This is a genomic window from Lentimicrobiaceae bacterium (assembly GCA_023227965.1).
Taxonomy (GTDB): Bacteria; Bacteroidota; Bacteroidia; order Bacteroidales; family JALOCA01; genus JALOCA01.
Map to the genome: position 1 here is coordinate 1 of JALOCA010000025.1, position 48,739 is coordinate 48,739.

Sequence of the window (48,739 nt, forward strand, 5' to 3'; positions counted from 1 at the left end):
ACGTGTTGAATACATCCTTCCCGACAACGATGAACCCTTGGTTGCCGTGGAAACAGACAAAGAAGCCACCGATAATACGGTGATGATGTTTTACAAAAACCCGCAGAAAAAAGAAAAAACACTGGCTGATTACCGTGAAGTGATAATGCAGGACATATATAACAGTATGTTGAATGCCCGGCTTAACGAAATCCTTCAGCAACCCGATGCTCCTTTCGTATATGCCAGCACATCCTATGGAAGCTTTATCGCCCGTACACAAGATGCCTACACCTCGTATGCCATGATGAAAGAAAACCAAATTGAAAAAGGCATTGAAACACTGCTTATTGAAAATGAAAGAGTAAAGAAATTCGGATTCACCGAAACGGAATTTGAACGGCAGAAACAGGAATTGCTTGCCCGTTACGAAAAACAAGCCAAAGAATTTAACAAAACCGAGTCGGCAAATTATACTAACGATTATGTTAATAATTTTCTTTCCCAAACAGCAATTCCCGGTGCTGTTAACCAGTTTGACCTGCTGAAAAAATTACTCCCCGGCATTCAGTTGTCCGAAATCAACAGCCTTCCACGGCAATGGATTACCGATAAAAATTTAGCTATCGTTGTTACGGCTCCCGAAAAAGAAGGTGTAAAGGTTCCGACCCATGAAACGATACTTTCTATCATAAAAAACACAAAGAACAATAAGGAAATCACTCCTTATATTGACAAATTTAAGGAAGCACCACTGGTAAACGACAACCTGCAAACCTCACCGGTAAGTAAGAAAACAGAAAATTCCGAAAATGGAATCACAGAAATTAGCCTCAGCAATGGTATCAAAATTATACTGAAACCCACCGATTTTAAAAATGACGAAATCCTTATGAAGGCTTTCAGCCCCGGTGGCAATTCGCTGTATCCCGACAAGGACATCATGTCGGCAAATTCAGCAACTACAATTATAGAACAAAGTGGTGCCGGAAAATTTGATAATGTGGAACTTAAAAAGAAACTCAAAGGAAAAGTTGTTGAAATTACACCTTATATAGATGATATTAAAGAAGGATTTAACGGAAGCGCTTCTCCCAAGGACTTTGAAACACTTCTTCAACTTACTTATTTGTATTTCAATGCTCCGAGGGAGGACACCTCAGCTATGAAAACATACATCTCAAAAACAAAAAACCAGTTGAAGTTTATCAAATCGAATCCAATGTATGCTTTCTATGATACTCTTATCCGAACTACAACCCAAAATAATCCGCGTGTAATTGTTATTCCTACAGAAGAACAGCTTTCGCAAATTACCATGAATAAGGTTTCTCACATTTACCACGACAGGTTTGCAGACGCCAGCGATTTTACCTTCATTTTTGTAGGAAGTTTTAAAAGCGATACGCTGATACCCCTGCTAGAAAAATACCTGGGAAGCCTGCCTGTAATCAACCGTACCGAAACCTGGAAAAACGTAAGTCCAATATTCCCAGCCGGAGTAACCGATGTAAGCATTCGTAAAGGCACCGAACCCAAAAGTATGGTAGGAATTGTTTTTTCGGAAAAATTCGACTGGAATCAAAAAAACAGGATGAATCTCGTTATTATCAATGAAATATTGCAAATAAAACTCATTGAAGTCATACGAGAAGAGCTCAGTGGGGTGTATTCGCCGCAAACCATGCTTACATTTGATAAATACCCCGAATCTCAATTTTCACAGATGACAATGTTTGGTTGCTCGCCAAAAAATACCAAAAAACTTAGCAAGGCTGTATTAAAAATTTTTGCCAGAATGCAGAAAAAAGGACCCTCGGAAACTGACCTCAACAAATCGAAGGAAAAGCTTATACGGGCAAGGGAAACCGACGTTAAAACCAATTCTTTCTGGTTGAACAGAATCGAAACGAGTTATTTTAACGGTGACGAACTGCAACCTATTGAAAAATATAACGAAATGGTTAATTCCATCACCGTAGGCGATATTCAAAAAGCTACTCAACAGTTCTTCAAAAAGAACCATTACGTTAGAGCCGTTTTACTGCCTTTGGAAAAATAATTTATGCGCCGGATCTTTGCTTTAGGCGAAACGGTACTCGACATTCTTTTCCGCGACGATAAGCCTGTATCGGCTACTCCCGGCGGATCAATGCTCAATGTTGCCGTTTCGCTTGGCAGGCTCGGTTTACCCGTTTACCTCATAAGCGAACAGGCTGAGGACTCAACAGCTGCATTCATCAGTAGGTTTCTCCAAAATTCTTCTGTATCACAACAATTTATTCATAAAATAAAAGGGAAAACGCCTATTGCTCTTGCTTTTCTCGACTCACAAAATAATGCGGTTTATTCTTTCTATCACGACAATCTACCTTTAAAAGAGTCAACCCCGGCGTCTCTGCCTGATATTCAGCAAACCGATTTGTTACTTTTTGGCTCTTTTTATGCATTAAAACCCCAAAACAGGCATATTATCAACCATTGCACCGGAAATTCAAAAACCGGGAAACCGTTTGTAATTTACGATCCTAATTTCAGAACTGCACATTCCAATTCCTTGCAGGAAGTTTTTTCGGTTATTTGTCAAAATATTGCTTCCGCTGATATTGTAAGGGCATCAGACGAGGACCTATTTAATATTTTCCATGAAACCGATACCCTGAAATTGGCAGAAATTATTGCAGAATTAGGTTGTAAACAACTGATTATTACGAGAAACAAACAGGGTGTAGATATAATAAACCCTACCTTACAAAAGCATTACCCCGTTCCGGAAATAAAAACAATGAGTACCATCGGAGCAGGAGACGCCTTCAATGCGGGACTGGCTTATGCTTTATTTACATTAAACCCTCAATTTCATAAAATAATACCAGACGAAAAATTCTGGGATAAAGCTATAAATATTGCTATTAACTTATCTTCAGCAGTTTGCTGTTCGTACGAAAATTACATTCCATTCGGACACAAACTTTAATCCTATTTTCTTACTATTCTTGTATTTTTGTTGGACAAAACAGAAATTCCTGTACATTTGAATTTTCTGTTTCTGTTATGAAATTAAAATGGAAACGATACTTCGATTTTAATAAAACCGAGCGGAACGGCATCCTAATTCTCATGTTAATTATCCTGATATTATTATTCTCAGGATATTGGCTACCATTGTTCGCACCATCAGGTTCAGAACTTCTACCGCTAAGTAACGAAATTGCTCCTTTAGAAAAGCAAGCCGCTGATTCAACTTGGCAGATGCCTAGTTTCAAAAAATACAAAACCACATGGGTAAACCGGCGTGAATCACTAACCCGTGCACGTTTTGTCCCGTTTCCATTCGATCCGAATAATTTACCTATAGAACAATGGCGAAAAATGGGAATGCCAGAATGGAAAATTAAAATCATAAAAAATTACGAGGCTGCCGGAGGAAAGTTTTACACAAAAAAAGATTTTAGTAAAATATATTGCATTACCGATGATGAATTTCAGCTTCTTGCACCATATATTGCTATTTCCAAGAAACTTGCATCCAATTTTTTACCTGCTGTACACGAAACTTCCGTGCCGGTAATTGTTGATATCAATTCTGCCGATACTACCCAGCTTCAAGTCTTGAAAGGCATTGGAACAACATTCGCACGTAGAATCGTCAAATACAGAAACCTGTTGGGAGGTTTTGTAAAAGAAAATCAACTGTTGGAAGTGTATGGTATGGATACTATCCGGTATAATCTTTTCAAATCTCAGCTTACTATTGACCCTTCGCATATTCAGCGGATTAATATCAATACAGCCACTATCAAAGAATTAAATAAACATCCTTATATTGATTATTTTATCGCCCGTTCAATTGTTCAATACCGCGAAAAAAACGGAAAATATACCGATGTAAAAGAAATAATACAAGCAAAATTAATTTTCGGAAGCTTATACGACAAAATAGCGCCTTATTTAACTGTAAATTAATAAATAAATGAAATATTGCATTTTACTTTGTGGATTATTGTTTTGGGGGATTTTTCTGTCGGCAGGCACATCTGAACGGGAATATTCAGAAAAAGACCTAAAAAAAGCCTCTAACATAAACAAAGCATTAATTTACAACAAACTATCTGAAAAATATCGAGGTATTGACCGTGAAAAATCGCTTGATTTCGCTCAAAAAGCCCTACAATACGCTTCCCGTTTCGGACAATATTCACAGAAAGGAACTGCTTATAAAAACATAGGGGTGGTGTATTATTTTACAGGAAATATTCCCCTTGCCGAGAAATATTACGAAATTGCCGTAGAAGCATTTCAAAAAGAAGATGATTTGCAGGGTATTGCCAATTGCTATAATAATATAGGACTTCTTTACCAGGACAGAGCAAGTTATGATACTTCTCTCTTCTATTTTGAAAAAGCCCTGGTATTGTTTCAGAAAAATAATGATAAACAAAGCATTTCTAAAATATATCTCAATAAGGGGTTAGTATTCAACAGCAAGGGAGATTATAGCCGTGCATTACAATTTTTCAGACAGGCATATGCTCTGAGTGTTACGCTTAACGATTTAAGTAGCATGATGAATTCACTAATCAACATAGGTACCGTTTATGAAACCCAGGAAAAACTGGATGAAGCCCTTACCTATTACCATAAAGCATTGCATATATCCAATGCAACAGGTGACAAACATACCAAATCAACAATATTTAGCAATATAGGTTTCATTTATTATTCCAAAGACGATTATCCACATGCAATTGAAAATCTGTATGCAGCACTTGTAATAAAACAGGAACTTGTTGATAAATCGGGGATGATAACCTGCCTTAATATTTTGGGAAACATTTATACGGGAAATAAAAAATATGATAAGGCTAACGAGTTATTTTTCCAGTCGCTAAAACTGAGTGAGGATATTGGAGAAAAGCGTAGCATTGCCATTGCATTAACATGCATTGGCAGTAATCTTATTAAAATGGAATACTATGCAAAAGCCAACGAATATTTCCACCAAAGCCTTGAAATTGCCATTTCTATTGGTGCAAAACCTGAAATCAGGAACAATTACGAGTTAATGGTTATCAGTTATGCTGCCATGAAAGATTTTAATTCCTCCGAAAAATATATCCAGTTGTATAAAGCCTATACCGATTCGCTCACAGTAAATGAAAATGTATTAGTAAGCCAGAAAAGCGGAACCGAAGAAGCATATTCTGAAAACAGTAAATATCGGAATAATAAAGGCTACTGGTTTTTTAATCCTAAAATATACATAGGAGCTACCATTATTTTGCTTATCTTTACCATTGTTTTTCTGCTTTTGCGAAAAAGGATAAAAGAAAACAAAAAACAGGTTAATCAGAATTAAAACATAAATAAATTTCGATACCCCATGCATAGCTCTTCAATAGAGAATACCACAACAATGGAAACATTAAATTACTATGGAAAAAACATTTCAGAAACCATAGAAGGAAGGGAAGCTAAGCCCAACCCTACTCCCAGAGCAGAACGACTCAGGAGCCTTTATCTCGACACTAAATCGTCAGCATCGGTTGAATTTCCGTATTGGTACACTCGGCGCTGGGAAGAACTGGATGGCGAAATACCTGTAATCAGAAGGGCTGAAGCCCTTAAAAGTGCTTTCAGCCACCTTACTCCCGTTATCTATCCCGAAGAATTATTGGTGATGGGAAAAGCATCCTATCTGCGGGGCTCTTATCCTATGCCCTGGCTATCAGAAGCCTATTTTATGGCTACTGAAGACAGAATGTACAACGATGCCATGCAGGCAGGTAAAATCAGCGCGGATACGGTTACTACTATGGGCCAGGGTGGAGGAAATGTTACACAAAGTATGGGCAACGTTCTCTCCATTGCAGGCAAATTCGGACTAAGAAAAGAAGAAATGCCTGTACTGATGAATATTGCCCGCCGTTGGTATAATAAATCCGTGGACGACATCGGACATAAATATGAACAAATGGTACCTGCTTACAAGGAAAAAGAAGCCATCATGCGTTCGGTAATTTGCATGTTCGATTCGGGTTATACCTTGCCACAGGGTCGCGAAGTTATCAATTACTATTACCCGCTCCAGTATGGCATTGACGGTATTATCGCTTATTGCCACCAACGTGCCGCCGAAATTGCCGGAAAGTACGAAATGGACAGACTCTACTTTTATAAAGCTGCAGCCATTACCCTTGAAGGAATACAAAAATGGATACTTAATTACGCCGACGAAGCTCGCTTTCTTGCAGGTTTGGAAAAAGATAAAAAACAACAACTTGAATATGCCGAGATCGCTAATCGTCTGCAATGGATTGCTTCAAAACCACCCAGGAATTTTACCGACGCACTACAACTTATCTGGACATTTCATATTGCGGTACTTAATGAAGATGCCATTTCCGGACTTTCGCCCGGAAGATTAGGAAAGGTATTGTACCCGTTTTGGAAAACTGATTTCGATAAAGGGCTAATTTCTCGTGAAGAAACTCTCGAATGGCTCGAATGTATGCGTGTCAAATTCACCGAAATTGACTGTTTTGCATCCATGGGCGTAGTAGGAGGTGTGCTTTCGGGTAATACTTTCAACAACCTGTGCGTGGGAGGGCTCGATAAAGATGGAAAAGAGGCATCTAATGAGCTGGAAATGCTTATTTTGGAATCAGGAATGCGCTGTGATACCCCGCAGCCAACTCTTTCGATGTTATACGACGAAAAACTCCCCGAAGAATTCCTGTTGAAAGGAATTGAATGCACCAAGATCGGTACCGGCTACCCTGCCTGGGTAAATAATTCCACCGCAATTGATTTTTTACTGAACAACTACGGCGAGGAGGGAATGAAACCAGAAGAAGCCCGCGCATGGTCAATAGGCGGATGCCTCGAAACTTCTCCCGGAAGCTGGATGCCTCTTGACTTCGCAGGGAAAAAATGGTTAATCCCGGGAGGTTCTGCCCCAGCAACCAGCGTAGGCGTGCATTTTATTTCTCTGCCCAAAATTCTGGAAATAGTAATTTTTAATGGCACTGACCCCCGTACCGGACAACGTATTTACCCGGAGCACAACCGAAAATTAGATTCTTACGAAGAAATTTGGACTATTTTTCAGGATTATTTCCGTCGTACTGTTGAAGTTCTTACCTTGACCAACAATATTCAACATGATGCCTGGCGCAAAATTACTCCATCGTTAGTTAACTCGTTGCTAAAACCCGACTGCCTTTCTTCCGGAAGAGACATTGGAAATCAAGGTGCAAGATACAATCGTACCTTTAATGTGGAAATTACAGGAGGAGTGAACCTGGTAAATTCGTTGGCATCCATTAAAAAAAATGTTTTTGACGAAGGACATTTTAGCATCAGCACTTTGCGTGATGCCATAAAAGCAAATTTTGGATACAAATCGGCACTCGAAACCGGATATTATTCTCTCCTTGAACAGGTAAAAAATGAAAATTTTCAATCCTGGTTAAAAATCCACAAGCTATGCATTGATGCTCCAAAATACGGAAACGATAATCCTTATGTTGACGACATCTTTAAAAAATGGACGGAATGGTTCTGCACCATGTGTTCTGATTACAAGTCGCTTTACAACAAGCCATTGTATGCCTGTATGATTTCCGTTTCCACCCATGCTCCCATGGGAGCGGTAACCCTTGCCTCACCCGACGGCAGGCTTTGCGGAACAACTTTTGCTGATGGTTCGCTTTCGGCATATCCAGGCAGCGATAAAAAAGGACCGTACGCACTTTTTAGCTCTGCCACCTGCTACGATCACTCGTTAGCCCAAAACTCTCAGTTAAATATGAAGATTCACCCCTCTGCCGTGAAAGGGAGAGAGGGCAGCCGGAAATTCCTCGAACTCATCAGGTCGTACCTTCGCAAAGGAGCTTTCCATGTGCAGTTTAACATTGTGGATTCCCGTATGCTGAAAGCCGCCCAGTTGCATCCCGAACAATACAGAGGGTTAATGGTCAGAGTGGCAGGTTTTACCCAATATTGGGTTGAATTAGGCAAGCAAATCCAAGATGAGGTTATTGCCCGTACGGAGTACGAAGAACTTTCCTGACACATTTATTATCCAATTTTTTAAACCGTTATTTTACCATGGAAAATGCCCATAAAAATTGCAGATTTTACCTTCCCGTTGACGCTTTTAAGGGTTTCTGCAAACGCGATAAAAATCGTATCAATGCTGATGATTCCTGCTGTGAAAATTTTGAACGGGCAAAACAATGCCAGAGTTGCGCCTATTTTGACCATTTAGAAGAATTTTCAGGAAAATGTATGCAACGTTTCTTTGCCTATCCCGACATGAACGCCCTAACCTGCAGCGATTTTAAATGGCTGACACAAAAAAATTAGAAGGTACCATCTTCGACATACAGGGATTCTCGGTTCATGACGGTCCGGGATGCCGGACACTTATTTTTTTAAAAGGTTGCCCGCTTTCCTGCTCGTGGTGCTGCAACCCTGAGGGCATGAATCCTTTTCCCGAAGTTATGTTCAATGCATCCAATTGCATTTCTGATTTCAACTGTGTGAAAGCATGCAAATTGCAGGCAATAACATGGGAAAATACACATCCGCTTATCCAACGAAACATTTGCCATGATTGTATAATTTTCGATTGCACCACAGCCTGTTATACCGGAGCCTTGCAAAAAGCCGGGTACAAAATTTCACTCGATCAGATTTTACAACAAATCCGTCGCGACCGGAATTTCTGGGGCGACAAAGGAGGCATAACCCTGTCGGGAGGGGAACCCTTAGCCCGACCGGAATGGGCAGTAGCAATCTTACAATACTGTTACAATGCGATGATTCACACTGCGATAGAAACATGTGGCTGTATTCCGTTTACCCATTACGAAAAAGTCCTCCCCTACCTCGACTGGATTTTTTTCGACCTGAAGCATATGGATGATGCCCTTCACAGAGAAAAAACAGGGAAAAGCAACCGGCTAATTCTAAAAAATGCCCTTAGGCTTGCAACACAGTTTACCGGAAGATTGATTTTTAGAATGCCTGTAATAAAGGGATTTAACGACAATAAAGTCCATATTTTGCAATTAGCAACTTTTATCAGAAAAACCGGAAAAAACGAAATCAATATTTTACCCTTACACCATTTAGGAAGGGAAAAATACGCTATGCTCGGAAAAGAGTATCGGGCAAGCCAAATGGAAATACCCACACAGGAGGAAATGGAAAATATCCAGGCTTGGTTCACGGCTGAAGGAATCCGTTGTTATATAGGCAGTAACACACCTTTTTGATTACACGGTTTTAGCAATCCGGTTTTTAATTTTATCCCAGCTTGGTGTAATCAGGAACGACTCTTCCATGTAGTCTATCATTGCCTGAAACTTCGAAAAAGGAAGGGCAAAAGTCAGTATGTTAGCCTGTACATACGGACGAGCCGAGGCATCAAACATCCCGATAACTGCCCGGGGACGTTCTTTACCAATTTCAAGATAGGGATAAAGAACAATGGTTGCACAACCGGCACCAAAAGGGCTGAAAGTGCTGTTAGGTTCGCTCTGATCGAAATTAGCAAGGGTAAATAGTCCCGAAAGCACATCGGGTGTTGCAAAAAATATTACAACTTCCGGATTGTCAAGCTCGCACAGCTTATCCCAGCGCTTAAACAGAATTTTTTGCCCTTGTTTTTTCAATACAGGCATGTTTTCCATTAATTTCTGCACAAGTTCGGGGGTGCGGATATAACGTTCTCCCGCTAACTCGCCGGGGATGCCGCAGGAAAGAAAATAATTAAAATTTTCGCTGATATAAGTTGAAAAACCCAGGTAGCGTTTTCCCCCAAAGCAGCCAATACTCTCAGTATTAAAACATAAAGATTCTCCTTTTCTCACTTTTGCCAAATCACCAATCAGGCAACGATGACCTTTGGTTTTTGATACCTCTATAGCCGAACCATCATTTTCCCCATAATAAAAAACTATCGGAAGTTCGGTTCCCCCGAAGTATTTTTTCCAAAGCTGCAAAAATTTTTCTTTGCGTTGTAAATCCATAATATCGGGTTAAAAAAAACAAGGCAACCCTCAGGGGCAACCTTGTCAAAAAATTATTGTATTAGTTTACTATTGATTAAGCATTACCGGCATCACCAGCATCAGAATATTTTCATCCGAATTTTCTTTTTCAACAGGGAGCAGTATGCCTGCACGATTGGGTTGCGACATCTCTATGCGAATTTCTTCCGATTCCACATTGTTTATCATTTCAATCATAAAACGGGAGTTAAATCCTATTTCCATGTCTTCGCCTTCATAATTACAGGTAAGCCGTTCTTTGGCTTCGTTGGAGTAATCAACGTCTTCGGCGGAAATCATCAGTTCTTTACCACTCATTTTCAGGCGAATTTGGTGCGTTGACTGGTTAGCAAAAATGGCTACTCTTTTAATAGAACTCAGGAAAGGTAAACGTTCGATAGTGAGGATATTGGGATTTAAAGTGGGGATAACAGCCTCATAATTAGGGAAACGTCCATCAATAAGGCGACAGATGAGGTTAAAATTGTTCCAGGTAAAAGAAGCGTTGGTAGTATTGTAATTTACTTTCACATCCGTTTCTTCGTGCATGAGTTGGTTTTTCAACTGGTTCAGCGGCTTTTTGGGAAGAATAAAGCTGGAGGAGATTTCAGATTTCACATCCGTACGTTTGTACCTTACCAGTTTATGGGCATCGGTAGCCACAAAAGTGATATCTTCCGGGGTAATTTCGCAGAAAACACCGGTCATAACCGGGCGCAATTCATCAGTTCCGGCTGCAAAAACCGTTTTTACAATGGCAGAAGCCAATAAGCGCGAGGGCAGGTTTACCGATGAAATGGCATCCATTTCAGGTACTTTGGGATAATCTTCGCCATTGTGTCCGCTGAGTTTGTATTTCCCTTCTCCGGCTGAAATTTCCACACCCTGTGTTTCTTCTGATATAGTAAAAGTTAAGGGAATTTCAGAAAAAGTTTTCAGGATATCTAACAAAATTTTGGCGGGTATAGCTATACAACCGGTTTCTCCTGCCATGGTAAGCTCCAGGCTTACACTCATAGTGGTTTCCAGATCGGAAGCAGTTATTTTTAAGGTTTCATCCTCCATCTCAAACAAAAAATCATCTAAAATGGGTAAAGTATTGTTCGAGTTAATGACCCCGGCAACTGCCTGAAGATTTCTCAACAATAAAGTGCTTGAAACAACAAATTTCATATTTCGTTATTTTTTAAGGAGTTTAAAGTAATTATTCTTTTGTGTAAAAATAAAAAAAATATAATTCCTGCGAATTGCTGTTAATAAATATTTATAAAATTCTATTCCTGCCTGTGTTTTTCAACCGTTTAATTTTTCTTTTTCTTGAAATCAAAGCGATTTTCCTCGCCTCTGAGCAAACGACGGACGTTTTTATGGTGAGTAATGGGAACAAAAACAGCAATTAGTAATGAAAAAAGCATCAAAGCTTTGTTGTCCTGCCCGAAGACAGCAATATCGAAAACAGGAAAAAAAAGGGCTGCTGTGATAGATGCGAGGGAAACATACCTCCATATTACAAAAACTACTACAAATATTACCAGAGCCACGATAAAAGCTTCCGGGAACAAAGCAATAATGATTCCTACCAGAACAGCAACGCCTTTACCACCTTTAAAACCCACATAGATAGGAAATACATGCCCGATTACTGCCAGCACTCCCAACAAAATTTTATAATAGATAAGTGAACCCTCTCCGAACATATTTTCGGGATATAACATTGCCCCTAAATATACTGCCAGCCAGCCTTTGCAAATATCGAAAAGTAACACGGGAATACCCGCTTTTAGTCCCAATACCCTGATAGTATTAGTAGCTCCGGCATTTCCGCTACCCTGTTTGCGAACATCAACCCCGTAAAACCACCTGCCCACCCATACTGCAGTGGGTATTGCCCCAACAAGGTAAGCAAAAAGTAAACCTGAAATCATTGCAAGGTATAGTCCCATATCTTTGCTGAAAATATTTATAATACTACTTTATCTTTTCCCAAAAATTTTGTCTTTTCTGTGCTGCAAAGCTAAACAGAATTTGATAATCTGATTTCCGCGAGAAAAGCCGGAAGCTGTACATAGAAATTTGGACATTGCAGACGGTATTTTTAAATGTTAACCTCGTACACTAAAGAAGTTGTCCCTATAATTTTTTCGTTGTCGTCAAACAATGGGGAATTAAACCAAGTACAAATCAAAGGTTCGCCATTTTTCTTCACATTTTCAAGCCGCAAGTATTTATCGGTGTAGGGTCCGAGAAATGATTGTTTTATTTTTTCAAGGTTTTCAGGGCTATAATTGCTAAAAATACGGTAGAAGGTGTTTTTGGTGATGGCTTCAGTCTTTGAATATCCGAAAATCCGTTCTGCAGAAAGATTCCAGTCGAGAATTTCAAGGTGAGAATCCCATTCGATATAACCCATAGAGGAATGACGAATATGGAGTGCAAGCTTGCGTTCGGAAGTTCTAAGAGCTTTTTCGATAAGTCTTTGTTCAGTAATATCGCGATCAATTCCCCTGTAACCCATCAGGTTACCTGTTTCATCGAAAAAAGGAAGCCCGGAGGTTGCGATATACACAATTTTCCCGTTTTTATGAATATTGGTATTGAGATAATTATGAAAAGAAACCTTCGATTTAACCAGATTTTCAAAGTATTGCTTTACATTTTCCCTTTTTGAGGGGGCTATAAAATGAAACGGAGTTTTCCCTATTATTTCATCAGCAGTATAACCCAACAGATCGAATACCCTTGAATTGGAGTAGGTATATCTTCCCTTAGTATCTACCTCCCAAATCCAATCGTTCACATTTTCAAGTATAGAATGAAATTTTTCCTTTAAAGCCATCAATTCTTGTGTCCTTTTTTCAACCCGTTTTTCTAACTGCGTTTTATGATAAAGTAACTCTTTTTCATCGTTTTTTCTCTGGGTGATGTCTTCCACTATGCCTTCATAATAAAGTGTTTTTCCCTTTTCATCTTTTACTACACGGGCAAACTCGCTTACTATTATTACACTACTGTCCTTTTTAAGCCATTCATTTTCCCAGTCCTTTACTTCACCGTGTTTTTCAATAGATTCAAGAAATTTTTCCCGGTTTTCGCTGTTGCTATAACCTTCCCTCCCAACATTAATTTTCAGAAGCTCATTTTTGGATTTGTAGCCCAACATACGAACAAGCGCAGGGTTAGCATAAAGTATTTTCCCTCCTTTTGTGGTTTGGTAAACCCCAATAGATAACTTTTCATAAAGATCAGCTCTCAGTTGGTGTAAAGATAATCCTGGTAATTTTCCCGTATCCATTCCTGTAATTTTTCCCAGACAAAAGTATAAAAAATAAAAGAAATTCGGGATATCATTAATAAAGCATTAAAAAACAGCTATTTGCTTTATAATTTTCCAATTCATACTTACTTAATGCCTGTTATGGTAATTTCCGTCCGGCGGTTACGGGCTCTTCCTGCCTCCATGCTGTTATCGGCTATGGGGCGGCTTTCGCCATAACCGGTAGCCCTGAGCCGCTGTGCAGCAATTCCTTTTTGCAGCAGGTATCGTATAACTGATTGTGCACGCTGTTGCGATAGTTGCAGGTTATAGGTTTCTTCGCCCGCATTGTCGGTGTGCCCTCCTATTTCCACATGCAGTTGCGGGTTAAGAGCAAGGAATGTTACCAATTTGTTAAGCTCGGTTTCCGATCCGGACTGCAGGGCAAAGGAATCAGTGGCAAAAAAGATATTATACAAGATGGTGTTGCTTCCTATTTCTATTTTTTGCAACGCCACATTTTTTTGAACGGGGTGAACGACATTTGCGGAATCATGCAGCCAAAAACTGTCAGAGTAGAACAAATATCCTGTTTTAGATACGTTCAATGCATAGTTTTTTCCCGAAGGCAGGCAAATGAAGAAGCTACCTGTGAGTGAATCGGAAAAGGCATTAAAAATCTCCATTCCGGTCTGAATGTCCAAAAGTTGAAAGTCTGCCTGCAACGGTTTGTGGGTTTTGCTATCGAAAACTTTTCCTTTGCAATATCCTACAGACAGTGGATGTGCTATTCCGGGCAGCCGAAAGCGGTAAATATCATTTTTGGTTTTTTCCCCTTCTTTGTCCGACGAAATGTAAGCATATTCCCCGGCGGCATCTACCACCATATTCAGTTCATTGCGATAGGTATTAATGGGATAGCCAATATTTACCGGCTGATGCCAACCGCCTTTCCCGTTTTTTTTCACCATAAAAATATCCATCCCCCCCATGCCGGGATGCCCATCTGACGAAAAATAGAGGGTTTGGTTATCGGGATGAATAAAAGGTGCCATTTCATTACCACCTGTGTTGACAGAATCGCCGAGATTGATGGCATTGCCCCATGAGCCATCAGGCATACGGTTGCTGATCCATATGTCGGAACCTCCTTTGCCTCCCTGACGGTTACTTACAAAATACAACGTTTTACCATCAGTGGAGATGGATGGTTGCGTATCCCAGGCTACTGAATTGCATTTATCACCAAGATTTTGTGATAAGCTCCAACCTTCTGCCCTTTTTTCGGAACAATAAATATCATAACTCCGGCTGGTTCCATACGAATAGTTATCAAATATCATGGAAAAAAACAGCAATCTGCCATCGGCAGAAATACAGGCGGCACCCTTGCTCGCATCTTCTGTTCCCGGTATAATTATTTCTTTTGCCCGGAGCCAATCGCTACCATTTGCCTCCGCAAGCATCAGTTTTTCCGCATCATCGCTGCCTCTTGGAGTTTCCCAAAAATATCTTGCACGAGTTAATAGCAATTGATGCCCATCTGCGGTGATGGCATTTACATATTCATTATCAGCAGTATTTACATTATTACCCAATGGCTCCGGATTAAATTCCACCGGATGACTAAGGGCATTCAGGGCAAAAATACAGTTACGTACTTCTTTTTCCACCTCATTGAGGTCCTTTACCCTGCTATGCTGCAAATATATTCGGAAATGTTGCAAAGCCCGGGAATAATCACCTGCTTGTTTTTCCATCGTAGCCATGGTGTAATAGACAGGAGGATAATATAAAGAATCGAGGGAGACTGCTTTATAATAGTCGGCAAGTGCAAGTTTTGTGAGACTATCGCTGCCCGTCCGGGGGATTAAAGCTGCATACACATCGCCACGCAATATCCATGCATCGGTAAAACCAGGATCGGCATATAGTGCGCGCGTGAGTTTTTGCAGTGCCTGGGCAAACTGTTGGTTATTACAATTTTTTTTGGCTTCACGATACAACTCTTCTGCTTTTTTAGAAGTAGTAAGCGGGTTTACCTGTGCATGAAGAACATTTTGCATCAGGATAAGATACAATAAGATACAAAATTTTCCCTTCATTTTATATTTTTTACAAACCTACGCAAAAATGCACTTTCAGGATTGGTAGCAGAGCAACAGTTATTTTTTTGCATTCTTCAATGCAGAAAAGTAAAATTTTTTAATGCTGTTTTTCTCATCCTACCAGTAAAGAAGTCATGGATATTGATCCCAACACCACTTTATCATTAAAAAAAGTGATGTTTTCATTCTCCCGTTGTAAACCGAGTATGTACAAGAGTGGAAGAAAATGTTCTGGAGTAGGTATTGCCATTGTTACGGCACTACCCAACGTTGCATATCCGATAAGTTGCTCGTGTGCACGTTCGAAAATGTATTTTTTCAATAAGGTATTTGCTTCCTGTGCCCAGCCATATCCTCCCTCCGGGTTATGCCAGTCTACCCTGCGAAGGTTGTGCACTATGTTGCCGCTTCCTATTATCAGCACACCCTTTTCGCGAAGTGATGCCAACTCTTTTGTCAAAGTATAATGGTATTGCGGCGGCTGATAGCCGTCGAGGCTTAATTGCAGTACGGGAATATCAGCTTCCGGGTATAAATGTTTTATCACGCTCCATGTTCCATGGTCGAGACCCCATTGCATATCGGACTGTACCTCTGTTTGTTTTATTAACTTCCTGATTTCGTTTGCCAGAACAGGATTTCCGGGAGCAGGGTATTGTACCGCATACAATGCATCGGGGAATCCTCCGAAGTCGTGAATGGTACGGGGCTTTTCCATTGCCGTAACAAACGTTCCCTTTGTTTCCCAATGTGCCGAAATACAAAGGATAGCCAAGGGCTTGGGCATGTTTTTCGCCGACATTTTCCATCCTTCTACAAAGGCATTTTCTTCAATGGCATTCATAGGGCTACCATGCCCTGCGAAAAGCATCGGCATAGTCCTATTATTTGTATGTAGTATATTCATGAGTTTATACCTATTTTTTATTGTAAGTATGATAGAATATGCAAATATCAGATTTTAATGTTTTGTCCCCCGATCCGCCATTTAAACTCTGATAATTCGAAGTATCATACAATTAATCAATGAAATAAATCATGAATTTTTCAATGACAGATTTGGGTTTATTATAAAATTTGATATTTATGGAATTACAAATTCCTTTATGTTCCGAACGGAATTATAAATTCTGTTTAGCCAACGTTGACGGTGTTGGTCGGCTTATAATTGATGTTACGTTTATTTTTGGATTTTATTTTCCAATTCGTCTAATCGGTCATTTGCAGAATGAACCATCATGGTAACACGAACGAAAGGCAACGCCAGAATTAGTAATGCAAACGAAGTAAGCAACTCAAACCAGTTGAAGTTCACAATGTTTACAATAACCCCGGTTAAACCAATCAGAGCTGCTAAAATTCCACCGGGAACTCCCAGCGGACATCTGAGTTTTTTCTTTTCTTTCATTTTTTTAAAATAATGATTAACAACTATTTAATTTATTGATTAATTCTTCTTTTGTCGGCACACTTCTGAAAACTAATCTATTGTTAATTAAAAGTGCAGGAACGGCATGTATACCCAATTTTAATGTTCTAATCATGCCCATTGGCGAACTTGCAAGACTTTTCTTCAACACAAACTTGTTTTCAAACTGTGGCAGAACTTCGTCGAGCATACGTTTCAAAATTTTGCAATTAGGACAAGTTAATGTGTAAAACATTTCGATTAAAATTGGATTTTCTCCTTCCATTTATAAAAATAATTAAATATTCATTATAAAACACGTATAAACATTTTATGTTTCACCATGTATGTAAATAATTTTTATAATTTAGGATTAACCAGCCGTTGCCTTGGTCGTTTTTTATATTTTTAGAAAAAGAAATAGTCAGAAATTGCAGGTGAAACCCCCTTTCCCTCACATACTAATTGTCTATTTATTTCTTAATCCGTAAACTGTCCTGTAATGATAGCCATATACGGTATAGGTTATTGCATCCATAAATAAGCCCGGGCGATGAAATAATGCCCAGATAAAAAATTTCCAGTATTCACCCCGTCCTTTATTTACAATCCCGATAATAAAAATTGATTTAATGAAGGCAAGCAAGTATGAAAATTCAATTTTATTTTGTTTTACGGGGCGTCGTTTATAGTCCAGTAAAAACCGACGAGCCCTTTTATAATATGGCTTTACAGAATATATATTTTTAATTATTGTTTTATAGCCATCCAGTAACTCATTGTTATCCATTTTAGGAATAAAGTTCATGGAAAAATCGGTATTATTACCGCTTGCTTCTATAGTCAATCTGTTTTCCGCCTCCATTCGTTCGTATAATTTTGTGTTTTTGGGTGCATTTAACAACCCAACCATTGCAGAAATAATCCCACTTTGCTGTATAAAGTCAATCTGCCGTTGGAAGACAGTGGAGGTATCACTGTCGAAGCCCACAATAAATCCACCCGAAACCTGCATTCCTGCTTTTTGTATTTTTTTCACACTTTGGAGCAGGTCTCTGTTTTTGTTCTGTATCTTATTACATTCCTGGAGAGATTTTTCATCGGGAGTTTCGATACCGATAAAAGTGGAACTGAACCCGGCATCAATCATCAAAGTCATTAGCTCTTCGTCATCAGCAAGATTAATGGAAGTTTGGGTACTAAACGTAAATGGATATTCGTGACCCTGCATCCATTGTTGTATAGCCGGAAGCAGATTATTTTTAATTTCTGTTTTATTTCCAATAAAATTATCATCAACAATAGATACCGGACCGCGCCAATTCAAATTATACAACGTATTCAATTCTTCCAATATCTGGCTGGTATCTTTCATCCTTACTTTATGCCCGAGAAGCGAAGTAATTTCGCAAAAATCACATGCAAAGGGACATCCACGGGTAACCTGGATATTCATAAAGGCATAGTCCTTCTTCGATAATAAATAGAAATCGGGTATGGGAGTTAAAGTAATATCGGCAAATGCATCGGTTTTATAAATTCTTTGAGGAGTTTGCCCGTTTTCCAAATCTTTCAAAAACGGGGGCAGAGTAATCTCCGCTTCATTCAATATAAAATGATCAATTTGAGGATAGTTGCTATATTCTTGTGTAAAAAGAGGTCCACCCGCAACAATTTTCACTTTATGCTTCATGCATTCTTCTATAACCCTTTTTACCGACTCCTTTTGTATGTACATGGCACTGATAAAGACATAGTCAGCCCAGGCGAAATCACTTGCTTGCAGTGCAGATACATTCATATCAACCAGTCTTTTCTGCCATGTTGAAGGGAGCATTGCCGATACGGTAATTAATCCCAGAGGAGGTACGGCAGCCTTCTTGGAAATAAAACGCAAAGCATGTCTGAAACTCCAGAACGAATCGGGATATTGAGGGTATACCATTAAAATATTCATCGTTTTTTAATTAAGAATAAAACTTTACAAAGTTAATTCTCAATAATTTTTTTTTTAAAAAAAAGGGATTAACAGAAGATAATCAGGGATAAAACCCGCCATATAGTGGTTAATATCACAATGTAAAGATAAGTGGTATTTATCCCCCTAAAGATTAAAGCGTTTCTTTCAGCTTCAACAGATACTGGCGTGAAACCGGAATAAGTTCATCAAATCCTTTGATGGTCAGCCAGTGGTTATTGTAATTCTTGTTGAGTCGTTCAATATAATATGTATTTACAATACATATTCTATGGCAACGAATAAAATTGGAATAGGGCTTTATCTGTTGCTCAACATTTTTAAGGGTATTCCTTATGAGTTTCTTTTTAAAAGTATCGCCTTCCTTATGTATAATTTCCACATAGTTATCGGCGGATTTAATGAAAACAACATCCGCAATAAGAAGGTCTAATTTTTCGCCGCTGTTCTCCGAAATAAATGTTATGTTTTTGTTCAAGTAATTTTCTTCGTATTTTTCGATTTGTTTTTGTATCATTTTTCTTTCTAAAACAAGTGCTTCGTTTTGCTGCTTTAATTTCTTAACCACATCATATAGCCATAAAACTACAGGCGGTGCAAGACAAATCAAAGCCACCTTAAACATTATATAAAAGGTAATACTTACAAATCCCACATAATGCAGATAAAAGGCAAAAGCGACCGAATTTAATGCCAATATCATGAAACCGCCCATATTAGAAGGCAAAATTGATTCAAGTCTGTTTTGGTTATAGTTTTGAATGAGCCAGGGATAAACCAATCTCACCAGTACCATGAACAAAAAGACAATTGCCCCTAACCCGGCGACAAATAGTAAGCTGTTGTTAAAATCAAACCCGTGAAGTGGAAAGGGTTGAAAAAAAAGAACAAATAAAAACACACCCAAACTGATACTGAACAAAAGTCCCAGCTCTTCTTTCAATAAATATAGTAATTGGTTTAGTTTTTTGCTCATCACTGAAAACTAATTAAAATTCGGATTTTTACATCCCGGGTATTTTAAATGATTAAGACCGTTATAAAAGTTGTGTTCTATTTATATTTCGACTCGCTCAATACTAATCATTTAAAAACATACAAAAATAACTGATTTTTTTGTTAAATTTCACCTGTCGTATCTAAAATCCAATAATTAAATTCTGTTCTACCTGGAGAGCAACAATTTTTATTATTCACTAATTAACCCATTAGATAGCCAGCACATTATCCCTTCTTCTCCATCCTGCTTACTTTCAAAACTCCCTTGAGTTTTTTCAATTGACGATAAAGAGTATCCAACTGCTTACGGTCCTTTACATACACAGTAAAATAGCCTTCAAACTTGCCACCTTTGGACGTTATTTGCATAGAACGAATATTCACATGCATTTCGTCGGAAATAAGGTTGGTAATGTTGCTGAGCATTCCCACTTCGTCAACACCTATTATACGAATATCGGCAAGAAAAGCAGTAAGCGTACCAGGGTGCCCCCAACATGCGGTAGTTACGCGGTAGCCATAGCGATTCCGCATTTGCAAGGCGTTAGGACAATCGGCACGATGGATAGTGATGCCTTTCTCCACAGTAATGAAACCAAAAATTTCGTCTCCATACACCGGACTACAACATTTTGCCTTTTTAAAATCGCTGATTTCGGAAGTATCGTTGATTATTACAACCACTTTCGATAAATCTTCTTCCCGTTCGGGCGTTTTTTCCGGTTCTGGTTTTTCAACCGTTTTTTCCGGTTCAACTTTGGGTGCAGACAGAAAAACTTCTTTTATTTCGGTGATGTCAATTTTCCCGGAACCAATGTCCTGGTAAAGTACAAGCGGGCCAGCCAATCTGAAAAAGGCAACCAGTTTGTTTATATTTTCGTCGTTAAACTGGAGTTTTAATTGGGAAAGCTTGCGGGCAAGCATATCTTTGCCCATATTGGCATCCTTACTGAAGAGTTGCTCTTTCAGAGTGCGTTTTATCTTTTGTTTTACCCTAGGTGATACCACCCAGTTAAGCCAGTCAATATTCGGTTTCTGGTTTTTGGAAGTAATGACCTCTACCTTGTCACCGTTTTTCAGTACATGTTTAATGGGAACAATTTTACCATTTACCAATGCGCCGGTACATTTCGAACCTATGATTGTGTGAATGTCGAAGGCAAAATCGAGAACGGTAGCTCCGGAAGGAAGTTTTTTTAAATCGCCATCAGGGGTGAAAACATACACATCACTCGAAAATGTTTTTAGTTTGTTAAGGTCGTTGAGGTCTTTTTCGTCGGAAAGGGGCTTATCGAGCATTTCTCTTATCTTTCGCATCCATTGGTCGCCTTCGTCGCGGTTGCTCGCTTCTTTGTACTTCCAATGAGCGGCATGGCCTTTTTCGGCTTCTTCATCCATTCGCCGCGTACGGATTTGTACCTCCACAAATTTTCCCCGAGGTCCCATAACCGTAATATGCAACGATTCATACCCGTTCAATTTGGGGATGGTTATCCAGTCGCGTAAACGCAGGGTATCGGGTTTATAAATATTGGTAATAACGGTATAAACTCTCCAGCAATCCTCTTTTTCTTTTTTTAACTCCGATTCTATAATAATACGAATGGCGAACAAGTCGTAAACCTGATTAAAATCAAGATGCTGCTTTTGCATCTTGTTCCATACAGAAGGGATGGATTTGGTGCGGCTTTTTATTTCGTAAGTATAACCTGATATGTCCAGTTCTTTGCGTATGGGTTCAACAAAATCGCGAATGTAACGTTCCTGCATCAGTTTGAACTGAGTAATCTTTACAGAAAGATCTTCATACTCATCTGGTTTCGAAAACCGCATACTTAGGTCTTCTAGCTCGGTTTTTATCCAGTATAAGCCTAAACGGTGCGCTATGGGAATGTAAAGCAAGGTGGTTTCCGACAATATTTTTTGTTGCATTTCGGGGCTTAGCGTTTTAAATCTTCGCATGTAATGCAACCTGTCGGCAAGTTTAATCAGGATAATACGTGGGTCTTCCGAATAGGTAAGGAAAAGACTGATAAAGTTTTCGGCATTCAGCGAAATTTTTTCGGTTTGCATTCTGCTGATATTTGCCATTCCACCGAGGATGCCTGCAATTTTTTTTCCAAAAACCTTTTCAATTTCTTTTACCGGGAAATTTCCTTTATGGATGATATCGTGCAGTAATGCACAGATAACAGAAGTAAGCCCTAATTCGAGTTCTTTGGCAACAATACGTGCCACATCTATGGAGTGGATAAAATAAGGATCACCCGATTTACTGGTTTGGGAATGCAAGGTTTGATAGCACAAATCAAAGGCATTGCGAAGCAGTTGGTATTCATTTTTACCGAGAGGTTCGGAAAAAACTTCAAGCAAGTCTGCAAACTGGGAAACGAGTTGTTCCTTTTCTTTTCTGTCTTCTGAAAGCATTCCTGCCCTTTGTATGTTAGTAATTTAACTTCTGTAATTATTTAGGTTCGTTTTTTTGAATCTCGCTTTTCTGTTTGGGATTTTGGGAATCGGCTATTGCCTCCCGCATCTTTGTGTCGGATTTTATATTTTCAAATTTATAATAATCCATCACACCCAGGTTTCCGCTCCGGAAAGCATCGGCAAGAGCCATTGGGATCTGCGCTTCTGCTTCTATCACTTTTGCCCTTGCTTCCTGCGCTTTAGCTTTCATTTCCTGCTCGGTGGCAACAGCCATGGCACGGCGTTCTTCGGCTTTGGCCTGTGCAATATTTTTATCGGCATTTGCCTGGTCCATTTGCAGCATGGCTCCGATGTTTTTCCCTACATCCACATCTGCAATGTCAATGGAAAGGATTTCGAAGGCGGTTCCCGAATCGAGCCCCTTGGCAAGAACCACTTTAGAAATGGAATCAGGATTTTCGAGCACTTCCTTATGCGATTTTGCAGAGCCAATAGCGGTAACAATACCTTCGCCTACACGTGCAAGCACGGTTTCCTCACCTGCTCCGCCCACCAATTGTTTGATACTTGTACGTACGGTTATCCTTGCTTTAACAATTAGCTGTATACCATCCTTGGCTACTGCAACAACAGGAGGTGTGTTAATAACTTTGGGATTAACCGACATTTGCACGGCTTCAAATACATCGCGACCCGCAAGGTCGATGGCTGTCGCCATTTTAAAATCGAGTGAGATATTGGCTTTGTCGGCAGAAATAAGTGCGTTTACTACTGATTTTACCCTGCCACCTGCCAAAAAATGTGCTTCCAGCTCATTTCTGTTCAAAATTAAGCCTGCTTTTGTTGCATTTACTAATGCACTTACAATTACGTTTGGGGGAACTTTTCTCCATCGCATCAGTACAAGTTGGATAAGAGATATTTTAACTCCCGATACTAAAGCTGAAAACCATAAACCTACGGGGATAAAGTAAAAAATCAGCCAAAGTCCGAAAAGACTAGCTATTCCGATTGCTAAAATGATAATGGGTTGCATATTATTAGAATTTAATTGAGAAATCAGGATTCTTTAAGTTTTACAATCAGTTTATTGGCTTCAACTTTCATGACAATAATTTCTTTTTGCTGATCAATAAAATCGCCCTGAGTATGGGCTTCAAAATATTCGTCATTAACAAGCACTTTGCCTGCGGGAGCCAAACGCGAAATGGTAATTCCGGTATCGCCTGCTTTTACGGCATCATTTTCTATTACATTCATTTTGCCTGTAATTTCTGTTTTCAGCATCATACGGTTCCATGTTTTCGAACGTAGGGAAAGGATAAGCAACCCTATACCGGCAACTAATGAAATTGCAAGGGTAACATGCCCTGCCGTGGCACCATATATTCGGTAGGTTTGCCATATGCCCAATGCTATCAGGATAAAGCCCAGGATACCGGCTACAGTAGTACCGGGTAAAACAAGCACTTCGAGAACGATAAATACAATTCCGATAAAAATCAAAAGGGCAATAACGGTCCAGCTCATACAATAGTTTTATTGAATACTAACACTTAATCCCTTGTTCGTCATTTTTTTTGCATAAGGCTCAAGTTTGTCGGGCAAGCCAGTTTTAACTGTGCATTTCCCCTTGAAATGGGCGAGCAATGCACATTGTTCCGCCTGACAAGGTTCGTGTTCACAGATTTCTATAAGAGATTGAATCACAAAATCGAATGTATTTACATTATCATTATGTAATACTAAATCGCTGTAATCCTCATGTTTAGATTCAGATAGAGGTTGGGTGGAGGTTTTTTCGTCGGTTGCCATATCTGTACACATTTTCTTCCACTGTAAAATTACTTTTTTTTCCCATGCAAAATTTGTCTTGCATTTTTTTTATTAACAATCAAAAAACGGAATCCAAACAGCACAAAAACCGGAAAATTATTCACTCCTTTCATTCAATTTTTAAATAATGGAATATCTGTTAAAGAAGGCTATTTATACGGAAACTGTGCACTTTACGAACAACATAGGGATTTCCATATAATGTTTCTACCTGTGCTTCCAAAAATGCCTGTTCATATACCCGTTTACCAGGCGATAGGTGATATGTAATAGTTCCTACCCCATTTTGTGTAGGTATAATTTGCCTTTTTAGCCCCTCCGAGGTTTTCATCAGCTTAAAAAACCTTACGTTTCTGGCTTTATCTGTAGTAGATAGCTGTATAATATATTTATTGTCAGTAGCTATCCGGTTAATAGTTTTTACCACTATCGCTGTTTTATAATCAATCTGTTTACCTTCTTTCGTGTATTCTTTTAAGCCTGGCTGGGGATAATCATTTTCATAAGGAATTTCGGCTGCTACCTTTCCGTTTTTATAATAGCGGATCATCGGTCCGTTTTTTTTCCCTTTGACATAATGAATAAGGGTATTGAGCTTCCCGGAAGTATAATACAGCTTCCCGGTTCCCTCTTTTTTCCCGTTTATATAAATAAATTCATGGCTTACTTTCCCATTTTCAAAATAATTACGGGCAATGCCATCATATTTTCCTTTGTTAATGGTAATTTCAGAAACCAGTGTTCCATTTGCACGAAAAGTGCGTTTTATATTATTTCCCTTTAAATGGTTGGCAGGCAGATTATCATCCGCATTCTGCGTCTGTTGCTGACAGGAAACAAAAAATAGTACGGCAACCAATTGAAAAATAAATAATTTCTTCATGCTTTGCTGATATTATGATATAATAACGGAAATATTTAACTTAAGGTGTTCAAATGTAAAAAGTTTTTTGCCAATTCTGATTTTTTTATACTTTTATCGCCGATTGAAAAAGGGATTATCATTATATCAATTTACACACTATGCTTATAAACTTAATTAAAAAGAACTGGTTATTAATTGTACTTTGTTGTTTTATATCTGTTACACTGCCTTCCTGCGCAAAGAGTGTTTGCCACGGACACCCCACTACACATAAGGTAAAGAAGCACAAATCAGTTTATACAAAGCACAAAGCCAAACAGCACAAACCCATACAAAAAGATTTTATCATCAAAAACAAGTAACATTATATGCGCCGGTTTAGTGTATTATCGGTTATTGCATTGTTATTTTTTTTTATTTCATCGTGCCATATTGCCCGGTTTGTATATTATAATAATGCCGACTTAAACGATTACCGCAAGTTTCCGCAAAAAAATATTCAAAATTCGGGACAAGTTTTTTCATTTTATGACCAGTTACAGAATGCCGGAATTGCGCTTCCCGTCAAATATGCAGGTGATGCCTGTACTCTGGAGTCTTTTCTTACCCGGCATAGCACAGTTGCATTCCTCGTTATCCGCAACGACAGCATTTTGTACGAAAATTACTTTGATGATTATACCCGCGAATCAATAATACCCTCTTTTTCGGTGGCAAAATCATATGTTTCAGCTCTTGTGGGGATAGCTATCCGTGAAGGTTATATTAAAAGTGTGCATCAGCCAATTACCGATTTTTTGCCTGAATTACAAAATCCCGGGTTTGAAAAAATAACGCTGGAGCATCTCCTGAACATGCGTTCCGGAATTCGATTTAACGAAAATTATCTGAACCCTTTTTCACAGATTCCAAAATATTATTATGGGCTGCACCTTGCACACTACATCAGCAAGCTTAAAGTGGAAGAGCCACCGGATTTGCATTATAACTATGTAAGTGTTAATACATTATTACTATCAATGGCTGTTGAAAGAGCTACAAAAAAGCAACTTTCGCAATACCTTGAAGAAAAAATATGGCAGCCTTGCGGGATGGAGTACCCTGCCACATGGAATATTGACAGTAAAAAAGGCAATACAATCAAGGCATTTTGCTGTGTAAATGCCAGAACACGCGATTTTGCACGCTTTGGGAGGTTGTATCTGCATGCCGGGAATTGGAATGGAAGAGAAATCATTCCTGAAGAATGGGTTAAAAAAACACAAAGCGTGATGAACGATTCACGCGACGGGCAGAATTACCATTACACCTATCAATGGAGGGTAACAGATTATGGTGCGACATTTTCTAAGGGTATTTTAGGCCAGTACATTTGGATACTTCCCCAAAAGAATATTATTATTGTACGTCTGGGCAGAAACTACGCAGGTATTGACTGGGCTGATTTTTGCTACGAAATTTCAAAGAAACTGTGATAACCAGGGTAGTTCAATAATGTTTTAGCCGCCTTTTCCGGAAAAGTAAAGTACTGTACATCGGCTTCGGTACATAGCTGCATTTGGTTGTCGAACAATTGCACATGGATATATGCCAAATTGTGTCGGGTATTAATATGCCGGGCATGCAGAGTAATAATGTCGCCAGATGCCACCTGTACTGCCTTTTTAAAACGACTTTCCATCCGGCTTGTTACGCCTCCGGTTTTCAGCTTGGTAAATACAACCCATGACGCTATTTCGTCCATCAAAGTCTGTTGAATACCTCCGTGCAGCACCCCATTCCAGCCTTGGTAATCGGATTGTGCTTTCCATCGGGAAACAATATTGTCCCCTTCTTCGGCAAACTCCATTTTAAGCCCTAAGGGATTATCGGGTGAACAACCAAAACAATTATATCCAGGTTGTTTAACAAAGGGATTAATAATTTTACGCATTAAAATTACTTTGCAATGCCTTTTTTGTATTTTATTTCGGTAACTATCTTTCCTTCTTTGTTAAATTCCTGCCATTTGCCCTCTTTCGTCCCATTGCTGTATAAACCGGTCATTTTTACGCTTCCGTTATCAAAAAACTCAGTAAATATAACTTCATGAACACCGTTTACGTAAATTTCTTCTGTTTGTATTTTTCCATTTTCGAAGAAAGTGAGTTGCTTGCCATCAAAATCGCCTGATTTATAATTATATTCTGCAATAAGTTTCTGTTCTACGCTATACCATTTGGAGGATCCGTTTTTCTTTCCTTCAGAATAAAATGCCTCCTCAAGCATTTTGCCTGGGTAATTATCGTAATAGGTTACCTTCTTACCATTGAGTAAGCCATTTTTATAGTTACATGTCAAAGTGAGGACATTCCCGTTTCCGAACATGCGGTATTGACCATGAAGTTGGTCATTTTTATAATTTTTTTCAGAACTGATGGCACCTTTTTTGTCCAATTCAATACAAATACCGTTTCTCTTTCCATTTTGATAGCTTTCAATTTTATTGGGAATATTTTCAGGATAATAAATTACCCATGTTCCTTCTTTTTTATCGTTTTTATACCATCCGCACACATTAACGCCGCCTATATTTTCTTCCCATCTGGCTTGTTTAAGTTTTTGTTTATCAGTTAAATTAATGGTATCTCCGTTTGCAATTTTAAAAGATTGCGTAAATCCTGCAACAGAAAGCAGGAAAAGTAAATTGATTATTAAAATAGACTTTTTCATTTTTTTAAATTATTTTGAAATGAAACTAATAATTACAACGGCAAATATAAAAAATTGCCGGATTAAATAATACGATTAAACGTAAAAAAAAAGTTAAAATTCTTTAACTATAGATAATTTTTTAAAAAAAGGTGAGATAAATCTGATTTTTTTATTTCTGTCTATCAATCAAATGATTTGACCAAAAAGGTCAAAATCATCGGCAGATGTAATTTTTACCTGTGCAAAAGAACCGGGAGAGGCTTTCTGAAATCCATTTTCAACAAGCACTTCGTTATCCACCTCGGGAGAATCAAACTCAGTTCTGCCCACCAGTATATTATTTTCAGTTCTATCAAATAAGACTTTATATTCTCTGCCTATTTTACCGGTATTTAGCGACAGCGAAATTTGTTGTTGCAGGCGCATGATTTCATCGGCTCTTTCCATTTTAATTTTTTCAGGGACATCATCTTTCAATCGGAAAGCATGGGTATCTTCTTCAGGTGAGTAAATGAAAACTCCCAAGCGATCGAAACGAATATCGCGAATAAAATGCAGTAGTTCCTGAAAGTCCTGTTCCGTTTCGCCGGGAAAACCGGTGATAATTGTTGTACGAAGAGCAGCTTCAGGAATCGCTGTTCGTAAATTTTCAATAAGCTGATATGTTTCTTTTTGCGTAATATTTCTTTGCATCCGTTTCAGGATGGAATCGCTAATGTGCTGCAAAGGCAGATCAAAATATTTGCAGATTTTTGCAGAAGATTGCATTATTTCAACCACGTCCATCGGGAATGCTGCCGGATAAAGGTACTGGAGCCGTATCCATTCAATCCCATTAACGGCAATGAGTTTTTCGAGCAATGCAGCCAGTTTTCTTTTTTTATAAATATCAATTCCGTAATAGGATACATCCTGTGCTATGATTATAAGTTCTTTAACACCTTTTTCCGCTAATATTTTCGTCTCGTCAGCAAGCATATCAATGGGTTGTGAAATATGCCTCCCTCTGATAAGTGGGATGGCACAAAATGCACAAGTACGATCACATCCTTCGGCAATTTTCAAATAAGCATAATGGGGAGGAGTCGTTAGCATTCGCTCTGAAGGGAGAAACGGGTAGTGTTTGTCGAACTGGCTGATGATCTGTTCCATCTGGTTGACACCAAAAATACCGTCGGCTTCTGGAATTTCTTTTTGAATCTCTTCCCTGTACCTTTCAGTTAAACATCCCATTACATACACTGCAACAACAATTCCTTTTTTTTTGGCTTCTATAGCATTAAGAACAGCGTCAATAGATTCTTCTTTTGCATCTTTTATAAAACCGCAAGTATTGATGATTACCACATCACCAGGTGAAAAAGTATCTTCAAATACTACTTTAAAACGGGCAGCTTTGAGTTTTCCCATCAGCACTTCTGAATCCACAAGGTTTTTGGAACATCCTAACGAAATGCAATTAATACGTTGTGTTTTCAAAACCGTTAAAATATAAAAAAATTAATTAAACAAACTATCAACAAATTCATTTTTATTGAAAAGTTGTAAATCCTGCATTTTTTCTCCTATACCTATATACTTTACAGGAACTTTAAACTGGTCGGAAATCCCAATAACCACACCTCCCTTGGCTGTACCATCGAGTTTGGTAAGACACAGAGCGTTTACTTCGGTAGCTGCAGTAAACTGTTTTGCCTGTTCGATGGCATTTTGCCCGGTAGAGGCATCCAGGATGAGCAAAATTTCGTGCGGGGCATCGGGAATTACCTTCTGCATCACTTTTTTGATTTTGGTAAGTTCATTCATCAGTCCCACTTTGTTGTGTAACCTGCCGGCAGTATCAATAATCACTACGTCAGCACATTTTGTTTTTGCCGAATTGAGTGTATCGAAGGCAACCGAAGCCGGATCGGAGCCCATTTGCTGACTGACGATAGGTACATCAGCCCGTTGTGCCCATATGTGTAACTGATCAACAGCTGCGGCACGAAAAGTGTCGGCGGCACCCAGTACAACCGATTTTCCTGCCTGTTTATAGTGGTAAGCCAGTTTTCCGATAGTGGTGGTTTTTCCCACTCCGTTCACCCCTACTACCATAATAACATAAGGTTCCGTTTTTGGAGGGAAATCGAAGCCATACATCTCACCCAATTCGTTTTCAGCGAGCAGGGCTGCTATTTCCTCTTTCAGCAGAGTGTTAAGTTCATCGGTTCCCACGTATTTATCCCGTTTCACCCTTGCTTCTATACGTTCTATGATACGCAACGTGGTTTCCACTCCCACGTCAGAAGTAATCAGAATTTCTTCAAGATTATCAAGTACTTCATCGTCAATTTTTGACTTTCCCAATATGGCTTTCGACAATTTTGAAAAAACGCTGGTCTTGGTTTTTTCGAGTCCCTTATCGAGACTTTCTTTTTTTTCTTTGGAAAATATTGAGAATAAGCCCATATATGAAAATATTTTGGATAATTAAAAATAAAAAAAGCTTTCTTCTTTAGCAGAAAAAAGCCTTAAATTTTATGATGAAATGAATTTATTTCTTTGCCAGGAAATCTTTAACCTGGTCGTTAGGAACAATATTTTCTTTAAAAACGTATGCACCGGTTTTGGGTGAACGAACCATGCGGACTACTTTCGCAAAGTCTTTACCGGAACTGGTTCTCAGGGTTGCAACTACTTTCTTTGCCATGGTATAATTGTATTATTTGATTTCTTTGTGAACGGTAACTTTTTTCAAATACGGGTTGTATTTTTTTAGTTCAAGTCTTTCGGGTGTATTTTTCTTGTTTTTCACCGAAATGTAACGCGACATTCCGGGAACACCACTGGTTTTTTGCTCGGTACATTCCAGAATTACTTGTACTCTTGCTTCTTTATTTTTCTTAGCCATTATTAATTCTTTTAAAAATTCGGGTTGCAAAAATAGAAACTTTTCTGTAAAAAAACTATCTCAGTTTAAAAAAAAATTAATTTTACCGCTATGAACTGGGAAAGTTATATAAATGGCTTCATCGCTTATTTACAATTAGAAAAATCACTATCGCAAAATACTATTGATGCGTACACCCACGATATAAAAAAATTCAGAGACTTTCTTGATGCTTCAGCTATTCAAATTGCAGTAAACAAAGTATCTGTTAACCATTTACGAGATTTTACAGCAGACCTCAAACGTTTGCTGGTGCATCCCACTTCCCAGGCAAGAATCATTTCGGGCATCAGGGCTTTTTTTCACTACCTCATCATTGAAAAAATTATAGATGAAAATCCGGCTGATTTATTGGACTCTCCAAAAACAGGGCGAAAGCTGCCAGAAATTCTTTCGGTAGAAGAAATTGAAAAAATGATTACAGCCGTTGATCTCAGCAAAGCCGAAGGAGAACGCAATAAAGCCATCATCGAACTGTTGTACGGATGTGGTTTACGGGTTTCAGAGCTTACCAGCCTGAAAATTACAGATGTTTTTCTCAACGAAGGCTTTCTCCGTATTACCGGAAAAGGAAATAAACAACGGCTGGTACCAGCAGGAAGACCGGCATTAAAACAGTTACATTTGTATCTTAGCCATATTCGCAATCATCAGGCAATAAAAAAAGGATACGAAAATTACATTTTTGTCAACCGGAACGGGAGCAAACTGTCGCGTGAAATGGTATTTTTAATTGTGAAAGAAGTTGCGGCAAAAGCCGGAATACATAAAAAAATCAGCCCGCACACTTTCCGACATTCCTTTGCCACACATTTGATCGAAAATGGTGCTGACCTTAGGGCTGTACAGGAAATGTTAGGACATGTTTCCATAACAACAACAGAGATTTATACACATATCAGCCAGCGGTTTCTTGAAGAAACTATCAGAAAATTTCATCCACGCAGCCAACAAAAAAAGTAACTCAACTATGGCGCATAACGTACAAAAAAAGTAGTTTGCAGAATTTTTTTGATGTTTTGCCGAAATTTATAGTTGTAATATCCAAAATCTTAATAATTTTCCACATTCAAAAATCTATATTTATATATTATTTAATAAAATGAAAACCAGAAAAATAATTAAAATTGTATCTATGATGATACTTACAACTACGCCGGTATGGCTTACCGGAAACAACACCGGCACTGACCGGCATGGCTTCAGGCTGATAGAAAAACGATTTGTAAAAGAAGTAAATGCAGAATGTTATTTTTTCGAACACATTAAAAGTGGCGCACACTTGTTTAAAATTGCAAGCAACGACCCAAACAAAACTTTTAGCATTGGTTTTAAAACCTTCCCTGAATCTGATAACGGAGCGCCTCATATAATGGAACATTCTGTGCTTAACGGCTCGAAAAATTTCCCGGTTAAAAGCCCTTTCGACATTCTTAATAAAGGCTCGCTCAATACTTTTATTAATGCCTTCACCGGCAAGGATATGACTATGTACCCTGTGGCAAGTATGAACGATAAAGACTATTTCAACCTGATGCATGTTTACCTCGATGCTGTTTTTAACCCACTGATATATACAGAACCCCGTATTTTAAAGCAGGAAGGCTGGCATTATGAACTTACCGAAGTCGAAAGCCCGATTGTTTTTAAAGGTGTAGTTTATAATGAAATGAAAGGTGCGTTTTCAAGTCCTTCGAGAGAACTTTCATACCAGGTATTCAAAAATCTTTTCCCCAACAATGGGTATGGATACGAATCAGGCGGACATCCTGCTTCGATACCAACTCTTACCTATGAGTATTTTATTAATTTTCACAAGCGTTTTTATCATCCCGGTAATAGTTATATTTTCCTCTACGGAAATGCCGACCTTGACAAGGAACTTGAATTTATCAACGACAACTACCTGTCGAATTACGGACAATTAAAGGATAAGGTGGTGGTTGATGACCAAAAACCCTTTGAGGCAATGAAAGACATAACTGCAAATTACTCGGTAATGGAGGGTTCAGAAACAGCCAATCAAGCCTACTTGTCATATAATGTTGTTGCTGGGCATAATATGGAAATCGAACTCACTATGGCTTTGGATATTATTTGTGAAGCCATTGTAAACCAGGAATCGGCTCCTTTACGACTTGCCTTGCAGGAAGCCGGAATTGGGCAGGATGTATATGCCTATAACAATTCGTATAAACAAAATGTTGTACAGATAATAGTACAAAATGCTAATGCTTCCGACAAAGAAAAATTCTATAATATATTAAACAAAATATTCAACGATGCAATAAAAAATGGCATTGATAAAGAAACAATACAGGGTATACTCAACAGGATAGAGTTTCAACTGCGCGAAGGCAATGATGCACAAAAAGGGCTCACGTATATTACACAGTCATTGCCAGGTTGCTTTTTCGCAAATGATCCGTTTGTAGGACTTGAATATGAAAAGTCTCTTGCCAAACTCAAAAAAATGATTAACAACGGGTATCTTGAAAAAGTTATCGCTCAGTATTTCATCAATAATCCACATACGTTACTACTTACCCTTGTGCCCCAGCCGGGTTTGGACAAGGAGAAAAATATCCAGGCTGAACAGGAATTAAAAAAATACAAGGAAAACCTGAACAATTCACAAATAACATCGCTGGTGAATGAAACACAGGAATTGATTGCATATCAAAAAAGAGAAGATAGCCCGGAAGCCTTACAGACCATACCTCTGCTTGATATTAAAGATATTAATCCCAAAGCCGAATGGTACGGTGTACAGGAAAAGCAGATAGCCGGAGTAAAAGTTTTACATCACGAAGAATTTACTAACGATGTGGTGTATGCAAATTTATATTTCGACATGCGGGTGCTTCCCGAAAATCTTATCCCTTATGCCTCTTTGTTATCGAACCTATTGGGACTAATGGATACGGAAAAATATTCTTTTGGCGATTTGAACAAAGTTTTAAACATCCATACGGGTGGGTTTAATACTTTCCTTAGTGCATATGCTGAAGATTTAGACGACAATAAGTTACTTCCCAAATTTGTAGTTTCGACAAAAGCCATGAACGTAAAAGCAGACAAGCTTTTTGAACTCACACAAGAGGTATTACTGAAAACCCATTATAATGATACCGCCCGTCTCCACGCATTGCTTAGCCGTTTCCAGGGACAGTTGGATGCACGTATCAAGAGGAGTGGCGCCAATTACACAAGTACACGGTTCAATTCGTATATTACTAATAAAGGGCAGTTCAATGAATTAACTGATGGCGTTGATTACTATTGGTTTATTACTGATCTTTCTAATAATTTTAATCAAAAGTCGCAACAAATTGCCGAAAACCTGAAAACTATTGCCACTTTGTTGTTTACCAAAGATAACCTTATTGCCGCCAACACCGGTAGTTCCGGCGATGGAGAAGTGTTTAACAAAAATATCAAAGGATTTATTTCAGCTTTACCTGTTAAAAAGTCGGTTTACAACCAATGGACATTTACCCCTGAAAAGAAAAACGAAGGATTGCAAACTGCCTCGAAAGTGCAATATGTTATTCAGGGATACGATTTTAAAAAGCTGGGTTACAAATGGGATGGAAAGATGCGCGTTCTTAATCAAATTCTTTCCACTGACTGGTTGCAAACCCAAATACGTGTGATTGGAGGTGCTTATGGTGGATATTCCACCTTTTCTCCGGGCGGAATCATCACCTTTAACTCTTACCGTGATCCCAACCTGAGCGAAACCCTGAATAATTACAGTACAACCCCCGATTATCTCCACAAGTTTACAGCGGATGAAAAAGCCATGACCCGCTACATTATCGGAACTATTGCCGGAATGGACGACCCTCTGACCCCTTCACAAAAAGGAACACAGGCTGTAAGTTATTACTTCACCAAACGCTCAGCCGAGGACATACAAAACGAACGCAATGCCATTCTATCTACAACACAGGACGATATCCGGGGATTTGCCGGTCTCATCCAGGATATCCTTGACCAAAAAACCTACTGTGTGTATGGAAATGCCGAAAAAATTGATAGCAATAAAGATCTTTTCAAACAATTGGTTAAATTGCAGTAACATATATTATAATCTGATTGATATATAATTATATTCATAAACCCGGGAGGTGGTATCTACAAACAGAACCGCTTTCCGGGTTAATTATTTTTAATAATCAATCATCAATAGAATTCAAACCCGTGCAAAACAATGCAATGTCCTTGGATTTAATTTAAGCCATCTGCCCGTAGAGCATACTTTAAATATCTGTATCTGCACTCCAGTTTACAGAATGTAACTGGTCATTCTGGAAATAAAAATCAATTAAGCCGTCGTCGAATGAGAGACGTTTTTCGCCCCAGGTTTCTTCTTCAGTTTCAAAATCCGGATACCCTTTTTCCTTCATCAGGGCAATAATACCTTTTTTGTTGAGTGAGTGCAAAGGTTTTTCAAAAAGAGTAATATTATTTACGCCTGCTTCAACGGATGTAAAGCTAAAGGTGTCCTCTCCCTCAAAATACAGGCTAAGTTCTGCATTAGCATAATAAAAGACAGTAATTTTCTGACTGTCATATAGTTCATCATCGAAACTTTCCACTTCATCGGGTTTTCCAAGCAGTTGTTCTGCTGTTTCCATTGAGCACCCGAAAGGAATATCCGAAAGTCCTTTTAACAAGTGAATTGCGTAAGTAGTTGTTTCCATAAATATTTCATTTAAAAGGTGACTCAGGTTCTTTAGCCATATGATTATAAGCAAGTGTATCCAGTAATCTGGGGAACCATTTACTCAGAAAGACACTCAGTTTGCCTTCAACAAAAGTAAGAATTAATGTTCGTTTTTTCTTTTCCAGTGCATGAATAATTTTTTCGGCAGTTTTTTCGGCAGTCATCATTTTCGATTCGTCACGTGGAGTTTCTCCCTGTACTGAACCATCGGCTGTACGGGCTCTGAACCGGATATTTGACGCCGTAAAACCCGGTGCTGCAACCAGTACATGCAAACCAGCATGTAGATTTTCAACCCGTAAAGTATCGAGAAATCCCCTGATGGCGTATTTTGAAGCTGAATATCCTGTACGTCCTGGTAGTCCGATATACCCTGCAATAGAAATAATTCCTGCAACCGAGCCTTTACTTTTTAACAGGTAAGGCAAAGCGTATTTTGTACAATATACCGTCCCCCAAAAATTTATGTCCATAAGCTCACGAATAACGTTGATTTCAACATCTTTAAAGAGCGCACGCATGGAAATACCGGCGTTATTGATAAGGACATCTATGGTCCCGAACCGGGCAACGGCTTTTTCAACCATAGCTTTACAATCGGATTCTTTACTCACATCAGTTTCAACATAGATATTTTCGCAACCCTGGTTTTCCAATTGGGCGGATAACTTCGCCAATTTTTCCTGGTTTCTGGCTGCCAATACTAATTTTGCCCCTTTTCGGGAACATACCTCCGCTAAGGCTTTCCCTATTCCGGAAGAAGCTCCTGTGATTATTACCACTTTATTTGCAAGCATGCCGGCGTGATTCATTTTTGCAATAATAAGGATTTTTTTACGACAATTCACCTTAGCAGGTTTTTAACAGAATTTTTGTGGCAAACAATTTAATTGAACGGAAGTATTTTCCCATATCGGCAACTTATTTTTTCTACTTTTGACAATCGAATAATACATCATGATCAGCCAGCGACAATTATTTTTAACTTATTTAGCCCAGACCTCCCCTTCGCCCATAGGCATTGAAATTGAACGTGCAGAAGGCATTTACCTTTACGATACCACTGGTAAACGTTTTACCGATCTTATTTCAGGTATTTCTGTGAGCAATACCGGACATTGCCATCCACGGATAGTGGCTTCCATCAAAAAGCAGACGGAAAAATACCTGCACCTGATGGTTTATGGCGAGTTGATACAATCTCCACAGGTACAATTTGCCTCCGCACTCGCAGAATTGCTCCCGCCAAACCTGCAATCGGTATATTTTGTAAACTCGGGAAGCGAAGCCGTGGAAGGAGCATTGAAGCTGGCAAAACGTTTTACAGGGCGCAGTGAGATTGTCGCTTTAAGAAATGCATATCATGGAAGCTCACACGGTTCAATGAGCGTGATGGGTAATGAATATTTTAAGAATGCCTTCCGTCCTTTGCTTCCTGGCATAAAATTCATTTCGTTAAACGATGAAAATGAGTTGAAAAACATCAGTACCCGAACGGCTTGCGTTATTATTGAGCCTGTTCAGGGAGAAGCCGGGATAAGGATATCCGGAACGGCTTATCTTAAAGCACTGCGCAAACGCTGCAACGAAACAGAAACTTTGCTCATTTTCGACGAGATACAAAGCGGTATGGGCAGAACCGGGAGCATGTTCGTTTTTGAGCAATACGGTGTTATTCCTGATATACTTTTGCTTGCCAAAGGTGTGGGAGGCGGAATGCCGTTAGGCGCATTTATTTCTTCCAACGAAATTATGCATAGCCTTTCTTTCAACCCTGTTCTCGGGCATATTACCACTTTTGGCGGACATCCGGTAAGTTGTGCGGCAGCTTTGGCAAACCTGCAGGTGATACGTGAAGAAGAACTAACGAAAATAGTTATCACAAAAGAAAAATTGTTCAGGGCATTGCTGGAAAACCACCCGAAGATTCGGGAAATACGTTCAAAGGGCTTGTGGATGGCATTGCAAATGAACAATTATTTACAGGTTAAACAATTGATAGATAATTGTATTGAAAAAGGAGTCCTACTTGACTGGTTTCTGTTTTGCGACAATGCCGTACGCATTGCACCTCCACTGATAATTACCGAAGAGCAGATAAAGGAAAGTTGTAAAATTATCCTCGGCTGTCTTGATGTTCTTGTTTAAAATTAAACAATTGATTATAATACGATATAACTGATATTTATCCGATGCACACCTTTCAAATCACCGTCCGCGGTTACGAACTCGACTCGTACGGGCATGTAAACAATGCCGTATATGTAAACTATTTCGAACAAGCACGCTGGGAAGTCCTTCGTGATAAAAAAATACTCGAAAAATATCAAAATTCGGGATATTTCATCGTTGTTGCGGAGAATACCATCCGCTATCATCGCGAAGCAACTCTTTTTGATACCCTGACAATTGAAACCACTATGCATAAACAGTCGCCTTACCTTGTTTTCAAACATAAAATGAAAAATTCAAAAGACGGTCTGAAAACGGCAACTGCCACCGTAAAAACCCTGCTTCTCGATAAAGAAAGGATGATTTGTGATTTTCCTTCCGAATTTTTCGATTAATTTTGCCATTGATGGAAAAAATAGCCCATTGGACCACTAAAGAAGATATAGGGATACTTACACTGAAGAATCCCCCGCAAAATTTTATTAAAGAACCCGATTTTTTAAGCACAGAACGTTTACTTGAACTAACTAAAGACGTAAAAGGTATGCTCATCACCGGGTTCGGGAAACATTTTTCGGCAGGTGCTGACTTGCAATCTCTAAAAATACTCTCGCAGAACAAGGAACTCCTGCTTAGCAAACTCACATATGGCAACGAACTTCTGAAGTGCATCGAGGAATTAAATATTCCTGTGATTGCAGTTGTAAATGGGATATGCTTTGGTGCAGGATTGGAAATAGCACTGAGTGCACACCTGCGTATTGTTGCCAAAAACAGTCTTTTTGCCTTTCCCGAAATAAACCACGAACTGATACCCGGACTGGGAGGCATAATAAGACTGCTTGAAAATATTACGAAAAATGAAGCTGTTCAATTATTGCTTAAAGGAGATGTAATTGATGCAGAAAAGGCGCTCTCACTGCATATTGCAGACGATTTAGTTCCGGCGGCAACCCTGATGGAACATGCAATTCAGCGCATCAAAAGGATGACTGATTGTCGCTCGACTGAAGTTATCCATTGCATCATGCAGGCGATAAATAATACCCGAAAGATGACGCGCGATGATGCAATAGCCGCCGAAACAAGGATGTTTTGTGAACTTGCGGCACGAACAAACCAAATCTTTTAGTCTATGTATACAACCATACACTGGACGATAGAAGATTCTGTTGGCAGACTTGTCCTTACCAACCCACCCTCTAACAAGATGGGCATACTGTTTTTTGATGAATTGTCTGACTTTACCCATAAATTAGACACTAAAAGCATCTCTGCGATAGTGATAAGTGGGAAAGGAAGACATTTTTCCTATGGTGCCGAGTTGCACGAACTATTGAATCTGATGCAAAGTAATGCAAGAGATAACCCTGACAGAAATCATTATTCTCCGTTCTTCAGTGAAAACATCTCATCGTTTAATTTCTTTTACAAACTCCAGATTCCTGTTATCGCAGCAATAAGAGGTGTTTGCCTTGGCTCGGCTCTTGAAATGGCAATGCATTGCCATTTCCGCTTTTGCGGAGAAAACTCGGTGCTCGGGCTGCCGGAAGCTTCTTACAACCTTATACCCGGCTGTGGAGGTATTTATAATTTGCTCAACTTAACTTCGCGACTTACTGCCCTGGAATTGCTTCTGCACGGGAATACTTTCTCTGCACAACAGGCGCTGCAATGGAACATAGCCGATGCTGTGATGCCATCGAAGACCATTATTGACAAGGCTATAAACTTTGCCAGGAAAATAGCAACTGGATATTCAATATACTATAAAAAAGATTACCTGAAACTTTTACAATGAACATTACAAATAACACCAAAAGCAGAAAGGTAAAATTGATTGGAACAGGTGCATTCCTCCCCGGGGAAGCTATTCCATTCTCCCAGGTGGACTATTACCTCGGGCAACTCGACGAAATTCCTGATAAGCTGAAAAAGTGGCTCGGCAGAATGCGTGAAATCATGGAGCAGATGCTCGAAATAAAATATTATCACTTTGCCATTGACCCGCAAACCCGCTGCTTTACCGAGGACAACATAAGCATGGCAGTAAAAGCCGCAAACATTGCCATTGAAAGGGCTGGCATTTTGCCATCCGACATTGACTTTATTGCTTACGGGAGTGCACATCAGCACCAGATGCCTACTGCTTCGGTTCGCATACAGGAAGCACTCGGAATTGAACAATGCGGAGAGATTTCCATTCATGCCAATTGCACCTCGGCATATAAGGCATTGCTTGTTGCCCATGAATTTCTTATGAGTGGAAGGTATAAAACGGCTTTGGTATTATCATCATCCATGTCGTCGTCGGAATTAAGGGCGGAATATTATAACCAGCCTCTCGCAAAAAAAGAAGAACTCTTCCTGCGCTATTTCCTGAGCGACGGAGCGGGTGCATTAGTCCTTAAAGCCACCGATAACGACAAGGAAGGTATTTTTCTTCAGAATACAAGCATGGAATCAATAGGCGGGAAAAAACCGGCTGCCATGCGCAACCTTCGCCCTGCCTACTGGATGAATCCCAAAGAAGAATACGAAAAGGCATACCATCATCTTGCCCAGCTCTTCAACGAACAACTCCGCGAACATTTCAACGAAGCCGGCGGAAGTGTTTTCTATAAAGGCTTGCAACGCATGATTGGAAAATACAATATCGCCGTGGATAAAATCAGGTATTTCCAGGTAAATTTCCCTTCGCGTCATATATCGGAAATTGTGATGGACGAATGCGAAACTCTGGGAATTGCCCGCAGCACATGGTACTCGAAAATGGCAAGTATGGGATATACCGGTCCGCCTATGGCTTTTATCTGTCTAGACCAGATTGTAAACAACGAAACTCTTGATAAAGGCGATCTCATACTAAGTTTTGTTACCGAAGTAAGCAAATTTATGCAGGCAGGTTTTGTTTTTAAAAAAGAATAAATGGATAAAGACAAACGATACAGCCTCTTTCTGATAAGCCCTGCACAAAAATATGTTAACTATCCCGCCCATACCGAACTGAGCCGGATTTTCGGCAAAAAAAGGTTCATGATTCCACTGGCACTGCCCGTAATTGCTGCACTAACTCCCGATAATTATGATATTAAAATCATTGATGAGGAAATAGAACCTATACCAGAAAATGCAACCCCGGATATTGTGGGGATAACTACCCTTGCTTCTACTTCAACACGTGCATTTCAAATAGCAGATAATTACCGCAAAAAGGGTATTCCGGTAGTTATGGGAGGAGCTTATGCTTCGTACCGTGTGGAAGAAGCCCTGAAACATGCCGACAGCATAGTAGTTGGTGAAGCCGAAAATAACTGGAAGCAATGCCTTGCTGATTTTGAGAAGGGAGAACTAAAGCCGGTTTACACTTGCGATACGTTCTGCGACTATAGCGAAGCCCCCCTGCCCCGCTGGGATTTGGTTCCTATGAACAAGATTTTCCAGGCAGCGGTACAGGTATCGCGGGGATGCCCTTTCAACTGCGATTTCTGCATTGTTTCGCAGACCTTCGGAAGGAAAATGCGTTACCGTAACATTGATAATGTTGTTGATGAGATAAGCCGGCTACCGTCGAAATACGTATTTTTTGTTGATGACAACCTCACCATGAACCATAAATACGTCCGCGAGCTGATGCAGAGGATACAACCATTGCATATTTCATGGGGCTGCATGGCAAGTATTGACATTGCAAATGATGATACTCTGCTTACTGAGATGGCAGATGCCGGATGTTTCAATATACTTGTGGGATTTGAGTCGCTGAATCCGCAAAGCCTTGATGAAACACATAAGAAACATAATAAGGGTGCAAGTATTTATGAGGAAGCCATCCGCAAAATCCATAGCCACGGTATTCATATCAATGCTTCTTTCATAGTGGGCTTCGACAATGATACTGCAGAGGAGTTCGACAGGATTTTCGACTTTACATTAAAAAATTCTCTTCCCAATATCAATCTTCATATACTGTCGGCTACGCCGGGAACTCGTTTATACGATAAAATGCAGGCTGAAGGCAGAATGTATCCACACGACTTTGCAATGAACGCCGGACATTTTCCCGTTCTGCACTATATGAAAATGTCGCAATCGGAAATATTTGAAAAATACATGCAAACGATTGCCCGCCTGTATAGTTTCGATACCATTCTCCGGAAGGCAAAACAGTTATTCGGCAATGGAAACTTCGCCAAACCTGGAGCCGACATAAGCACAGGGCTTAAATTCCGGCTTATGGCTATCATCATCGGCAATTTTGTGTTTACAACCGACAAAAACCGCAGGAAACTTCTGTTTTTTATGCTCAGAAACATCCGTGAAGGCAAAATAGCCAAGGACCGTGCATTTGCATTCATGCTTTCGATGCTTGGATATCACAGGCATGTGCAGAAACATCTCCGCCGCATGGATGAATACCGCAACCTGATTAAACCATATGATAAAGGGGCATTTGAGAGTTTCAGATTGCAACATTCCGGTTTGGAATTTTAAGTTTCAGGTATAAGTTTACCCTGACAAATGATGATTATGCTGATGAATACACTCATGAACCGGCTTTCGGTTTACAGGATGAAGTGGTATGACAAGCAAATCAAAAGATAAATAAGCCTTTTGTAAACTTAATACTACCTATTTACTCAGTAAAATGCCCGATGCAAAAGTTAATATGCTAAATATTAAAGTTAAAGCATCAAACTATAAAGTTAAAACATCAGGTTACGAAGTTAATACCTAAGGTTATAAAGTTAAACCATCAGGTTGTGATATTAATACACCATGTCATTAAGTTAAACCATCAGGTTATATGGTTAATACGTCAGGTTGCGATGTTAATACATCAGGTACGGCTAAGCAATTTAATTAGCTAAAAATTTTTGACTAATGATATTAAAATACCATTTAATAACAGATTAATTTTTTGACAAAAAGTTATCAACATCTTATATTTCACATCTATAATACGATATAATGAAAATAAACAATTTTGTTAATAACATTATTTGCAAGTTATTATTTTCAGATTTATTAACTTGTTATTTTTGTTAAAAAAAAGAGTTTTAGCATTCGAACTACTTAAAAACTAACTATAAAGCCTGAATAATTTAAGGTATCAATACATATCAGGGGCTAAAAAGTAAGGTATGGAAATAAATCAAATTACAGAAAAGATAATAGGCTGTGCCATAGAAGTACATAAAAATCTTGGACCTGGTTTGCTTGAATCCGCTTATGAGGAATGTTTGATTTTTGAATTAAGAAATGCAGGATTAAAAGCAGAAAGACAAATTGCTGTTCCTGTGGTTTATAAAGACATAAATATTAAGCTCCGTGGTTCTCCGTACAAGTTAAAATATTATAACACAAAAAAAAAACAAACCTTAGTGCTGCTTCGTGCCTCCGTGGTTTATATTTTTTTAACCACTAAAAGCACAAAAAAACACAAAGAAAAAACAAACCTTAGTGCTGCTTCGTGCCTCCGTGGTTTATATTTTTTTAACCACTAAGAGCACAGAGCTGCGCAGAGAAGTAATAAACCACTTAAATTGAATTATCAACACAAGTTTAACAATTAAAATTAACAAGCCATGAAAAAAAATTATCCTTACCCGCTTTATGTAACACTACAAGGCGAACTGATTATTATCAGAAACTACATGGAACTGCAACCAAATTTTTCAGCCCGTAACCCCGATATGACTGTTGCATACGGACAAGAAATTGAAACACGTATCAACCAGGCAATCATCAGTTTTACTACCGACAAAAAGCAGGAACAGAAAGCAGCAACCCGCGACATTAAAGCCATAATTGCCGAAAGCAAAGTTAAATTATCAGATTTGTTTACCGACATCGCGGTAGTGTTCCGCAGCGACAAGCCCAAAGTTGATCTTTTAAAAAATGAGCTGGGATACACCAGATTTAACCGCAAAGCAAATGAAAATGTACAGGAAGCTATCATACAATATCTTTTTACCTTTGCCGACAACCTGCCAGCCTATCGTAGCGAACTGACAGGAAAAAAGATTCCCGACAGCCGTCTCGACGAAATAATAAAACTTGCCCAGGAATGCAAAAATGCCAACATCACACAGGAACTCAGCAAAAGTAAAAGCAGGCAACTAACCGCCGAACAGCAAGCAGAGGTAAACACACTCTATACCGAGGTGATGGCTATCTGCCGCTTAGGCAAATCCATCTTCCGCCAGGATAAAGAAAAATGGCAATTGTTTAACTTCAAAAGCGTAATAGAAGCTTTTGGCGGAACACGAACAAAAAAAGAAGAAGAAATCGTGCCAACTAACTAATTTGAAGATTTGAAGATTTGGGAAAAGCCTTGTAGGGAATTGGGAGTTTTTATTTGTGGGGGGAATGATAAATAATGAGTAAATAAATGGAGTGAGGGGATTATAGTGATATTGTGGTAATTCTTTGGCGATAGTACGTATCTAAAACTGACTTGCAAAATGGACAATAGTGTTTTCAAAATCTCTGACCAAGTAAATATGGTTAATGAAGAATATAGACATGTAGTTGTGTTAGGTGCTGGTGCAAGCAAAGCATCATGTATAGATAAAGCTGAAATGAGTGGCAAGCAAATTCCATTAATGAATGACTTGCACAAAGTAATTGACTTAAAAACAGAATTAAGTGATCTGCCGATTGATTTACAGAATGAAAACTTTGAAGTTATATTTTCAACACTTTATGACAAAGATCCAAATTCGGATATTTTGCGAACGATTGAGAAAAAAATATACGACTACTTTTCTTCACTCAAACTTCCTGACACGCCAACAATTTACGACCATCTTATTCTTTCACTTCGCAAAAAAGATTTAATCGCAACATTTAATTGGGACCCGTTTTTATGGCAAGCATTTGAAAGAAATTTATCGTTTACTGACAACCTTCCACAACTTGCTTTCTTGCATGGCAATGTTGCTATTGGATTTGACAAAGATACAAAGACATTTGGACCAAATGGATATCTCAACCTTAAAACAAAAAAAACATTTCAACCAACACGACTTTTTTATCCAATAAAGCATAAAAATTACAACTCTGATCCTTACATCAAGAATCAGTGGAATCAACTTTCAATGTTTCTTAAAAATCCAGCAAGAGTTACAATCTTTGGTTACTCTGCACCAAAGACAGATGTTGAAGCAATTAGTATAATGAAAACTGCTTGGGGACTTCCAGAAAGAAATCATCTATTTACTCAGTTTGAAATCATAGATATTAAACCAAAATGCGAACTAACAAAATCTTGGAAGGACTTTATCTTTAGCCATCACTACGAGGTTACAAACAACTTCTTTAAATCATCAATCATGCGGTTTCCAAGACGGACAGGTGAGGTTTTCTTGGCAAATTATCTTGAAGGAAAATGGTATCAGGAAAATTATCCTCCAAAATTTAAAAACTTTAAGGATATGAAGACTTGGTATTCTACATTAATTGATAGTGAACAAAAACCCGGCTGAGCGGAATTTATAATTCCACAGAATTCTTTAAATTGATTATAGGTTTAATCATAATTTTGTATCATTATAAAAAATAAAATTTATTTGAAATGGAAATTTATAAAAACTTAAGCGGAAATTCTGGTATAACACATTATGAAATTGGAGAAGATTATATTGATGTGAAATTCATAGACAATCCAACAATTTATTTTTACTGTAATAAGAAAATTAGTAAAGCACATATTAACAAAATGAAAGATTTAGCAAAAAAAGGCAAGGGATTGTGTACATATATAGCTCAAAATCCAGAAATAAAAGATAATTTCAGCAAACGATGAAGTGAGTTATATCCCCTGCTGCGCGTTCCTGGTTAAACTTGTATCCCGCTCTGAACAACGCGTAATTTATAATTCCGCTAAATAACAAAGAAGAAAGCGAAATAAAACAAATGGAAACAGAAAATTGCAAACTTTATAAGGTTGAGGGGAGGTGCAAATTTCGCTCAGACTGGGGACATAAAAGCAGTAAGACTACGGAAATATATACTCACATAACAACAAAAGGATTTGATAAAATAACAAGTCCATTAGATAATTGGGATATTTAAATTATTTTTATATTTGTGAACGGAAAGCAATAACTAATCACGAAATAACTGCCATAATGGTGGTTATACAGTCGTTATGGGCAATTGGGACGAAGCATTCAACGACATTGAAACAAATTATGCTAAGATATTCATGAGAACAAAGAAATTATACTTCATAATCCTAATATTCTTGTTTACTGGTATTAGTTTATTTGCACAGGAAAAGCCCTACAACTTAATAAAGTTTGGGGTTAAGGGATTTGGTGGAATAACTGATACTTGTTACTTAAACACAATGGTTACAGACTGGTTTAATAAGGTTGTAGATGCTAGTAATGCGGAGTTACAGAGTGACCCCGTTACATTACCTTTTAATATAGAATATGGCTATCAGCCATTCATAATCATCAGACCGCTTCGGCTTCTTCAAATCGGAGTTAAAATGGATTATGCCTTTTCAAGTTTAACTGTTCAATTTCAAAATCAACTAATCAATCAGAATTACGAATTAAATATTAAGAAAAAGTCATACAACCCTGGTGTATTTGCTTACCTGACTTTGGGAAAAATGGAGCTTGGTGGTGGGCTGTTTCGCTCCTATACATATTTAGACATAACTGATGATTTTTTTGGATACAAAGATAAATGGTACGGTACAAATACTGGCTATGAGTTAAGTCTTGGTTTTTCCTCGTCTCGCGAAAAACATGTTGGTTTTACAATGGGTATTAGATACAGGGATTTGCTAATTAATGAATTTGAAGATAATTTAAAAAGGAAAATAACTTATTCAGACAATCAGGAAAATATATCACTCAATATGTCGGGATTTTTTATTGAAATGGGTTTGTATTTTCAGTTTGTAAAAATTAAAAAGCAGAAAAATGAAAACTAATTCAATTACCAGATATTTTTTCGTACTTTTTTTAGCACTTATTTTATGGGGATGTAAAAAAGACGTTCTCAAACCAACGAATGAAGAATTCAAAGTAAAATCCTTTATCAGCAATATTAAAAGCTACAATGTTAATTCTGAGTATAATGATAACATTATGCCTACAGATACTACTTCGGCTGACAAACCTTATGTTTCTGTTCAGTCATGGGTAATAAAAGGGAAAGACATTTTAATGAGTATTACTGTACCAGATGATGCAGAAGAACTTTATTTTGGCGCAATTAACTCCCAAGCGGAATACATGGGACTTAACTTCGAGGGACAAGCACAAAATCAAGCAACAGGTTATTACCGGTTAAAACTAAGTAGTATCTCAAATCCTGATACCGCGACCAATGGATTAAGAAATTATCAGGTTGTATTAAGTTCAAATGAAAATATTCAGATTGACAAGTTCGATTTGCTTGTAAGTTGTAAGACAACAAAAGGAATCAGCAATAAAACCACTGTACCGGTAAATGTAGCTAGCATTGCTCCATATCAGAAAAACCTAAAAGTAGGCTTTAGACCATTGACGGGTTATACATATACTATCAAAGTTTCCACACCATCAGGTGCTCAAATTACCTATTCATACAACAAAAATACCGGAACAGAGACTTTCAATAACTCACAAGTACCAAATACAAGCCTTTCTTATGATTCAGGACTTGATTTTAAATGGATTGATTTTTCTGACCCTGAATTTGGAGGATACTCAATGGCAGCAACTATTCAAATTGATTTGACAGGAGGTTCTCAATACATCTATTTATATCTTGCAATTGTTACAGAAGGCATAATTGAACAAGTCAGTTTAGATGCAAATATTCAACAAACTGGGCAAAATACAGCTGTGGGGACAGCTAATGTTGGATTTAGTTATTTTGCAGAATTCAACGAAATAATTGTTGATGACATCAAAGTAATTATACACAAACCAGATAATTTTCCATTGTACAATGAAAACTATCCTTTTCCATCAACATATGCCCGAAGAATTGAAGTTTTCGAAGGAATGACCCAGCATACATTTCGATCAAACTACAGCAATTACCCTCCAGACAAGCATCTACAATTGTATCACAAAGATGCTTTAACAAACGTAACTGAAAATGGTTTTCAATACGAAAATATCCAGATAATATTAGAAGCCGATATTAAAATTCCATCTAATTTTGATTTATCACAATTAAATGAAGTTTGGAGAGTAATTGAAAAACCAGATAATGTTACAAATATTTCAATAGATAATATCGGAATTGGTAAAGCTTCTGTGACAATCCCACCAAATGGTGGAGTTTATAAGTTTGGCTATAAACCTATTGAGGATGTAATTGAGAGTGAAGCTATTTTTCTTTTACCTCTTGCTAGTCCTGAAGTAAAAGAAATTATTTTGAACGATTTAACAAAAGCAGATGCCTTTGCAAACAAAGTAAACAATTTGTATCAAAATGGCTATTGGCATTTACCTTTACCTCCTCCTGGATATTATGACATATATAAGATTAAACATTGGTTTTTTGACAACTTACATGGTGATTACATAGGCCGTCCGGATTGTTCTCAAAACCCTACAGTCTGGTATTATAATCAGGTAAATGATGAAAACATGCGTGGTGCAATTTTAACATGGTTTGGAATACCAACAAGATTGAGTGATGTTAGTTACTTTCTTGCTGGCTACACCCTAACTAAGATTAACGCTCCAGAGGTTGTAAATTTAATTGCTCAGTATTGGGCTGGTGGATGTAATTATAATGACCAGGCAACTCAGATAGCTTTATTAGCCGGAATTGATTTAGCTAAAGGAATAATCAAATACAATCAAGTGAAAACATTAGTCCAAACTATGTTTGATAAAACTTTAGATAATAAAAATACAACTCTTTGGCCAAATAATTCAATACCGAATAATTATTCAGGTTCATATCCAAATGTACCGCCTTCATTTAATCCTAATACAATGTTTGCATCACCATGTTATACAAATCCAGATTTTGAATTAAAATAAGAAAATAAATGCAATTATTCAACCAACATGCCCATAACAAAGTGTAGCAGCAATAAGGGTTTCAGTTGTAATTCAATCGTTCTGCCCCGCTCTAAATTTGGTATTGGTGGACAGGACAGTAGCCCGCAATCCCTTACTAGCCATACCGCCGACCGTTAGCACCTATTTTAAGACAATGAAACCAACAAACGACATATAATGAAAATTTTGAATCTTATTTTAGCCTTTTTCCTTTTGAATGGATTAAATGTTAATTCTCAGACAAATCATTTTCCAAAAG

Annotated in this window: 45 protein-coding genes; 22 read left to right on the forward strand and 23 right to left on the reverse strand. The window is 38.4% G+C overall.

Annotated elements, in window-relative coordinates; genetic code table 11:
* The 7 genes from M0R21_09165 to M0R21_09195 form a co-directional block, all read left to right on the forward strand.
* Positions 1-2,041 (forward strand): insulinase family protein (locus M0R21_09165; GenBank protein ID MCK9617987.1); only part of this gene is annotated, 2,041 nt, incomplete at its 5' end.
* 3 nt (positions 2,042-2,044) lie between these two features.
* Complete coding sequence (locus M0R21_09170) at positions 2,045-2,956, forward strand: PfkB family carbohydrate kinase (GenBank protein MCK9617988.1); 912 nt, start codon at positions 2,045-2,047, stop codon at positions 2,954-2,956.
* A 143-nt stretch (positions 2,957-3,099) separates the two neighbouring features.
* Positions 3,100-3,945: a helix-hairpin-helix domain-containing protein gene (locus M0R21_09175; GenBank protein ID MCK9617989.1), complete on the forward strand. Its 846-nt coding sequence runs from the start codon at positions 3,100-3,102 to the stop codon at positions 3,943-3,945.
* A 7-nt stretch (positions 3,946-3,952) separates the two neighbouring features.
* The gene (locus M0R21_09180; protein ID MCK9617990.1) at positions 3,953-5,338 is read left to right on the forward strand and encodes a tetratricopeptide repeat protein; all 1,386 of its coding nucleotides are present in this window, start codon (positions 3,953-3,955) and stop codon (positions 5,336-5,338) included.
* Positions 5,339-5,395: 57 nt separating this feature from the next.
* The gene (gene hpdB / locus M0R21_09185) at positions 5,396-8,053 is read left to right on the forward strand and encodes a 4-hydroxyphenylacetate decarboxylase large subunit (protein ID MCK9617991.1); all 2,658 of its coding nucleotides are present in this window, start codon (positions 5,396-5,398) and stop codon (positions 8,051-8,053) included.
* A gap of 38 nt (positions 8,054-8,091) precedes the next feature.
* Positions 8,092-8,349, forward strand: coding sequence for a 4-hydroxyphenylacetate decarboxylase small subunit (gene hpdC / locus M0R21_09190; GenBank protein MCK9617992.1), 258 nt, complete (start codon positions 8,092-8,094; stop codon positions 8,347-8,349).
* Positions 8,328-9,263: a glycyl-radical enzyme activating protein gene (locus M0R21_09195; GenBank protein MCK9617993.1), complete on the forward strand. Its 936-nt coding sequence runs from the start codon at positions 8,328-8,330 to the stop codon at positions 9,261-9,263. The genes hpdC and M0R21_09195 overlap by 22 nt, the downstream gene beginning before the upstream one ends.
* On the opposite strand, the gene M0R21_09200 is transcribed toward M0R21_09195, so the two are convergent.
* The 15 genes from M0R21_09200 to M0R21_09270 form a co-directional block, all read right to left on the reverse strand.
* Positions 9,264-10,019 carry a DUF169 domain-containing protein gene (locus tag M0R21_09200; protein MCK9617994.1) on the reverse strand — a complete coding sequence of 252 codons (756 nt, stop codon included), beginning with the start codon at positions 10,017-10,019 and terminating at the stop codon, positions 9,264-9,266.
* Between the two features lie 69 nt (positions 10,020-10,088).
* The gene (gene dnaN, locus M0R21_09205; GenBank protein ID MCK9617995.1) at positions 10,089-11,213 is read right to left on the reverse strand and encodes a DNA polymerase III subunit beta; all 1,125 of its coding nucleotides are present in this window, start codon (positions 11,211-11,213) and stop codon (positions 10,089-10,091) included.
* Positions 11,214-11,341: 128 nt separating this feature from the next.
* The gene (gene plsY, locus M0R21_09210) at positions 11,342-11,983 is read right to left on the reverse strand and encodes a glycerol-3-phosphate 1-O-acyltransferase PlsY (GenBank protein MCK9617996.1); all 642 of its coding nucleotides are present in this window, start codon (positions 11,981-11,983) and stop codon (positions 11,342-11,344) included.
* Between the two features lie 152 nt (positions 11,984-12,135).
* The gene (locus M0R21_09215) at positions 12,136-13,332 is read right to left on the reverse strand and encodes a PAS domain-containing protein (protein MCK9617997.1); all 1,197 of its coding nucleotides are present in this window, start codon (positions 13,330-13,332) and stop codon (positions 12,136-12,138) included.
* Positions 13,333-13,439: 107 nt separating this feature from the next.
* Positions 13,440-15,398 carry an OmpA family protein gene (locus tag M0R21_09220; GenBank protein MCK9617998.1) on the reverse strand — a complete coding sequence of 653 codons (1,959 nt, stop codon included), beginning with the start codon at positions 15,396-15,398 and terminating at the stop codon, positions 13,440-13,442.
* Between the two features lie 115 nt (positions 15,399-15,513).
* Positions 15,514-16,308, reverse strand: a complete 795-nt coding sequence (gene ygiD, locus M0R21_09225) for a 4,5-DOPA dioxygenase extradiol (GenBank protein ID MCK9617999.1) — start codon at positions 16,306-16,308, stop codon at positions 15,514-15,516.
* 273 nt (positions 16,309-16,581) lie between these two features.
* Positions 16,582-16,809 carry a hypothetical protein gene (locus M0R21_09230; GenBank protein ID MCK9618000.1) on the reverse strand — a complete coding sequence of 76 codons (228 nt, stop codon included), beginning with the start codon at positions 16,807-16,809 and terminating at the stop codon, positions 16,582-16,584.
* 16 nt (positions 16,810-16,825) lie between these two features.
* Positions 16,826-17,095 (reverse strand): thioredoxin family protein, encoded by a 270-nt coding sequence (locus tag M0R21_09235; protein MCK9618001.1) that lies wholly within the window; start codon positions 17,093-17,095, stop codon positions 16,826-16,828.
* A gap of 183 nt (positions 17,096-17,278) precedes the next feature.
* Complete coding sequence (locus tag M0R21_09240; protein MCK9618002.1) at positions 17,279-18,754, reverse strand: DUF4070 domain-containing protein; 1,476 nt, start codon at positions 18,752-18,754, stop codon at positions 17,279-17,281.
* Between the two features lie 166 nt (positions 18,755-18,920).
* Positions 18,921-19,763: a LytTR family transcriptional regulator DNA-binding domain-containing protein gene (locus M0R21_09245; protein ID MCK9618003.1), complete on the reverse strand. Its 843-nt coding sequence runs from the start codon at positions 19,761-19,763 to the stop codon at positions 18,921-18,923.
* A 248-nt stretch (positions 19,764-20,011) separates the two neighbouring features.
* Positions 20,012-22,213, reverse strand: coding sequence for a RelA/SpoT family protein (locus M0R21_09250; GenBank protein MCK9618004.1), 2,202 nt, complete (start codon positions 22,211-22,213; stop codon positions 20,012-20,014).
* A gap of 37 nt (positions 22,214-22,250) precedes the next feature.
* Positions 22,251-23,252, reverse strand: coding sequence for a flotillin-like protein FloA (gene floA / locus M0R21_09255; GenBank protein MCK9618005.1), 1,002 nt, complete (start codon positions 23,250-23,252; stop codon positions 22,251-22,253).
* A 23-nt stretch (positions 23,253-23,275) separates the two neighbouring features.
* A complete protein-coding gene (locus tag M0R21_09260; protein ID MCK9618006.1) occupies positions 23,276-23,746 on the reverse strand; it encodes a hypothetical protein in 471 nt (156 codons plus the stop codon).
* Positions 23,747-23,755: 9 nt separating this feature from the next.
* On the reverse strand, positions 23,756-24,031 hold the full coding sequence (locus M0R21_09265; protein ID MCK9618007.1) for an ATP-dependent Clp protease adaptor ClpS: 276 nt from the start codon (positions 24,029-24,031) through the stop codon (positions 23,756-23,758).
* Positions 24,032-24,191: 160 nt separating this feature from the next.
* The gene (locus M0R21_09270; GenBank protein ID MCK9618008.1) at positions 24,192-24,935 is read right to left on the reverse strand and encodes a hypothetical protein; all 744 of its coding nucleotides are present in this window, start codon (positions 24,933-24,935) and stop codon (positions 24,192-24,194) included.
* A 350-nt stretch (positions 24,936-25,285) separates the two neighbouring features.
* Here M0R21_09270 and M0R21_09275 point away from each other — a divergent pair, with 350 nt between their 5' ends.
* Positions 25,286-26,392 carry a beta-lactamase family protein gene (locus tag M0R21_09275; protein MCK9618009.1) on the forward strand — a complete coding sequence of 369 codons (1,107 nt, stop codon included), beginning with the start codon at positions 25,286-25,288 and terminating at the stop codon, positions 26,390-26,392.
* Here the strand turns inward: M0R21_09275 and M0R21_09280 are convergent.
* From M0R21_09280 to rpmG, 6 genes are all read right to left on the reverse strand, one after another.
* Positions 26,368-26,850, reverse strand: coding sequence for a PaaI family thioesterase (locus M0R21_09280; protein ID MCK9618010.1), 483 nt, complete (start codon positions 26,848-26,850; stop codon positions 26,368-26,370). The genes M0R21_09275 and M0R21_09280 overlap by 25 nt on opposite strands.
* A gap of 5 nt (positions 26,851-26,855) precedes the next feature.
* Positions 26,856-27,629, reverse strand: coding sequence for a hypothetical protein (locus tag M0R21_09285; GenBank protein MCK9618011.1), 774 nt, complete (start codon positions 27,627-27,629; stop codon positions 26,856-26,858).
* A gap of 168 nt (positions 27,630-27,797) precedes the next feature.
* A complete protein-coding gene (gene rimO, locus M0R21_09290; GenBank protein ID MCK9618012.1) occupies positions 27,798-29,090 on the reverse strand; it encodes a 30S ribosomal protein S12 methylthiotransferase RimO in 1,293 nt (430 codons plus the stop codon).
* Between the two features lie 21 nt (positions 29,091-29,111).
* Positions 29,112-30,062 (reverse strand): signal recognition particle-docking protein FtsY, encoded by a 951-nt coding sequence (gene ftsY / locus M0R21_09295; protein ID MCK9618013.1) that lies wholly within the window; start codon positions 30,060-30,062, stop codon positions 29,112-29,114.
* Positions 30,063-30,147: 85 nt separating this feature from the next.
* Positions 30,148-30,303, reverse strand: coding sequence for a DUF4295 domain-containing protein (locus tag M0R21_09300; GenBank protein ID MCK9618014.1), 156 nt, complete (start codon positions 30,301-30,303; stop codon positions 30,148-30,150).
* A gap of 12 nt (positions 30,304-30,315) precedes the next feature.
* A complete protein-coding gene (gene rpmG, locus M0R21_09305; protein MCK9618015.1) occupies positions 30,316-30,504 on the reverse strand; it encodes a 50S ribosomal protein L33 in 189 nt (62 codons plus the stop codon).
* A gap of 90 nt (positions 30,505-30,594) precedes the next feature.
* Between rpmG and xerD the strand changes: the two genes are divergently transcribed.
* Together xerD and M0R21_09315 are read left to right on the forward strand one after the other, a co-directional pair.
* On the forward strand, positions 30,595-31,506 hold the full coding sequence (xerD, locus tag M0R21_09310; GenBank protein MCK9618016.1) for a site-specific tyrosine recombinase XerD: 912 nt from the start codon (positions 30,595-30,597) through the stop codon (positions 31,504-31,506).
* Positions 31,507-31,645: 139 nt separating this feature from the next.
* Positions 31,646-34,627: an insulinase family protein gene (locus M0R21_09315; protein MCK9618017.1), complete on the forward strand. Its 2,982-nt coding sequence runs from the start codon at positions 31,646-31,648 to the stop codon at positions 34,625-34,627.
* Between the two features lie 181 nt (positions 34,628-34,808).
* On the opposite strand, the gene M0R21_09320 is transcribed toward M0R21_09315, so the two are convergent.
* Positions 34,809-35,252: a hypothetical protein gene (locus tag M0R21_09320; protein MCK9618018.1), complete on the reverse strand. Its 444-nt coding sequence runs from the start codon at positions 35,250-35,252 to the stop codon at positions 34,809-34,811.
* A gap of 7 nt (positions 35,253-35,259) precedes the next feature.
* Positions 35,260-36,072, reverse strand: coding sequence for an SDR family oxidoreductase (locus M0R21_09325; protein MCK9618019.1), 813 nt, complete (start codon positions 36,070-36,072; stop codon positions 35,260-35,262).
* A gap of 160 nt (positions 36,073-36,232) precedes the next feature.
* Here M0R21_09325 and M0R21_09330 point away from each other — a divergent pair, with 160 nt between their 5' ends.
* The 12 genes from M0R21_09330 to M0R21_09385 all read left to right on the forward strand — a co-directional run bounded on the left by M0R21_09330 (position 36,233) and on the right by M0R21_09385 (position 48,459).
* The gene (locus tag M0R21_09330) at positions 36,233-37,423 is read left to right on the forward strand and encodes an aspartate aminotransferase family protein (GenBank protein ID MCK9618020.1); all 1,191 of its coding nucleotides are present in this window, start codon (positions 36,233-36,235) and stop codon (positions 37,421-37,423) included.
* A 44-nt stretch (positions 37,424-37,467) separates the two neighbouring features.
* Positions 37,468-37,842 carry an acyl-CoA thioesterase gene (locus M0R21_09335; protein MCK9618021.1) on the forward strand — a complete coding sequence of 125 codons (375 nt, stop codon included), beginning with the start codon at positions 37,468-37,470 and terminating at the stop codon, positions 37,840-37,842.
* A gap of 11 nt (positions 37,843-37,853) precedes the next feature.
* Positions 37,854-38,579 (forward strand): enoyl-CoA hydratase/isomerase family protein, encoded by a 726-nt coding sequence (locus M0R21_09340; protein MCK9618022.1) that lies wholly within the window; start codon positions 37,854-37,856, stop codon positions 38,577-38,579.
* A 3-nt stretch (positions 38,580-38,582) separates the two neighbouring features.
* Entirely contained in the window at positions 38,583-39,248 is a 666-nt protein-coding gene (locus M0R21_09345; protein ID MCK9618023.1) for an enoyl-CoA hydratase/isomerase family protein, read from the forward strand.
* Positions 39,245-40,375: a 3-oxoacyl-ACP synthase III family protein gene (locus M0R21_09350; GenBank protein MCK9618024.1), complete on the forward strand. Its 1,131-nt coding sequence runs from the start codon at positions 39,245-39,247 to the stop codon at positions 40,373-40,375. The genes M0R21_09345 and M0R21_09350 overlap by 4 nt, the downstream gene beginning before the upstream one ends.
* Positions 40,376-41,941: a B12-binding domain-containing radical SAM protein gene (locus tag M0R21_09355; protein MCK9618025.1), complete on the forward strand. Its 1,566-nt coding sequence runs from the start codon at positions 40,376-40,378 to the stop codon at positions 41,939-41,941.
* A 650-nt stretch (positions 41,942-42,591) separates the two neighbouring features.
* Entirely contained in the window at positions 42,592-42,954 is a 363-nt protein-coding gene (locus M0R21_09360) for a GxxExxY protein (protein ID MCK9618026.1), read from the forward strand.
* 81 nt (positions 42,955-43,035) lie between these two features.
* Positions 43,036-43,755 carry a hypothetical protein gene (locus tag M0R21_09365; GenBank protein ID MCK9618027.1) on the forward strand — a complete coding sequence of 240 codons (720 nt, stop codon included), beginning with the start codon at positions 43,036-43,038 and terminating at the stop codon, positions 43,753-43,755.
* Positions 43,756-43,914: 159 nt separating this feature from the next.
* The gene (locus tag M0R21_09370; GenBank protein ID MCK9618028.1) at positions 43,915-44,937 is read left to right on the forward strand and encodes a hypothetical protein; all 1,023 of its coding nucleotides are present in this window, start codon (positions 43,915-43,917) and stop codon (positions 44,935-44,937) included.
* Between the two features lie 89 nt (positions 44,938-45,026).
* Complete coding sequence (locus M0R21_09375; GenBank protein MCK9618029.1) at positions 45,027-45,257, forward strand: hypothetical protein; 231 nt, start codon at positions 45,027-45,029, stop codon at positions 45,255-45,257.
* Between the two features lie 345 nt (positions 45,258-45,602).
* On the forward strand, positions 45,603-46,403 hold the full coding sequence (locus M0R21_09380) for a hypothetical protein (protein MCK9618030.1): 801 nt from the start codon (positions 45,603-45,605) through the stop codon (positions 46,401-46,403).
* Positions 46,393-48,459, forward strand: coding sequence for a hypothetical protein (locus M0R21_09385; protein ID MCK9618031.1), 2,067 nt, complete (start codon positions 46,393-46,395; stop codon positions 48,457-48,459). Before M0R21_09380 ends, M0R21_09385 begins: the two co-directional genes overlap by 11 nt.
* Positions 48,460-48,739 lie beyond the last annotated feature (280 nt).

Bases quoted from the DNA above. Each gene is read 5' to 3' on its own strand.
- M0R21_09170 (MCK9617988.1), top strand. From the start codon at position 2,045: ATGCGCCGGATCTTTGCTTTAGGCGAAACGGTACTCGACATTCTTTTC.
- M0R21_09175 (MCK9617989.1), top strand. From the start codon at position 3,100: ATGTTAATTATCCTGATATTATTATTCTCAGGATATTGGCTACCATTG.
- M0R21_09180 (MCK9617990.1), top strand. From the start codon at position 3,953: ATGAAATATTGCATTTTACTTTGTGGATTATTGTTTTGGGGGATTTTT.
- hpdB (MCK9617991.1), top strand. From the start codon at position 5,396: ATGGAAACATTAAATTACTATGGAAAAAACATTTCAGAAACCATAGAA.
- hpdC (MCK9617992.1), top strand. From the start codon at position 8,092: ATGGAAAATGCCCATAAAAATTGCAGATTTTACCTTCCCGTTGACGCT.
- M0R21_09195 (MCK9617993.1), top strand. From the start codon at position 8,328: ATGGCTGACACAAAAAAATTAGAAGGTACCATCTTCGACATACAGGGA.
- M0R21_09200 (MCK9617994.1), bottom strand. From the start codon at position 10,019: ATGGATTTACAACGCAAAGAAAAATTTTTGCAGCTTTGGAAAAAATAC.
- dnaN (MCK9617995.1), bottom strand. From the start codon at position 11,213: ATGAAATTTGTTGTTTCAAGCACTTTATTGTTGAGAAATCTTCAGGCA.
- plsY (MCK9617996.1), bottom strand. From the start codon at position 11,983: ATGGGACTATACCTTGCAATGATTTCAGGTTTACTTTTTGCTTACCTT.
- M0R21_09215 (MCK9617997.1), bottom strand. From the start codon at position 13,332: ATGGATACGGGAAAATTACCAGGATTATCTTTACACCAACTGAGAGCT.
- M0R21_09220 (MCK9617998.1), bottom strand. From the start codon at position 15,398: ATGAAGGGAAAATTTTGTATCTTATTGTATCTTATCCTGATGCAAAAT.
- ygiD (MCK9617999.1), bottom strand. From the start codon at position 16,308: ATGAATATACTACATACAAATAATAGGACTATGCCGATGCTTTTCGCA.
- M0R21_09230 (MCK9618000.1), bottom strand. From the start codon at position 16,809: ATGAAAGAAAAGAAAAAACTCAGATGTCCGCTGGGAGTTCCCGGTGGA.
- M0R21_09235 (MCK9618001.1), bottom strand. From the start codon at position 17,095: ATGGAAGGAGAAAATCCAATTTTAATCGAAATGTTTTACACATTAACT.
- M0R21_09240 (MCK9618002.1), bottom strand. From the start codon at position 18,754: ATGGTATACCCTCAATATCCCGATTCGTTCTGGAGTTTCAGACATGCT.
- M0R21_09245 (MCK9618003.1), bottom strand. From the start codon at position 19,763: ATGAGCAAAAAACTAAACCAATTACTATATTTATTGAAAGAAGAGCTG.
- M0R21_09250 (MCK9618004.1), bottom strand. From the start codon at position 22,213: ATGCTTTCAGAAGACAGAAAAGAAAAGGAACAACTCGTTTCCCAGTTT.
- floA (MCK9618005.1), bottom strand. From the start codon at position 23,252: ATGCAACCCATTATCATTTTAGCAATCGGAATAGCTAGTCTTTTCGGA.
- M0R21_09260 (MCK9618006.1), bottom strand. From the start codon at position 23,746: ATGAGCTGGACCGTTATTGCCCTTTTGATTTTTATCGGAATTGTATTT.
- M0R21_09265 (MCK9618007.1), bottom strand. From the start codon at position 24,031: ATGGCAACCGACGAAAAAACCTCCACCCAACCTCTATCTGAATCTAAA.
- M0R21_09270 (MCK9618008.1), bottom strand. From the start codon at position 24,935: ATGAAGAAATTATTTATTTTTCAATTGGTTGCCGTACTATTTTTTGTT.
- M0R21_09275 (MCK9618009.1), top strand. From the start codon at position 25,286: ATGCGCCGGTTTAGTGTATTATCGGTTATTGCATTGTTATTTTTTTTT.
- M0R21_09280 (MCK9618010.1), bottom strand. From the start codon at position 26,850: ATGCGTAAAATTATTAATCCCTTTGTTAAACAACCTGGATATAATTGT.
- M0R21_09285 (MCK9618011.1), bottom strand. From the start codon at position 27,629: ATGAAAAAGTCTATTTTAATAATCAATTTACTTTTCCTGCTTTCTGTT.
- ftsY (MCK9618013.1), bottom strand. From the start codon at position 30,062: ATGGGCTTATTCTCAATATTTTCCAAAGAAAAAAAAGAAAGTCTCGAT.
- M0R21_09300 (MCK9618014.1), bottom strand. From the start codon at position 30,303: ATGGCAAAGAAAGTAGTTGCAACCCTGAGAACCAGTTCCGGTAAAGAC.
- rpmG (MCK9618015.1), bottom strand. From the start codon at position 30,504: ATGGCTAAGAAAAATAAAGAAGCAAGAGTACAAGTAATTCTGGAATGT.
- xerD (MCK9618016.1), top strand. From the start codon at position 30,595: ATGAACTGGGAAAGTTATATAAATGGCTTCATCGCTTATTTACAATTA.
- M0R21_09315 (MCK9618017.1), top strand. From the start codon at position 31,646: ATGAAAACCAGAAAAATAATTAAAATTGTATCTATGATGATACTTACA.
- M0R21_09320 (MCK9618018.1), bottom strand. From the start codon at position 35,252: ATGGAAACAACTACTTACGCAATTCACTTGTTAAAAGGACTTTCGGAT.
- M0R21_09325 (MCK9618019.1), bottom strand. From the start codon at position 36,072: ATGCTTGCAAATAAAGTGGTAATAATCACAGGAGCTTCTTCCGGAATA.
- M0R21_09330 (MCK9618020.1), top strand. From the start codon at position 36,233: ATGATCAGCCAGCGACAATTATTTTTAACTTATTTAGCCCAGACCTCC.
- M0R21_09335 (MCK9618021.1), top strand. From the start codon at position 37,468: ATGCACACCTTTCAAATCACCGTCCGCGGTTACGAACTCGACTCGTAC.
- M0R21_09340 (MCK9618022.1), top strand. From the start codon at position 37,854: ATGGAAAAAATAGCCCATTGGACCACTAAAGAAGATATAGGGATACTT.
- M0R21_09345 (MCK9618023.1), top strand. From the start codon at position 38,583: ATGTATACAACCATACACTGGACGATAGAAGATTCTGTTGGCAGACTT.
- M0R21_09350 (MCK9618024.1), top strand. From the start codon at position 39,245: ATGAACATTACAAATAACACCAAAAGCAGAAAGGTAAAATTGATTGGA.
- M0R21_09355 (MCK9618025.1), top strand. From the start codon at position 40,376: ATGGATAAAGACAAACGATACAGCCTCTTTCTGATAAGCCCTGCACAA.
- M0R21_09360 (MCK9618026.1), top strand. From the start codon at position 42,592: ATGGAAATAAATCAAATTACAGAAAAGATAATAGGCTGTGCCATAGAA.
- M0R21_09365 (MCK9618027.1), top strand. From the start codon at position 43,036: ATGAAAAAAAATTATCCTTACCCGCTTTATGTAACACTACAAGGCGAA.
- M0R21_09370 (MCK9618028.1), top strand. From the start codon at position 43,915: ATGGACAATAGTGTTTTCAAAATCTCTGACCAAGTAAATATGGTTAAT.
- M0R21_09375 (MCK9618029.1), top strand. From the start codon at position 45,027: ATGGAAATTTATAAAAACTTAAGCGGAAATTCTGGTATAACACATTAT.
- M0R21_09380 (MCK9618030.1), top strand. From the start codon at position 45,603: ATGGGCAATTGGGACGAAGCATTCAACGACATTGAAACAAATTATGCT.
- M0R21_09385 (MCK9618031.1), top strand. From the start codon at position 46,393: ATGAAAACTAATTCAATTACCAGATATTTTTTCGTACTTTTTTTAGCA.